The sequence below is a fragment of the Mesorhizobium sp. CAU 1732 genome (assembly GCF_039888675.1).
Taxonomy (GTDB): Bacteria; Pseudomonadota; Alphaproteobacteria; order Rhizobiales; family Rhizobiaceae; genus Aerobium.
Window position 1 is genome coordinate 283,110 of the sequence record NZ_JBDQQR010000004.1, and the last position, 56,636, is coordinate 339,745.

The window sequence follows — 56,636 nt, forward strand, 5'->3', positions numbered from 1 at the left end:
GGCCTGTTCGACCACATTCTGCCGCCGTTCAAGGAAACGACCGGCATAGACGTAAAGGTCGTCGCGCAGGGAACCGGGCAGGCGCTCGACACCGCCCGCCGCGGCGACGCCGACGTCGTGTTCGTCCATGCCAAGGCGCAGGAGGAGAAGTTCATCGAAGAGGGCTTCGCGACGGAGCGCTTCGACGTGATGTACAACGACTTCGTACTGATCGGCCCGAAGAGCGATCCTGCCAGGACCGTCGGCACCGACGACATTGCCAACGCCCTGACCGCCATCAAGGACAAGGAAGCGCCCTTCGTCTCGCGCGGCGACAAGTCGGGCACCCATTCCGCCGAACTCAACCTCTGGACGGCGGCCGGCGTCGATATCGAGGCGTCGAAAGGGTCGTGGTACAAGGAGATCGGGCAGGGAATGGGCGCGGCGCTCAATACGGCCTCGGCGATGAATGCCTATGTCCTTTCCGACCGGGCCACCTGGCTGTCGTTCCAGAACCGTGGCGATCTCGACATCGCGGTCCAGGGCGACAAGCGCCTGTTCAACCAGTACGGCGTCATGCTGGTGAACCCGGAAAAGCACCCGAGCGTCAAAGTGGAAGCCGGCCAGACCTTCATCGACTGGCTGCTCTCGCGGGAAGGCCAGAATCTGATCGCCGACTACCAGATCGGCGGGGAGCAGCTGTTCTTCCCCAACGCGAGCGCCGAGCGCTCCTGAGCCGGTTGCAAAGGCGTTCCCGTCTGTCCATCATCAAGGGCATGATGAGAACGCCGCCTTCTTCGGGCACCGGCACCCTGACCACGCTCGAAACCGCGCTTGCCGCGCTGCTCGACGGCGTGTCGCCGGTTGCGCCCTGTTTCGTACCGCTCGAGCAGGCCATGGGCCATATCGCCGCCGCGATGCCGCCTATCGCGCGGGCACTCCCTTCCCGTGATATCGCCGCTCTCGACGGCTGGGCGTGCCGCGCGCTCGAGCTTGTGGGCGCGTCGGCCTATTCGCCGCTGGCGCTGCCGGCCGCCCCCGTCTGGGTGGAAGCAGGCGATGCCATGCCGTCGGGGACGGACTGTCTGCTGCATGCCGACCTCATCGATTGCAGCATGCCGATCGCCATGGCCGTTGGCGAGGCCGTGCCCGGTCAGGGCATGCGCCGCAGAGGCGAGGACATGGCCGAGGGACGCCCGCCGGTCCTCGAAGGAGAGACAATCCGCGCCGCCGATCTGCTGGTCGCGCGTCAGGCGGGATTGCAGCAGCTTGCGGTGCGCGAACCTCGCGTTCGGGTGATCGACATTGAAGCGGCGAACCACGAAACAGTCGCGACACACCTCATCCGTGAAAGCGTGACGGCGTCGAATGCCGCGATCGCTCAAACCGAAACCACGCTTCGTGATGCCGCCTCGATCGCGGCGAGACTTGATGGCGAAGCCTGCGATCTTCTGCTGCTGGTCGGCGGCACCGGTGAGGGCCGTGCCGATGCGACGGCCGAGGCCCTCGCGCGGCGCAACGCGCTGATTGCGCATCGCCTCGCCTTGAAGCCCGGTACCACAACCGCGATCGGCCGGTTCGGCGGCATGCCGGTGATTGCTTTGCCGGGTGCGCCGGAACACGCCTTTGCCGGATTTCTGGCGCTTGTCCGGCCGGTTCTGGATCGCCTGGCGATCCGATCTGAACGGCCGGTAAGCCGCCTGCCGCTTTCGCGGAAAATCTCGTCGACGGTCGGGCTATGCGAGATCGTCCTGCTCGGCAGGGAGCAGGATATGTGGATGCCGCTCGCCACCGGCGATTTTTCATTGGAGGCCATGCGCCTTGCCGACGCATGGCTCGCCGTGCCAGGCGATTGCGAAGGATATGCCGCCGGCGCGCCCGTTTCCGCCTTCACGCTTCGCAGCCCGAACTGAGTCAGCCGCATGACGACCTATCCACACTCGATCCGTCTTGAAACCGAGCAGCAGCAATTCCTGACGATATTGTCGCGCGAGGATGCGCTGGCGCGCTTTCAGGCAGCGCTGTTTCCCCGCTCCGTGCCATCCGAAACACGGGCCCTGGCCGACGCGCTCGGACTGCCGCTTTCCGAAGACATAACGGCCCCGATCGACGTGCCGCCTTTCGACCGTTCCAATGTCGATGGATTCGCGTTGCGGGCGGCCGACCTCATGTCCGCCTCACAGGCGCGTCCCGTTCAACTCACACTCAACCCGGAATCCATCACCTGCGGTACGCTTCCGAGATTTCCCGTGCTGGGCGGGTCCGCAACCCCTATCGCTACCGGCGGACCGCTGCCGCGCGGCGCCGATGCCATCATCATGGTGGAGCATACGCATCCGGTCGAGGCGAATTCCATCGAGGTGAGGCGCGCCGTCTCGCCCGGTCAGTTCGTTTCCAGCGCCGGATCTGATATGGCGCAGGGCGAGGTCCTGCTCCGCGCGGGCACAGTGATCGGTTCGCGCGAGATCGGCATGCTCGCGGCCTGCGGCATCGCGCAGGTAGCGGTGGCCCGCAGGCTGCGCGTTGCCATCCTTTCTACCGGGGACGAGCTCGTCCAGCCGGGAGAGAAGCTGCGCCCGGCCGGCATTTACGACGCCAATGGCCCGATCATCAGCGCGGCAATCGTCGAGAACGGCGGCGAGGCGCATTTCCTCGGCGCGTTTCCGGACGACGAAGCCGGACTCGAGAAAGCGATGCGCGAGGCGCTCGCCGCGCATGACGTGCTGATCCTGTCCGGCGGCACCTCCAAGGGCGCCGGAGATGTCAGTCATCGCATCATCGACCGGCTTGGAAAGCCAGGCATCATCGCCCATGGCGTGGCGCTCAAGCCCGGAAAACCGCTCTGCCTGGCAGTATGCGACGACAAACCGGTCATCATCCTGCCGGGATTTCCGACATCGGCCATGTTCACCTTTCACGACATGGTGGTGCCCGTGCTGCGGCGCATGGCAGGGCTGCCGCCACGCGTCGATGCGCAGGTCAGCGCGCAACTTCCGTTCCGGGTCCCATCCGAGCTCGGGCGCACCGAATTCGTGATGGTCTCGCTGGTGCAGGGGCGCGAGGGGCTCGCGGCCTATGCGACCGGCAAGGGCTCGGGCGCCATCACCTCCTTCACCCAGGCGGACGGCTTCGTCCGCATCGAGGCCCTTTCCGACCACCTGCCGGCAGGAAGCCAGGTGCCGGTGACGCTGTTCACGCCACAGGTCCGCGTGCCCGACCTCGTTATCATCGGCAGCCACTGTACCGGCCTCGATCTCGTCATCGGGGAACTCTCGCGCGAGGCGGTTTCGGTGCGTTCGCTGGCTGTTGGAAGCCTGGGCGGCCTTGCCGCGGCCAAACGTGGCGAGTGCGACCTTGCGCCGATCCATCTGCTCGACCCGTCAACGCAAACCTACAACACGTCCTTTCTTAGCGACGGGCTCGAACTCGTGCCGGGCTGGCGGCGGATGCAGGGCCTCGTATTCCGCCTAGGCGACGCGCGCTTCGAAGGTCGCGGCGCGCAGGAGGCGGTGCAGGCGGCTCTGGCCGATCCCGAGTGCATGATGGTCAACCGCAACCAGGGCGCCGGCACGCGCATCCTGATCGACCAGTTGCTCGGCCTGGCACGCCCCGATGGTTACTGGAACCAGCCGCGATCGCACAATGCCGTCGCTGCCGCTGTCGTCCAGAAACGTGCCGATTGGGGGGTCACGATCGCGCCTGTCGCGCACGCGGCAGGGCTCGGCTTCACACCGCTGACGCAGGAACACTACGATTTCGCGCTTGTCTCGGACCGCAGGGACAAGGCAGCGGTGCAGGCGTTTCTGGCGGCTTTGCAGCGTCCTGGAACCCATGCGGCGCTGGAAAAGGCGGGGTTTACAAGCGCCTCCCGACCGGGCGTCGATTGACGCCGGGATGCCGGCTCAGGCACGAATAGCGATAGTATGACATGGTTGCGTAACGGTCCGCCGCCGCCGCAGGCTGACACGGAATATGCACATAGGTCGCACAAAGACCATATCGTGCCTCATAATCAATAGCCGTGGCCACCCGAGATGTCATTAAGGGAGCTGGACGTTTCGTTGGAGGAGATCAACACATGACAATGCAGGAACGGCGGCGCAAGGATCGCGGGCCAAAGGGCCGGCCGCTGGATGACGTTGCGCTCGGCGAGGTTGTGGCGTTGCTGGGTTCGCGCGGTCGTCGTCGCGACCTGCTGATCGAGTTCCTGCATCTGATCCAGGATCGCTATGGTCATCTATCGGCCCGGCATTTGCGGGCGCTGGCGCACGAGATGAGACTGGCGCAGGCGGAAGTCTACGAAGTCGCTTCCTTCTACGACCATTTCGATGTCGTCAAGGAAGGAGAAACGCCACCCGCACCGCTGACGATCCGGGTTTGCGACTCGGTGAGCTGCATGCTGGCCGGGGCCGAGACGCTGGTCGGCGCGCTGCAGCAAACGGCGGATCCGGCTTCCATCCGCGTCGTGCGCGCGCCTTGCATGGGCCGCTGCGCTGGCGCACCGGCGGCCCGCATCGGCGACCGCGAGGTCGATCACGCGACGGCAGAAAGCCTGCTCCGGATGGCCGCCAATGACGACACCGACGTGGTGACGCCGGCCTACACCACACTCGATACCTACCGTTCCGAAGGCGGCTACCGGCTGCTCGACAAGGTGCGCAAAAGCGAGGTCACGCCCGAAGCCCTGATGGCGACGATGCAGGGCGCTGGCCTGCGCGGGCTTGGCGGGGCCGGGTTCCCGGCCGGCAAGAAGTGGGAATTCGTGCGCTCCTATGCCGGGCCGCGCCTGATGTCGATCAATGGTGACGAGGGCGAGCCCGGCACCTTCAAGGACCGCGTCTATCTGGAACGCGACCCGCATCGCACACTGGAAGGCGCGCTGATCGCCGCCCATGCGGTCGAGGCCGAGCGTATCTATTTCTACATGCGCGACGAATATCCAGCCGTGCTGCACATCCTGCGCACCGAGATCGCAGCCCTTGAGGCGGCGGGCATTGCCGCCCCCGGCTTCATCGAGCTGCGGCGTGGGGCCGGCGCCTATATCTGCGGCGAGGAAAGCGCGATGCTGGAATCGATCGAAGGCAAGCGCGGTCTGCCGCGCCACCGCCCACCCTATATCGCCGAGGTCGGCCTGTTCGGCCGTCCGACCCTCAACCACAATGTCGAGACGCTGTGGTGGATCCGCGACATCGTCGAAAAGGGCGCGCAATGGTTCGCCTCCCTCGGCAAGGAAGGGCATCCGAGCGTCCGCTCGTGGTCGGTCTCGGGGCGGGTGAAAAACCCCGGCGTCAAGCTCGCGCCGGCCGGCGTCACCGTGCGCGAACTCATCGAGGAGCACTGCGGCGGCATGGCCGACGGCCACAGCTTCAAGGCCTATCTGCCGGGCGGCGCTTCGGGCGGCATATTGCCCGCCTCGATGGGCGACATCCCGCTGGATTTCGGCGGGGAACTGGCCAAGCAGGGCGCCTTCGTCGGCTCGCATGCCGTCGTTGTCTTCTCGGATCACGACAGCGCCAAGGCGGCGACACTGAACCTGCTGAAATTCTTCAAGCATGAGAGCTGCGGCCAGTGCACGCCGTGCCGCGAAGGCACCGGCAAGATGGTGGCGCTGCTGGAGACGGACGGCACACTGGACGAGGAGGGGCTGCGTGACCTTGAGATGGTGATGCGCGATTCCTCCATCTGCGGTCTGGGCCAGGCTGCGCCCAATCCGGTCAACCACTTGCTGACGCATTTCCGCGAGGACATCTGAGATGACGGGTACGGTTGAATTTACGCTGGACGGAAGAGCAGTCACCGCCACCGAAGGCGAGACCATCTGGGAGGTGGCCAGACGCGAGGGAACCAGCATCCCGCATCTGTGCCATGTCGACCTGCCGGGCTATCGCACCGACGGCAACTGCCGCGCCTGCATGGTCGACATCGAAGGCGAGCGCGTTCTCGCCGCCTCCTGCATCCGCAAGCCGACCGCCGGCATGGTGGTCAAGACCGATACCGAGCGTGCCGAGAAGTCGCGCGCGATGGTGTTCGAGCTGCTCGCCAGCAACATGCGCCCGGCCGAAGAAGGCCCCGACAACCAGTCGGCCTTCTGGCAATGGGCCTCCTCGATGGGCGTTTCGGGCAGCGGCCGCTATCCGTCCAAATTCGACGCCGCCGAAACGGCTGAATTCGACATCTCCAACCCGGCGATCGCTGTCAACCTCGATGCCTGCATCGCTTGTGGCGCCTGCGTGCGCGCCTGCCGCGAGGTTCAGGTCAACGACGTCATCGGCATGGCCGATCGCGGCGACCACACGATTCCCGTCTTTGACATGCACGACCCGATGGGCCTGTCGACATGCGTGACCTGCGGTGAATGCGTGCAGGCCTGCCCTACCGGCGCGCTGTATGAAAAGACGCTGATGGACGAAGCGGCAAAGACCCGTGTCGTCCAGGACTTCGACAGGGTTGTCGACACGCTTTGCCCGTTCTGCGGCGTCGGCTGCCAGACCACGGTCGCCGTCAAGGACAACAGGATCGTCCAGATCGACGGCCGCAACGGCCCGGCCAACGAAAACCGGCTTTGCGTCAAGGGCCGCTTCGGCTTCGACTATGCCATGTCGCCCGAGCGGCTGAACGTGCCACTGATCCGCCGCGACGACGCGCCCAAATCAGGCGATGCCGACATGCGCAATGTCGATCCCCTCACGGTATTCCGCGAGGCGACCTGGGAAGAGGCGCTGGAGCGTGCCGCCGGTGGGCTGAAGTCCATTCTCCTCCAGCATGGCGGCAGCGCGCTGGCCGGTTTCGGCTCGGCCAAGGGCTCCAACGAGGAAGCCTATCTGTTCCAGAAATTCATCCGCCAGGGGTTCGGCACAAACAATGTCGACCACTGCACCCGCCTGTGCCATGCCTCCTCGGTGGCGGCACTCATGGAAGGCGTCGGGTCCGGCGCGGTGTCGGCACCGTTCATGGATGCCCTGAAGGCCGATTGCGTCATCGTCATCGGTGCGCGTCCGACCACCAACCATCCGGTCGCCGCCACCTACTTCAAGCAGGCGGTCAAGCGCGGCACCAAGCTCATCGTCATCGACCCGCGCGGCCAGGATTTGATGCGCCACGCCACCCATTCGCTGCGCTTCAAGCCCGGCAGCGACGTCGCGATGCTCAACGCGTTTCTCCACGTCATCATCGAGGAAAAGCTCTATGACGAGCAGTATATCCAGGCAAATGTCACCGGCTTCGAGGCCCTGAAGGAGAAGGTCAAGGACTTCTCCCCCGAGGAGATGGCCAAGGTCTGCGGCATCGAGGCCTCCGTGCTGCGCGACGTGGCTCGCACCTATGCCAAGTCCGAACGCTCGATGATCTTCTGGGGCATGGGTATTTCCCAGCACACCCACGGCACCGACAATTCGCGCTGCCTGATCGCGCTGGCGCTGATCACCGGTCATGTCGGGCGCCCCGGTACCGGACTGCACCCGCTGCGTGGCCAAAATAACGTCCAGGGCGCATCCGATGCCGGACTGATCCCGATGTATTATCCCGACTACAAGTCGGTGGAGAACATCGACATTCGCGGTCAGTACGAGAATTTCTGGGGTCAGACGCTCGACCCCAAGCGCGGCCTGACCGTGGTCGAGATCATCGACGCCATCCATGCCGATGAGATCAGGGGCATGTATATCATGGGCGAGAACCCGGCCATGTCGGACCCCGACCAGACCCATGCCCGCGCCGCTCTGGCCAAGCTCGATCATCTGGTGGTGCAGGACATCTTCCTGACCGAAACCGCCTGGCATGCCGATGTGGTGCTGCCGGCCTCGGCGCATGCCGAGAAGCTCGGCACCTACTCCAACACCAACCGACAGGTGCAGATCGGGCGGCCGGCCCTCGACCTGCCCGGCGAGGCACGCCAGGACCTCGACCTGATCATCGCGCTTGCCGAGCGCATGGGTCTGGACTGGAACTACACCCATGTCTCGGAAGTCTACACCGAGATGGCACAGGTGATGCCTTCGCTCAAACATATCTCCTGGGAGCGCATCGAGCGCGAAGGCTCGGTCATCTACCCCGCCGACGGCCCAGACGTGCCAGGCAACGAGGTCGTCTTCAGCTCAGGCTTCCCGACTTCCGATGGACGTGGCCGTATCACGCCGGCCGATCTGTTGCCTCCGGACGAAGTTCCGGACGAAGACTATCCGCTGGTCCTCACCACGGGGCGCATCCTCGAGCATTGGCATACTGGTGCGATGACACGGCGCGCCGGCGTGCTCAATGCCATCGAGCCCTACGGCATCGCGGCCATGAATCCGTTTGAGATCGAGCGCAGGCTTCTCACGGCGGGCGACATCGTCGAGGTCGAAACAAGGCGCGGCACGGTCGAGGCAATCCTGCGGGCCGACCGGGAAGTGGCCGACGGCATGGTGTTCATGCCGTTCTGCTTCAACGAAAGCCCCGCCAACAAGCTGACCAACCCTATGCTGGACCCGTACGGCAAGATACCGGAGTTCAAATATTGCGCCGCGCGCATTGGGCTGGCGTTACCCGCGGCGGAAACCGTGGACGCTCTATAGACCGTCATGCGCTCTCCGCCGGGAACACAGGACTCGACGGAGAGCAGAGCTTCTCTCCTTCTCCACCCTGTCAGGCAGTGGGCACGATGAAATCGCCGAAAGCGCGGTCGTCGAATAGGTATTGGCCACGACGATGAAATTGGCGGGTTCCCAGTCCTCAGTCGAGCACCGTCCGCCAATGCGCTCGATCGCATCTCAAGGGGCTGTTGCTGACCGAGCCCGAGCGTGATCGCCTGTGCGTCCGCTCTCCCAGCCGGAAAGCCTGGTCCTGATGTGCATCGCCTATTTCCAGCCGATCACGCGCGGCGCACTGTCGTCGTTCTTCGGCAAGGAAGTTTCGCGCGACCTGACCGGCGTGCTGCGACGCCAGGCGTTCATCGCGTCGGGACCGCGCGCGCCGCAACCCGCGCGCCCTATGGCTCGACCTTCACGACGATGCTGCTGAGCCTGATCCTTACCTTCGCACCATCGCGATCCAGCGTCCGGTAATCGACGCGCTGCGTCTGCACGTCGGTTGGACCACCCTCTGGCAAAGCCTCAGGAATGAGAGCCCGCACCAGCAGTCTGGCAACGTCGCTGTTTCCTGCCGGAAGGCTGTAATCGTCCGACGTGATCTCTTCGCTCTCCGGCGAGCCCCACGGACGTTCCAGCCCGAGCCCGTCAAATCCCGGACGGCGGCGGAAGAATGCGAACCAGGCGCTCCCCATATCCGGCCCCAGGCACCAGACACCGCCGATGATCGGCACGACATCGGGATGAACCTTCGCGACGTCCAGAAGGTAATCCCGGTAGCTGATCGACCGCAGCTTGGCGATCTTCTCATCCGTCGACATGCCCGGAAGGTAGTCGACCGAACCGTGGATCAGGCGCATCAAATCCTGCCCGACCTGATCCGGGAACGGGGTTCTGGCGAGAAATTCCTCTGTCGGATTCTGCGGCGTCCCGCCTGCTACAAGGCGGTCCTCGCCATAAACGTCGCCACGGAAGAACGTCGAGGGGGCCATCCCCAGCCGCCGCCCTCAAAGCTCGGGTAGTTGTTGCGGTGACCGACCGGAAAAGGTGGATCAGGCGGCTTTTGCGGCCGCGCCGTTGTGAGCGATCAGTGTCTTCGCGCGTGCCAGGCTCTCCGGTTGCTCGCTGCGATAGCGCCGGCCGATCTCCATCATCAGGACCGTGTCGGGCAAGAAGTCGAGTTCGGCGAAGATGCCATCCCAGTCGATGTCGCCCCAACCAAGCGGCATATGCAGATCGCCGATGCCAAGCGCGGTGTTCTCCTGCAGGTGGTAGGGTCGATAGAACCCTTGCGGGCGGCCAAAGGAGTCGTGAACATGGAGATGCCCCGCTACCGGTGCCATTGAGCGCAGCTCGGCGCGGAAATCGAGGCCGCGATAGGTGGATTCGATATAGGCGTGACTGAAGTCGATCAGCGCGACCAGGTTGGGATGATTGAGAACCTTGACGGTTTCCGCCAACTCGGACGGCGTCTGGCGGTACTGGCCGGGCTCGGTGGTGAATATGTTCTCCAGCGCGATGTTCACGCCATAGGGCTTGCAGAACTCTGCGAGCTCAAGAAGCGCCTCGCGCTCGCGCACGTCGGCATTCGCCCGCTCGTGGATCTGATCCGGGCGCAAACAGCCGCCGTGCTGGACAAGAATGCGCGAGCCGACGCGATCGCAAAGCTCGGCCAGCGCCTTGGCGGCATCGAGCTGGTAGCGGCAGGTGGTCGGGTCCATGAAGTTCGACGAAACCAGGCCGTGGACGGTGTAGCGGAAATCGAACTGCTTCGTCAGCGCAACGAGCCGGTCGGCCCGCTCGGGAATGATGCGCCCGCCGGCGATGAGATCGAGGCTCGTCAGGCCGAGCTCGACGGTATCGACGCCGACGTCGGCTAGGCCGCGAAGATCGGTCTCGAGGCTTTCGAATTCTCCATCGACGGAACCGGCGTTGAAGCCCGTGCCAATGATGTTGGTCATGTCAGATCTCCTTTTCGATCGATCATGCCGCCGCGGCGGCTTCTGCCCGCAGGGAAAGTGCAAGGTCGGGCCGGTCGGTCGTCAGGTGCCCGATGCCGCGATCGAGCCACGCCCGGATAAGTGCCTCGTCATTGAGTGTCCACACACACAAACGCGCGGCGGGAATAGATGCGGTGATTTCGTCCCACCCGGCTTCCAACAATTCGTGATGGACCGCGACGATATCGACGAGCCCTGTGACCCGGGTCAGGAAGGCGTCGATGCCGCCCTGCCTGTTGACCCAAGCGGCGTTCACCGAGACGAGGCGCGCAATGTCCGGTGCGACCTTCCGGCACTCTTCCAGCACGGAGATGTCGAAGGAGGTCAGATGACAGCGTGTCCGCAGATCGAGCCGGTCTATTTCGGAAACGACCCGTTCGACGATATCCTCATAGGACTGGCCTTCGGAATCGGACTTGATCTCGACATGGAGGCGCTTCTCCGACGCGGGTGCGAGCGTTCCGAGCACGTCCGCGAATGTCGGGATCGTTTCGTCGCAGCCTTTCAGCCGCAGCGTCCTGCGCTCCTCGGCCGATAGACGGCTGACCGGGCCGCTGCCTTCGCTCGTCCTGTCGAGCGTCGCGTCGTGGATGACAACAAGTTCGCCATCGTCGGTCAGGTGGACGTCGAACTCCACCGCATCCACATCGAGCGCGAGCACGTTGCGGAATCCACCGAGCGAGTTCTCGGGCCAGAGGTCGCGCGCGCCGCGATGACCGGTAATCGATGTCATCGGAATATCTCCGTAGTTCAGCGAACGGTGGGGTCGAGCTTGTCGCGCAGCCAGTCCCCGACGAGCGAGATGGAGAGCGTGGTGAGCATGATGACGACCGCAGGCGCGAGCATGATCCACGGCGCTGTGGTCAGGTATTCGCGTCCGAAGCCAACCATGTTGCCGAGGCTCGTCTCCGGTGGCTGCACGCCGAGGCCAAGGAAGGACAGGCTGCTTTCCATCAGGATGATCTCGGGAAAGGTGAGCGTCATCGAGACGATGAGGGTGGACGCGATATTGGGAAGGATATGCTTGAAATAGACACGGCCCGGACCGGCGCCCAGTTGCACGACTGCCGAGGAATAGCCTTGTGCGCTCGCCGAAATCGCCAGCCCTCGCGCGATACGGGCGTAGCGCTCCCAACCGTAGAAGCCCATCAGGCAGATCAGCAGCCACATCGAGGATCCGAAGAAGGCGAGCACCGCCAGCGACATGATGAGAAATGGCAGTGCCGCCTGGAAATCCGCCAATGCCAAAACGAAATGCTCCACAACGCCACGAAACTTGGCGGCCGCGAAGCCGAGCGCCGTGCCCACGGTGGCTGACAGGATTGTCGCGCCGAAAGCCACCACGAGCGAGATTCGGATCGACTGAAGGAGACGGGACAAGACGTCACGGCCGAGCTCGTCCGTGCCGAACCAGTGTTGCGGGTCGCCCGGCTTCGCCAGCCGGCTGGCAAGGTCCATCGTGGTGATTCCATAAGGGCGCAGCACGTCGGCGAACGCGGCGACGAAGACCATCGCGGCCAACCAGAAGACGCCCAGGCCGACGCTGAAGGGTACGCCAAGGCGCAGCCACCTGACCATGCGGGCGAAAAAGCCGCGTTCCTGTGGGGTATGGGCGATGTCGAACGTCGTCATGATGCGCTCCTCAATGCGCCGTCTGCGCACGCAGGCGCGGATCGAGCCAGCCATAGAGCAAGTCGACGATCAGGTTGGAGACGACCATCGTGGCTGCGATCATCAACAGGATGCACTGGACGACGGGGAGGTCGCGATTGGTGACGGAGACCACCAAAAGGCGGCCGATGCCAGGCCAGGAGAAGATCGATTCTACCACCACCGCACCGGCGATCAGCGAACCGACCATGAAGCCCACGATGGTGACGATCGGAACCGCCGCATTTGGCAGCGCATGACGCCAGATCACACTCGACCACCTCACGCCCTTAGCCGAGGCTGTGCGCACGTAGGGCTGGCCCATGACCTCGATCATGGCGCTGCGCGAAAAGCGCGCGAGAATGCCGATGCCGCCGATGCTCATCGTGATGGTGGGGAGGATCGCATGCTGCCAGCTACCGTAACCGCCAGACGGCAGGAACCCGAACGTGACCGAGAAGATCAAGACGAGAAGAAGCCCCAGAACGAAGGACGGGATGGTGAAGCCCAGGACGGCCAGCAGGATGACACCGCGGTCTGTCGCGCTCGCGCGGTGAAGCGCGGCATAGACGCCGGCTGGAATACCGAGCGCGAGTTTCAGGAACAGCGCTGGAATGGTCAGTTGGAGGGTGGCCGGGATGCGTTCCATCACGAGGTCGATAGCCGGCGCGCGGTCACGCATCGACACGCCGAAATCGCCGGTCAGAATCGACTGGATATAGGCGAGATACTGCACCCACAGCGGCTGGTCGAGACCCCATTGTCTGCGGAACGCCTCTATCGCGCTTATAGGCACGTCAGGTCCGAGCATGACCTGCGCGGGGTCTCCCGAGAGACGAAGGACGACGAAGGCGAACGTCATGACCGCGAAGATCGTGATAACGGCGCGAAGGAGCTTGGAAAGTACAAAGCCGATCATCGTCCTCTCCTACGCTGCCATGGATACGGACTGCGGCGAGACCATGTGACACGCCGCGTTGCGACCGGGTGCAATTTCGGAAAGCTGCGGGCGCGACACGCGGCAGACGTCGGATGCGATGGGGCAACGCGGATGAAAGGCGCACCCCGAAGGCCGGTCGGCCGGGTTCGGTGGCTCGCCCTGAAGGACCAAGCGCCCCTCGAGCTTCTGGCCCGGAACCGGCACGCTTGAGACCAGTGCCCGGGTGTAGGGGTGCCGCGGGTTGGCAAAAATGACGTCCGAGGTGGCCTCCTCGACGATGTGACCGAGATACATGACCGCCACGCGATCGGCGATGTTGCGCACCACCTTCAGGTCGTGGCTGATAAAGACCATGGCGATCCCGTGGCTTTCCTGAAGATCGCGCAGCACGTTGACGACCTGCGCCTGGATCGACACGTCGAGCGCGGCGACAGGCTCGTCGCATACGAGGAGGTCCGGGCGCGAAGCCAGTGCACGAGCTATCACAGCACGCTGACGCTGGCCGCCCGATAGCTCGTGCGGGAAACGACCCGCCTGATCAGGCCTGAGGCCGACAGCCGTCATCAGTTCCGCAACTCGGGCGGCGCGTTCGTCCTTCGACAACAGCTTGTGGATTTCGAGTGGTTCGCCGATCTGCTCGGAGATCGGCAGGCGCTTGTCTAGCGCGGCGAGCGGGTCCTGGTAAACAAGCTGCATGCGCGCACGCAAAGCGCGCCATTCCGGCGTGCCGAGACGCGGCATCGGAGCACCATCGAAGGTCACGCCACCGCCCTGGATGGGATCGATGCCGAGAAGCATACGACCGAGCGTCGATTTGCCGGACCCGGATTCGCCGACGATGCCGAGCGTCTCGCCCGGCATGACGGAGATCGAGATACCATCGACCGCGCGGATCGGGGTGCTGCGGCCAAAGAGGCCGTGGCGTAGTTCGTAGATCCTGATGAGATCAGTGGCCTCGATAAGCGGCTTGGTCAAAGCGCTGCCTCCAGAAGCGTTTCGCGCTCACGCCGGGGCGTGTCGGCGGGGGCAGGCCTGGACATGGCCGTCGGCACCGGGTTGCGGCAGGCGAGGAAGCGCGCGGCACCGTCAGGGGCCAGCGCAGGCGCGCCACGCCCGCAGACGTCGAGCGCGCGGGCGCAACGCGGGGCGAAAGCGCAGCCCGATGGCATCTCCCGCGGATTCGGCACGGTGCCTGGTATGGGAATCAGGCGCTCGCGCGCGCCGTCGAGACGCGGAATGGCGTCGAACAGCCCGCGCGTATAGGGATGGCGAGGCTGCGCGAACAGCGTCTCGATCGGCCCCGCTTCCACGATCCGCCCCGAATACATCACGCAGATGCGCTCGCAGACCTGCGAGACTGCGCCGAGGTCGTGGCTGATGAAGACGGTGGCCATGCCCGTCTCGGCGCGCAGCATGGCCAACAGATCGAGTATCTGTGCCTGGATGGTGGCGTCGAGCGCGGTGGTCGGCTCGTCTGCGATGAGAAGGTCGGGTTGACCGGCAAGGGCCATCGCGATCATCACCCGCTGACACTGTCCGCCGGAGAACTCGTGCGGGAAAAGCTCGAAGCGCCGGCGCGCATCGGGAATGCCGACGAGGTCCAGAAGGCGCAGCGCCTCGACCTTCGCCGCGTCGCCGACGAGCCCGCGATGAAGCACCAGCGCCTCGACGATCTGCCGGCCGACTTTCAAGACCGGGTTGAGCGAACTCGACGGGTCCTGGAAGATCATAGCGATACGACCGCCACGAATATCTTCCAGCACCGAGCGGGGCCGGCCGAGAACTTCCCTGCCTTCGACCTTTACCGAACCGGAAACCGTGGCCTTGCCGGGCAGGAGGCCGAGCGCGGCCAGCCAGGTGACAGATTTGCCGCAACCCGATTCCCCGACGAGACCCAGGGCTTCGCCCGGTGCGACGTCGAGGTCTATTCCGTGTAGGACAGGAACTCCGTCGAATGCGACCGTCAGGCCGCGTAGTTCTACGAGATTGGGTTGCATCGCGCCTTCCTCTCCCGATCAGTTCATGAATAAAGACGCGGCGGCGGAATGGGACGCCGCCGCGTCGAGCGGGCTCAGGAGCTCCAGTTTCCGGCACGGAAGTCCATCGCGAAGGCCGGCGCGGCCTTCCAGTTGAGCGAGGACTTCATGCCGGTGAAGACGGCGTTCTGGTGCAGGACCTGATAGGCTGGGTCCTCGCGCTCGCAGATTTCCAGCATGCGCGCGAAGGCCTTCTTGCGCTGGGCGCCGTCGGTGCTCGTCTCCATCACGACCGACAACTCGTTCACCTCGACGTTCGACCAATCCTTCTGCTGTTGGACTTCGCCATTAGGGCCGAACTGAACGACCATCGGCGTGATCGGATCGTTGATGGTGTTGGAGGCCGACCAGTCCCGCACGCCCTTGGTTCCGATCGCCTCGTGGATCTGGCCCCAGTTCTCCTTCATTTCGATCTGCACGTTGAGGCCGACCTGGCGCCACATCTCCACGAGGACCTGCGCCGTTGGGGTCTGGTTGGTGTAGTAGTTGTTGAGCAGGCGATAGGGGATCGCGTCGCCCTTGTAGTTGGACTGGCTGAGAAGCTGGCGGGCAAGTTCGGGATTGAATTCCGGAACCGTCCAACCCTCGATGAACATATCCGTCGCCTGGAACGAGTCGAACTGGAGACCCGGTGGGATCACCGTCTGGCCGGCCCACAGCGCTTCCACGATCGCGTTGCGATCGATCGAATGTGTCATGGCGCGACGCACGAGGGGGTCGGCGAGGATGTCATTCTCCGTATTGAACACCGACACACGGTGGTTCCAGATCGGCGAGCTCTGGACCTCGAGGCCCGGCGCAGCCTGCACGGCGGCGATCTGGTCTGGAGGCAGGTCGCAAGCGAAATCGTATTCGCCAGAGAGCAGGCCGTTCACACGCGAGGCGACTTCGGGAACCTCGACGAAGCGGATGCGCTCCAGCGGCGGGCGGCCACCCCAGTATTCGTCGAAGGCGACGAGCGTCAGTGACACGTCCGGGCGATATTCCTCGACCATGTAGGCGCCGGTGGTGATCGGCTTGCGCGCCCATTCGGAATAGCTTGCCGCCTCGTCCCATGCGCGCCGGTTGGTGATCTGGCTTCCGCCCGAATAAAGCCGTCCTTCCAGCGTCACGTCGGGCGTGGCGTTGTGGAAACGCACCTTGTACTTGTCGACCACCTCGACACCGGCCAGCGCGGGCCAGAGACGACGCCCGACACCCGGCACGTTCGCGGGCAATTCCTTGGCGGTAGTCGGCTTGTTTTCTTCCGCGAAGATCGTGCGGCCGCCCACGGGCTGCGTGTCGCCAAAGACGCGTTCGGCAGAGAAAGAGAAAGCGACGTCCTCGGCGGTCATCTCGTCGCCGTTGTGGAACTTCACTCCCTGTCGCAGGTCGAGTTCCAGCGTCTTGTCGTCGAGGCGGCGCCATTCGGTCGCAAGGCCCGGCACGGGACCCTGATTGCCCATCCAGTCACGCAGGATGAGACCTTCCCAAAGGTTCGGGTAGAAAATCCGTTCTCCGACATTCGACTGCTCGTACCAGATGTCGAGCGTGGAATTGTTGGTGATTTTCTGAACCGCGATAGTCACGGACGGGCGCGATCCTTGCGCGAAGGAAGCGCGCGGCAGGATGAGACTCCCGGTGGCGGCGCCCATGAGGCCAAGGGCATGGCGTCGGTTGAGTTTCAGCATTTCGATTTCTCCTTGTCAAAAGGATGCTCATCACGCGCGAAAGGGTCCGCGTGCGGTGCGGTTTGTTGCTCTGCTGGTTTGTCGAACTCATCATGCCCCCACGCCGCAACGGCCGCGGGGAGCGCGATCACGTGAGAGCCGGCACTGGAGAGCCCCGACTGGAAGGGCGCGCGGTCGCACCCGGGTTCTCTCTGTTCAAAAGCGCGCCAAGCTGGCCTGCCCCCGTCACCACTTCGGACGCACCTGCGCTTGCGAGCACGTCGGCACGGCCGTCACGCATGTCAGCCGGATCGACGAAGCCGATCGCCGTCATTCCAGCTGCTACCGCGCCGGCGACGCCGTGTACACTGTCATCGATCACCACGCAGCGAGCCGGGTCCACACCGAGCTTGGCTGCGCACAGATAGAAAAGGTCCGGCGCGGGTTTTGGTCTTGCGACCATCTCCGCACTGAAGATATTCGGCGCAAAAGCACCCCAGAGGTCGAACAGGCCGAGACTGCGCTCGAGCCTCTCCATGCCGCTGTTGGATGCGACGCATTTGAGGCAACCCAGATCGCGGATGAGATCGCTCATGCCTGCCATAGGCTCCAGCGAGCGGCGGAACTCGGCGTAGAGATTGTCGCGGGCCTCGGCGAAGATGAGGTCAGGCTCACTGGCCCCCAACTCCTCGATGCAGATGCGGCGCGCATCTTCCTCAGAATAGCCGACGAAACGGCTGTGAACGTCCTCGTGCGAGATCGCCACGCCCGACCGGGACAGCGCCTGCCAGAGAACCCGGCTGGCGGCCGGCTCGCTGTCGATGAGAACACCATCACAATCGAAGATCAGCAATTCGAATGTCGTTGAAAGCATCGTTGCCTCGTGATCTCCCGCGCTGCAATGCTCGGAGTATCGACTTTCATTTCGATGTGTCGGACAGCTTGCCGCCCGTCTGAAGCGCGGTGTATGTTACAAATGTTACGCTCATGTGACATCTGGCGGGAGGCTCAGTGGAAACATCAGATTTGATGGTCAAGGCCGCATGGCTCTACCATGTCGAAGGGCTGACACAGGCGCAGATTGGCGAGCGCATGAACCTGACACGGCGGCGCGTGAACGAGCTTCTGGCCGAGGCACTCAATAGCGGTGTCGTGCGTATCAGCTTCGGCACGTCGCTGGCCGAGAATGTCGCATTGGAGGCGCGGCTATGCGCAAGATTCGGCCTTGCGGAGGCGGCGGTTACGTCCACTCCCCAAGATTCCGGATTGATGCATGATGTCATTGGTCGTGTGGCGGCAGGGCTTCTGGAGCGCGTCATCGCGACGCTGCGCCCCGCCGCGCTGGGTGTGGGGTGGGGATCGACGCTGCGGGAGACGGTGCGTCACATGAGCAAGGTGCGGTCAGCCGAACCCGACATGATGGTCTGTTCCATGATGGGCGGGCTGACGCGCGGCACCGGCATCAACACGTTCGAGATCGTGAATGGTTTCGCCGAAGCTCTTGGCGCGCAATGTCAATATTTTGCCGCGCCGATCTATGCCGACAGCGCGGCCTCGCGCGAACTCATCGCGGCTCAGCCGGTTTTTCGCGATCTTCTGGAAGAGGCGGCAAATGTGGATGTGTCGTTCCTCAGCGTGGGCGACACGACAGGCCAGTCCCTGCAAGTGCGCTATGGCCTTCCATCCCACATCGACGTTCGCACGATCGTTGAAGCCGGCGGCGTCGGCGATCTTCTCGGATACTATCTCGACCGCAATGGAAGACCGGTGGACCATCCCCTGAGCCGGCAGGCGATATCGCCCGATCTTTCGCGATATCGGGGCATCCCACACCGTATTATTGCGTCCGGAGGACCACACAAACGGGAGATCTTGAGAGCTGTTTTGCGTGCGGAGTTGGCCACGGCGATCGTCACCGATGCAGATACCGCGAGCTGGTTACTGGGGGAAGGTCAGCGCATGTAATGGTTCGCGAGCGAGGGCAGATCATGAAGGCTGCGTCGCCAAACTGCGGTTAGGAGCATCGGCGGTGCTCCCCATCTCGAGGCGCTGACCGCCAATGGCTAAGGAGATCAGGAACATTGGCGCCTCAATTCGCGCCCGCCTGTCGCAGGTCGCCAAAACGAGACGATGGTGGCTCGGGCGGGCACGGATTGGAATCTTGACTTTGGTTGTAATTAGTCATATATGATAAGTTATCTGCTGTATTTTATCATATATGAATGATTGAAATGGTCTCTCCCAAGGCGAAACCAGCACTGGAACGACTGGGTCAAGATATCCGCAACGCGCGTTTGCGGCGAGGCATCGCCGTGGCGGATCTCGCCGTGCGTGCTGGAACCTCGCCGAGTTCCATCGCCCGCCTTGAACGGGGTGATCCAGGCGTTGCCATCGGAACGCTTGCCGACGTTCTCGTTGTGTTAGGCCTTCTGGAGCGTCTCGCCGACCTGATCGATATCCGCAAGGACGATCTTGGGCTGGCGCTGACGACGGAGCATGGCCCACGTCGGGGGCGTTCGTTCGCGGCGAAGCTCCGGAAACAGAAGGCTCAATCTAAGGGTGTGCAGGATCGGCAGGACGTTGTGGACCCTGACGGGGCTTCGTTCTGATGGCTGATTTCGTTGCCCATGTCGCGCTTGGCGAAGGCCGAACATCGGTGGGCCAATTGCGATTCACCCATGCGGGGCCGCGGCAATTCTCGACCTTCGCCTATGACGCCGAATGGATCGAAAACCCGCGCGCCTTCGCCATACAGCCCGATTTCCCTCTTGAGGCCGGCCCGTTTCACACCTCGGGGCAGCCGGGCAACATGCGCGACGCCTTGGCGGGCGTTTCGCGGAGGCGGCTCCGGACAGTTGGGGACGCAGGCTGCTCGAACGCGCCTATGGCAATGGCCTCAACGAATTCGAGTATCTGACGCTTTCCGACGATGCCTGCCGGCAAGGCGCGTTGCGCTTTCTGGATGACAAGGGGGAGGTCATTCGCGGCAAGGCAGCGGACGCCGTTCCGCGTCTGGTCGATCTCGAAACCATCACGACGATCGCGCGAGCCTATGAGCAAGGCAAGGAAATCTCGTCCGAGGAAATGCAGGCGCTGGTCGGCGCCGGCGGCTCTGGCGGCGCTCGCCCCAAAGCCAATGCCAGGGACGGCGATGCACTGTGGCTGGCGAAGTTCACCTCGGTCCACGATCAACAACCGATCGAGCGCGTCGAGGTCGCAACCCTCCGCCTGGCGGCAGCCTGCGGTATCCGCACGCTTGAGACACGGTTGGAGTTGGCCGACACGCCGTTCCCGGTCGCGCTGATCCAGCGGTTCGACCGACGTGGGGCCGCACGGATTCCCTACATCTCCGCGCACCGCACTCGGCAAGACGGGGGTGGAGCTGGGCTCCTATACGGAGATCGTCGATTTCATGCGGGCTTATTCACCTGATCCCTCCGACGATTTCCGCGAACTCTACCGGCGTCTGATCTTCACGATCCTCGTGTCCAACAAGGACGATCACCTGAAGAACCACGGTTTCCTCTATGTGGGGGCGGGACAGTGGCGCTTGTCGCCGGTGTTTGACGTGAACCCGGCGCCGGATCGCAACCGGCATCTCGAGATGGTGATCCTTGAAGGCGGCCCCCATGATCGGTCGATCAACCTCTCACTGGAAGCCTGCTCGTTTTTCGAGATTCCCGAGGCTGAGGCTCGAGAGATCATCCGGGCAGTGGCGAAGCGCGTTTCGGACGGATGGCGGGAGGCCTTCAGACAGGTTGGCGTTTCTGGCGCGCTGGCGCGCGACTATGAGGCTGCTTTCGTTGGCGCAGAGATGGAAACGGCGCGGTCTTTAAGCCATATCTGACTAATAACTGCCGATTATTCGTCAAATATGAGAGGCCTCGGGGTCGATCCGCCTCGTGAACTCTGCTGCGCTGCTTCAATGGGTCATGGCACGAACCAAAGAACCATGAACCAGGGGCACCGTACTCAAGGCTACAATCTCAAGAACTCATCGTTGGGAAGAATGGGACGGGTCTATTGACGACAGGTTCGCAGAACGGCCATCTTGCCTCGGTCATGGTGGCACGAAAACTCGATCTTACGGGCCTCAAATGCCCTTTGCCGGCGCTGAAAACGCGCAAGGCGCTCAAAGGATTGAGCCCGGGGGAGCGGATGGAGGTGCATTGCACCGATCCGCTGGCGATAATTGACATTCCCAATCTGCTCAATGAAACGGGCGACAGCCTTGAAGCGACGGAGCGTGACGGTGATCGCTTCGTGTTCCTAATCGAGAAACTGCAACCACGAACGACGTGATATGGTTGCGTAACCGCCCCTGTGGTCGCAAGTCTGCCCCATCGAATTGCCCGCCTGCGGCAAATCCCGTCTGGACGCGCCGTCGCTTGCCATATGGCCTCACCCCGTCCAGATACGAGAAGGGCAGGCAATAACCATTGATGTGATGACCGGGATCGACAGAGAGAAGCTTGGCGGCAGCAGCGCACGGAAAATCTGTGAGATGATCGTTACCGTTGAAGACCTGAAGGCTGGAGATTAAGAAGCCGGCAGAGGCGGAATGAGCACGCGTCACCTGAGCGGAAGGGCTATCTGGTTATCGCACCGAATAGCGCATCAGTGGCTTACGGATTTTGAGAACACGTTGATCACGACGACGCCTGCAAGGATCAATGCGAGACCGACGATGGCAGCAAAATCCAATGATTGCCTGAACCATACCCAGGAGACCGCAGTGATCAACACAATGCCGAGCCCCGACCATATCGCGTACACTACGCCTGTTGGCATCGTCCGCATAGGAAACGACAAGAACCAGAAGGCAGCGGTATAGCCGATAATTACGATCATCGTCGGCAGTGTCTTAGTGAAGCTTTCCGAGCGCGCCAGTGCGGTCGTAGCAATCACCTCCGCAACGATCGCGACAAGCAGGAACATGTATGATCTGGTCAAGCTGACTCCTTACGGGACCTGCGACTTAGCAGTCGATTGGATACACGGGAAGTCCAGTATGGGGCCTTATAGCCTGCACGGAAAAAAGCCCGCCACTCCGGATAGACGACGGGCTTGGAACTGAGACGATAGTGTTCAGCTAGATCGTACTGATTTGCGGTCGTTCCGGTCAGCCTCGATCGCTTGACGAATACGGCCCGCCCACGACGCTGTTTCAGCACGGCGAAGTGCCGGACATGGAGTAGAGACGTGAGCGACGAACCGCAGAAGTCCGACGCGCCGATTCGTGTTCCAACCGGCATCGTCGAACATTGGTGCGAGCATGACGGCTGTCGCCGCTGGGGAGCATGGTGCTTCGCACGCGGCCGGCAAACCGTCTGGAATTGCATCGAGCACAGGCCCGACGAATGAGCACACCCGAAGAGCGCGACGAACTGGTGAAACTGATTAGGCAGGCATTGGACGCCGCCCGCGCACTCGATGACGATTTGAGCGCGCACCTGCTGGAAATGGCGCTCGATGAAGCCGCCTTGTCCGCCAGAGAGGCCCGCAAGAAAGAGCAGCCAAGCCCCTAAACGAAAAAAGCGCCTCCAGCCGAAGCTGCGTCAACTCTGATCGGCGAGACGCCATCGATCGGCAAGCGTTGATCTGGCGCTTCGTAGATCACCAAGCGCAGTCTGAATTCCGACTGTGACCTCGTGAACGTCCCGCTCTCGGAAGCGGAGCGCAAGGTCACGTGCGGTCACCAGCAGAACCTCAATATCGTCCGGCTTAGCCAGTTCGTCGCGATGGAATCTCGGCATGTCGCCCCCTAACCGTCGCAAAGAACTGAGTCGGAGGGGAAACGTTCCGAACTCGTGAGAATCATAGGTGCGACGTCATCCTCTGGAGCAGCACACTAGGCTCTCTTATGCCAGACTGGAAAAGCGCAATCAGCTGCGCGGCCCTGTTATCCACTTCATCTCGCCTGTCGCTGTCGGATGACAGTTCAGCCAAAACCTGTTCGAGCATCGTCATGTCGGCGTCATCCAGGACACCTGAAGCTCTAGAACGTATTGGCATATCTGATCCCTCAGTCATCCCTGTTCTGCTTTAGACCGGAGACCAGACGTGTCAAAGCAAAAAAGCCCCACCACCTTTCGGTTTACATTCCTGGAACCACCGGGAGAGCGATGTCTTGAGAGTGTGATGACGTAAACGGAGGCCCACATGCTGCCGACCAATATTTTCTGGAGACGCACCGACGTTCACGGCCTTGAGCGTCTCTCTATTTCTCCAAGTCGAGACACGGCCAAAGGTGTCATAATCAACCTAGAAAATGGAGGGGCCGAAGTTCGGCACCATTGGCAATTCACCGATCACTGGCAGGTTCTCAAGCTGAATGTACAGCGATGCGACCGCGAAGGGGAGCACCAGGTGCACATCGCGCGGCGAGGACAAGGGTGGGCAGTGAACGGGAGGATCGGCGTGACCTCGATGGAATTGAACTCGTTGATCTCTCGCTCACGCCGTTTTGTAATACCTTCCCGATTTCCCGCATGTTGCACGAAAAACTGAACACCGCGACCTTGGACGTCATCTATATCCTGCTTCTGCATCGCTGGAACTTCCAGCCTCGGCCACCGTTTGGTGACACTGTCGCCGTGTTCCCAAACTTGCGCGCTGCAGGCCGGCGCTTCTCCAGGTCCTTTGAGGTGCGGGCCTTCTTCTCGCGTCAGACCGCGGTCATCTGCTCATTGCAACACGGTAGTGACAACGCTTGCTGGCTTGTGGCATGTCGCCCATGCGGCGGGCCGTCGGCCCGCAACGCGGGTCGGCATTCAGCAACGCTTTCCGTGGGGCCACACGGAAAGCGCGACCTGCCCCGCCCCGAATTAGGTAGGCTTACCTTTCGTTTGGGGAATGGCAACCGAGACGAGGAGGTGCGCCGGTGCCTGCTCGCGTGGCTGCGCTAACGCGAGATCCAATCGCCAACGACCCCGCCGCGCGGCATGCCATCGTGACCATGCAAGCGTTACGTTTGATTACAGACGCTGAGTAACCTTCCAAATCTGGAGCGTCACGGCGATGCTGAGGCGTGAGATGCCGGCTTTCAATTGGTCGGACTCAAACTTTCAATATGCTGGACAACCGATTTCATCTAGTCGGGCATTGACTTTCAATGGGTCGGGCTCTTACTTTCGAACGGTCGAGAGAGGTTGGCCGCAGAATGTACCCTCGGTTCGCGAAGACCAGAATAGAAGACGCGCTGTCCGACACCCGGGTTGTTCTCATCTCCGGTCCCTCGGCAATCCGGCAAGACAACGTTGGCGACGGATATCGCAGCCGACAAAACGCCATTTCTTACCTTGGATGATGCGACCGTTCGGCGGTCCGCAATAGATGATCCTGTCGGGTTCATCCGGGGGCTGGATCGTGCCGTGATCGACGAGGTCCAACGGGCGCCTGAGCTGATACTGGCGATCAAGAACGCGGTTGACGATGACAAGACGCCTGGAAGGTTTCTTCTCACAGGGTCTGCCAATCTAATGACCATTCCGAAAGTGGCGGATTCTCTCGCTGGTCGGATGGAGATTGTCCGGCTACTGCCCCTTTCGCAGGCGGAAATCCTTGGCAAGAAATCGCGCTTCATTGACAGGGCGTTCTCGGCGCAAAAACCTGCCGCTGGCCCAATGATCGTAGGACGCGATCTTGTCGAGGCCGTTGTCTCGGGCGGGTATCCGGAGGCTCTCGATCGGAAGAGGTGGGGACGAAAGCAGGACTGGTATCATGGCTATCTCGACGCGATCGTGCAGCGTGATGTGCGCGATGTGGCCCAGATCGAACAACTTGCCATCATGCCGAAGCTACTGGCGGTTCTTGCAGAGCATTCGGGTCAACTGGTCAACTACACCGGTATCGGCAAGACACTTGGGCTCAATCATGTGACCACCCAGAAATATGTGCGCGTCTTCGAAAGCCTCTTCTTGGTGCACACTCTGCAACCCTGGTTTACTAATCGGTTGAAACGACTGACCAAGTCACCCAAGTTGCACTTCCTCGACGCCGGGCTTCTGGCCGCGATGCGCGACATATCTCCGGATGCTATTGAAAGGGACAAGCCCCTCTTTGGTCCGATCCTTGAAACCTTCGTGTTCAGCGAACTTCGCAAGATCGCCTCCTGGAGCGATCAAAGGTGTTCGTTCTCGCATTTTCGCGACAAGGATAAGAACGAGGTCGATGTCGTGTTGGAGAACCGGCGAGGAGAGATCGTCGGGGTCGAGGTAAAGTCGTCAGCTACGGTTTCCGCGAGGGATTTCTCCGGCATGCGCAAGCTTGCGGAAGCGTGCGGAAAGAAGTTCGTTCAAGGCCTTGTTCTTTACGATCACGACCAAGTCGTTCCCTTCGCCGATAACATGTTCGCCGCCCCGCTCTCGTGCCTGTGGAGCGCGCCATGAACTTGATGGAAAATAATGCGCCGAGGACCTTTCAGACCTCCTCTACAATTTACCGTCTGTCGCCCTTTCGATCCCAAACATGTTGAAGAAGACGAAACGTCATCCGGACGCAAAGCTCGCCAAATGCCGCGCTCTCTGCAAGGCCGGCGTGCAACGAGCCGCGGCCGGACATGCTGAACATCACCACTCAAGTGCGGTAGTCACCGGATGTGTGGGATTGAGCGGACGAAGGGAAACCAAGCGCGAGTCTTGCGGTGATGGCAATAAAGCGCAGCTATGACTGCCTCCGGCTTCATGACGGACGTTCGCAACAATTTGTGCTGATCCTGTAAGCTGCCGGCAAGTTTGATACAGTGGCGCTTATTGGGGGAAGGATTTCGCGCGCGGCCCGCATTTCTGATCGTGGCCACGCGCTGTGGTCGCTACTTTGAGCCGAACCGGTCGATCACTTCCGTCAACCCGACATGGCCTTGGCACGGCCCATTGCCTGACGACATCTCGCCGTTCTCCAGCGATGTGGCATAAATGACCGCCGGATCGGCTTCGATGCGGCCTCGTAGGGCAGCGAGCTTTGGCCAGCGCGCCTTGTCGGCCACCTGATGGAAATCGAGCCAACGGGCGACACCGATCAGAATGCCGTCAGCTAGTGTCGGATTATCGGCGATCAGAAATCGAGTGCTTCCAATCATCTCTTCAAGCCGATCGTGGCGTTCGATGACGCCTTCACTGCCCCATTGTTTCAAGGCGGATTGCATCGCCGGGTTGGGTTGCTGCATTTCCATCGCAGCCCAAAGGGGACCGAACGCTCCGGTAAATCCTGTGTTGATGAACGCCATCAACTGCCGCATACGGTCGGCCTCACGCGACAGTGGGTCAAAGCTGATTCGTCGTTCCGTATCACGCGCCTCCAGCCATGCAGCGATGGCCATGGTTTCGGTGAGCACGTCACCTTGATCGGTTATCAGTGCGGGCGTCTCGACGCGCGGGTTGATCCGCTTGTAGGAGGTATCACGCATCTCGCCGAACATATCGACGCGGCAGAGCCGGTAAGGCCTGCCCATCCATTCGAGAGCGGCGACGAGCCCCATGGAGCTTCCCGCCGGGAAGCCGTATATGAGTATGGGTTCCATGTTCTTGTTCTCCGTGATTTCTTCTGATCACGCTGCGCAGCGGAGCCGGACCTTAGCGGGTGGCTTGGCCAAGTAAATTACGCACCTTTTTGTAACCATGAGCTGCTGATGAAAGACCTTGTTTCCCGTTGCCCGATCGAAGAGGTCATGCAGGTTCTCAGCGGTCGATGGCCGACGTTGCTGATCTATTATCTCCAGGAAGGTACGAAGCGGTTCAGCGATCTCCGCCGGGACAATCCGACGATCTCCCACAAGATGCTGACGTTTGAACTGCGGAAACTGGAGGACGCTGATATCGTTCGCCGTACTGAATTTGACGGCTATCCGCTTCGTGTCGAGTACGATCTTACTCCGGCGGGAGAAAGACTGCTGCCGCTCATCGATGCGTTAGGCGATTGGTGGGAAAGCACCGAAGGCAACATTGAAGAACCGGCCGCAGATAACTTGGACATTGCAGATTCACAGTTGGGCAGTCCTCGTGTAATCGCAAACTGAATATCTGCCTGACATGTCCCCACCTTCGTCTGGCTGCCCGCTCCCCTCTTTCTTCATAAGCGGATGGGCAGTGCTACATTAAATTTGAGCATATTTGCGGTGGGTTCGACCCCGTGAACGGGCGAACTCTGGCCGGAACGGCAACTCACGACCTCACGCACGAACCCGCTCCGCGGGAGGGGCGCCACGGCCTGAGATGGCGTAGTATTCATAGCCTTTGACCGGGTAGCGGCGGGCAAGCCGACCATAGAGTTCCCTTCAACGAGAGGAACTCGCCATGGCTACCCTATCGACCGATGCACCAATCTCGCCACTAGCGCATGCACCAAGACATGCTCATGCGGGCCTGGGTTCCCATACGCAGCAGGATTACGTTAGTCACTTCCGGCGCTTTGCCACGTTCCTCGGACGCACGCCCGACACCGCGAAGCCGGAGGGCATCCGTCGCTTCCAGCTTGATCAGCATGAAAAAGGCGTCGGCCCCGTGACAATCAACGGTGCGGTCTCAGCGTTGCGGGTCCTGTTCCTAGTGACGCTGAAGCGTCGGGACCTGGCGCGTGCGCTGGTGATCAACCGTATCCACGCAAGCTGCCCGAGGTGCTGAGCGTGGAGGAAGCGGCACGACTGTTCGAGCCACACCAGGCCTCAAGCACAAGGCCGCGCTCGGCGTCGTTTATGGCGCCGGCCTGCGCGTGTCCGAGGACGCGCATCTCAAGGCCGACGACGTCGATAGCACGCGCATGCCCGGGAGGTCGACCGCTGCGATGTCGTTGGCCGAGAACCAGCGCTCCCTAGCATCTGGACGCGAGGTGATGTGTCGAAGCGGCAGGACGAGCAGGGAAGACGGCTCGGCAATGTCGGAGATGGCTGCCAAGAAGGCAGGGCTGGCAACGGGCAGGACCGTTGCGGACATCAACAGCAGATGCTCGGTGGCGCGCAAGGCGGGTGCGCCGACGTGGATCGCGGCATCCATCGTGTCGAGGCGCAAGTCGAAGGCGGTGATACGCCTGGGCCGGCAGACCAGACGAACTTGCCAGCCTCCAGACACTTCCCGTAGAGCGACATGCCGATCCCGTCGTGCCACAGGATCTTCACCAGATCGCCGCGCCGACCCCACACGATACCGGACTCCTTCCGTTGTGCTTGGTGTTGCTTTGTGTGCGGCAGCGCCTCATTAAGCGCTGCCTGAAGTGTCCAGCGCGGCTTGAACAAGGGAAATAACATTGACCAAACAGACGATCGAGGCGGCACTCATCGGGTTGGGCTGGTCTTCCTTCTTCGGCGACCAGATCGGCGAAACAGAAGCGGGCCTCGTGCCCGTGCGCATTACTCATATCCATCGCAACCGAATGAGCGGCCATTCCACCGATGGTCCGGTCAATCTCGCATTGCCGGCCAACAGCGCCCGCGATTATGCGGTGGGCGACTTCGTGCTCGCCGAACCGCATGATTTCCTCGTGCGGCGGCGGCTCGCCCGCACCTCTCTCCTCACGCGACGAATGAATGACGGCAGCATCCAGCTTTCCGGCGCCAACATCGACACACTGTTCATCGTTACGTCCTGCAACGGTGATTTCAGCGTGCCACGCCTCGAACGCTATTTGGCCATGGCCCGCCAAAACGAGATCGCGCCGGTTCTCGTTCTCACCAAGGCCGACACGGCGGCGGAGACCGGCCTATTTGTCGCGCAGGCGACCGAGCTGGCGCGAGACCTGCCGGTGGTTGTGGTCGATCCGCGCCGGCCCGACGCTCTGACAAAGCTGCAGCCCTGGCGACACGGGCAAGACCGTGGCGCTCACCGGGTCCTCAGGGGTTGGCAAGTCGACACTCGTCAACACGCTGGCGGCAACGGGTCCGACCCAACGCACCGGCGCCATTCGCGCACACGATTCCGCAGGACGGCATACGACGACGGCACGCTCCCTGCATCGAGTGTCAGGTGGCGGCTGGGTGCTCGATTCCCCCGGGATCCGCTCGTTGCATCTCGGCGAGATGGCTGAGGGCTTGGATGTGGTTTTCGCCGAGATCGCCGACCTGGCGGCCCAGTGCAAGTTTCGCAATTGCACGCACTCCCACGAGCCGGGCTGCAGCGTGCTCGCGGCCGTCGCGCGTCGGGAGATCGACGCGGAACGCTTCTCCCGTTGGCGTAAGCTGCATGACGAAAACATTGCCGCTGGTTCGCCCAGGCCTGGCCGTCGCTAAAGTCCCCCCGCTTCCATCGCATTTACACATCACTTGCATAGCATACTCTGTAGAGGAATACGCTGCGACACGCATGATTGCAGCATGGACATCCGCGAGTTTTTTTTGCACTGAACCTCAGGACCATGCGACACGCAAAGCGTCTGTCGCAGGAGGAACTCGCGCACCGTGCCAGGGTGCATCGCACCTATGTCAGTTCGCTGGAGCGAAGCCAGTACAGCCCAACAATTGACACTTGGCCAGCCTCGCCGAAATCCTGCGGCAGGTGCATCAGGAGCGTGCTGTCCGGCTTGAATTCCACTTGCGGCCGCGCAGCGATCAGGGCCTCGTAAAGCGGGTGCTTGTCAGGCCCGGTGACGGCGATCTTGGAAAACATCGGGCGCCAAGATCAAGCACTGGATGCGCCATGCTCAGAAGCGCACAACCGAGGAGACATGAACCGCCCCGGGTTTGCCGGAGGCTCCAACTTCCAAATAGGATGGAGCCATGACGAGCAAAAACGACGAACAAGTTTTCCCCTGAGGTGCGCGAGCGTGCGGTGCAGCCAGCTTTATCGGAGCCGCCGCCCTGCATGACGCCGCCCTACCGACGCAGGAGACTGGACCTTCAACGCCTCGATCAGGATCGCCTATCAACCTGCAAGTCTGCCTGCCCGCCAGACCGCCATGCGCGGTTCCATCGCTTTGGCGCCAACATTTACGTCTTAAGGGGATTTGAGCAATGACCAAGGCATCAGGCTTTCGCTTTGCGACACTTTCTGCCGCGATCTGCCTGTCTTTCCCGGCTGTCGCATAGGAGGCGCCGCACCCCCAACGACCACAGCGAAATTCCAGGCCTTGACGCTGCGTTGCGACAACGCGGCCAGCGCTCCTCCCACCGGATCTGCGAAGTCGCCTGGACCAGCGCGACCCCCCAACGGCAAAAGCACGCTCGCCCGGGTGTCGTAGCAAGGGGCGGCGGTGTCGTGGCAGCTCGGGCCGGCAGAGGGGATTGAGCCTCTAGCAGGATATGGATTTACTTGAGCATCCGCTGCTCTGGACCAGGCCGGGCAGCGTTCCTGGTTTGGCGGGGAGTGTTGATTAATATCCTCGGTCCAGATTTCGAGAAAGCGGGGTGCGGTAAACGGGCGTAGGGATGCGCTCCATGCGCGCCTTGATCTGCAGCGCGACGAACTTCGAGAAGAAGCGCGACAGCGCCAGATTGCCGCCCTGGAACCACAGGCCCTCCTGCGCGACGGGCTTGTACATGTTGCGCAGCTCGCCGTGCCAGGGGCCCGGATCGTGGCGCGTGCCCGATCCAAGGCCCCAGCAGGTGCCGATGGCGCCCGCGACGTCGCGCGAGACGATCGCCGCCACAACTTCGTGCATCGACTGGAAGCCGGTCGACTGGATGATAACGTCGCATTCGATCTCCGATCCGTCCGCGAAACGGATGGCGTTCGGCGTGAGACGGTCGATCTCCACGCCGGGTTTTATCTTGATCTCGCCGTCGATGATGAGTTGCGACGCGCCGACATCGACGTAATAGCCCGAGCCGGTCCGGTAGGCCTTCATCATCAGCCCCGTCTCGTCCGGGCCGAAGTCGAGAAGGAAGCCGGTATCCTCCAGCTTGCGATAGAAATCCGCGTCACGCGCACGGATGCGGTCGTAAAGCGCCTTTTGTTTCGGTGGTTGGAGGGCGAAGGGGATAGCAGCCGCGATCATATCGGCACGCTCGGCGTCGATACCCTGCGCGATGGCGTCCTCCGAGTAGATGTCGAACGCCATGTCCATCAGCGTTTCGGACCGGACGACCGTGGTCGGGGAGCGTTGCACCATGGTCACGGCGGCGCCTGCTTCCCACAAATCGACCGCGACGTCGTGGGCGGAACTCGCGGCGCCGATTATGGCGACGCGTTTGCCCGCATATCCGGATCCGTCCGAATATTTGCTTGAATGAAGAATCTCGCCATCAAAGTCCGAAGCGCCCGGCAGGTCGAGCAGCTTCGGCGGGCCGTATGCGCCGGTTGCGAACACCAGTTGCGCCGGCTTCAGCGTGATCGGCCGGCCGTCGCGAACGAGGTCCACCGTCCAGCGTTTGACCTTGTCGTCGAAGCTGGCCGAGACGCATTCGGTGCCGCCCCAGTAGGTCAGCTCCATAACCTTGACGTACATTTCCAGCCAGTCGCCCATCTTGTCCTTGGGCGTGAACACCGGCCAATTGTCCGGGAAGGGGATGTAGGGCAGGTGATCGTACCAGACCGGGTCATGCAGGACGAGCGAACGATAGCGGTTGCGCCAGGAATCGCCCGCCTTGGCGTTCTTCTCGACAATGACGGTGGGAACCCCGAGCTGTTTGAGGCGCGCACCGAGCATGATGCCGCCCTGGCCGCCGCCGATGACCAGGCAGTAGGGATCGGCGCCTGCTTCGAGCGCCGCCGCGTCTTCGGCGCGCTGCTCGGCCCATGTCTTGCGGTTGCGGTCGGCACCGTGGCGAACGCCCATCGGCCGGCGGGATCGTAGGGGCTCCTCATGACCGGCAAGCGATTGTAGCGTCGTCAGGATCGTGACGCATCTGCCGTCTTCAAGGGTGAAGATGCCGCTTCCCTCGCCGGCCGCCGTCCTGAACTTGAACCACGCCTGGACAGGCGCCGACCCGCCTCCAGACACGTCCGTCACCTGCCAACTTGATGGGCTGGTTGCCGGCAGGGTGGCGTCGAGCATTGCGGCGATGGCCGGCTTTCCTTCCATCGTCTTCACGTTCCAGGTGAAGGCGACGAGGTCACGCCAGTAACAATCGTCGGCGAACAGCGCCAGGGTCGCGGCGGCATCGCCGTTGGAGAGCGCCGCGCCGAAGCGCGAAAGCCAGGCGGATGCGACCGAGGCGGGTGATGTATCGAGCATTCGACCTATTCCAAACTGCGCGGCGGACGCCGCCTGAAACTCAATCGCCGAGCGGCTCTGACGCCTTGCCCTTGCGATGCGTGACGACGGTGTACTTGATCCGACGCAGCGTCTCGCGGGCGGCTGGCTCCAGTCGGTAGCCGACCGCCGTGGAAACCAGGTCGAGAATGGCGAGGAAGGCATAGCGCGAAGCGGTCGGCTTCAGCGCGTCAGGAAATTCGGGCACATCGACTGTGAGAGCAAGATCGACCGCGCCCGCGAGGTCGCTGTCCGGCGCGGTAATAGCGATCGTTTTGGCGCGATAGTGACGGGCGAGTTCGACGACCTCGACCACTTCGCGCGTCCGCCCCGTGCCGGAGATCGCGATCAGGAGATCGTTCGGCTTCAGCGCGGATGCCGCCATCTTCATGATGTACGGGTCGGAGTGCGCCGACACGACGACGCCATAGCGGAAAAGGCGATTTTGCGTTTCCTGCGCCAGCGTGGTGGAACTGCCGCCCAATCCGAACACAAGCACTTGATGCGCCTCCGCCACGAGGTTGGCGGCCCTGAGTATGTCCGCCGGGTCGATGCTGCGTTCGACGGCGGACAAGGCATTGCGCGCCTCACCGAAAACGACGTTCCAAAGTGGGGAACTGTCCTCGCTCTGCTCACGCGGCGATACAGGCGCGAGATAAAGTCGTCCGACGACGAGGCTTTGTGCCAGTTTCAGCTTGAAATCCCGCACGCCGTCGCAGCCGATGCCCCGGCAGAAGCGGGTGACGGTCGGTTCGCTCACATCGGCGCGCTTGGCAATCTCGGCGTTGGACGCATCGACCGCGAACGTTACGTCAGCCAGCACGACGTCCGCGACACGACGCTCGGCGGGGCGAAGTTCCGCATAGGAGTCCTTGATCTGCGAGAGAATGTCCGGGATGGGCTTCGAATATCGCTCGGTACCGAGGTCATTCGCCTTCGATTCTTCAGCGCCGATTCCTGTGTCCATGTTCGTGGTTCCGTCACGCATCCTGTGCGAGGCCAAGCGCTTTCCAGAGAAGCTTTTCATCGAATATGTAGGAAAGTTACGGAATGCGCAACCGCTGGAACCCTTTATATGCAACGGGATTGCTGGCAATCATCGTGCGCTGAAGTTCGCAGCTTGACTCGTCGTGTCGGATAGTTTCACACTGAATAAAGGCAAAAGCTCCGCTCAAGGAGCTATCTTCCAGCAGGGGTGCTTGGTGTGATGACAGCGGGGAAATCCGCAGAGCCGAAACTGAGCGTCGTGGGCGCGACGAAACTGTATCATACGCGCTCGGGCGATCTGCTTGCCCTTGATCGCTGCTCCCTGGATATCGGGGCAGGTGAAATCGTTTCCATCGTCGGGCCTTCGGGATGCGGAAAAACCACGCTGCTGTGGTCCATATCGGGACTGCACGGGCTCACAAGCGGCGAAGTGCTGCTCGACGGCAAGAAACTGACCGGCCCGAGCCCGGAAATCGGCATCGTCTTCCAGGAGGCGAACCTCCTGCCGTGGCGCGACCTGGACGCCAACATCAACTTTCCCTTCGAGATCAAAGGGACGCGTCCCGACCGCGCCTGGATCGCCGAACTCCTGAAGCGCGTCGGGCTCGAGGGGTTCGGAGGCAGGTTCCCGCGCGAGCTTTCCGGCGGTATGCAGCAGCGTGTGGCGCTGGTTCGCGCGCTCTCCTACAAGCCGTCGGTGCTGCTGATGGACGAGCCGTTCGGCGCTCTCGATGCGTTCACGCGTGAGGAGATGAACCGGCTGGTCGAGGAAATCTGGCTCGATACGCCGACTACCATCGTGCTGATCACCCACTCGATCGAGGAAGCGATCTTCCTGTCGGACCGCGTCGTGGTGATGAGCCCGCGGCCGGGGCGCGTGGCGAGCATCCACGAGGTCAAGTTTCCGCGCCCGCGTTCGCTGGAAATCATGTCCACCAGGGAGGTCTTCGACCTCACGAACACGATCAAGATGGAGATCGTCGGGGCGCGGCAGAGCCGTTTCCCGCAAGGCGGCGTTTCGGAAAACGCGACGGCGCGCGCGGCGGAGTGAGATGCAAGTGAGCGATACGGACGCGATCCCCAGTTTCGGAGCACAGCACGGCGGCTCTGCGGAAGTCGGCATCTCGAATATGTCCGCGCTGACGTCCGGACCGGGCATCGGGTCCTTGAAGGAGGTGATGGCGATCATCCTTGTTGCGGTGGTGGTGATCGGCGGGACCGAGGCACTGCTGACGATGTTCGAGGTGCCGCAATATGTCCTGCCCAAGCCCAGCGAGATCGCGCTGGCGCTGGTGACCGAATTCCCGCGCATCGCGCCCCACCTCGGTCACACGCTGGTCGAACTGCTCGGAGGGTTCGCGATCGGAGCCACCGTCGGTCTCGTTCTGGCGGCCGTCATTACGCAGTTTCCCTTCGCCGAGAAGATCGTGACGCCCTACATCCTGCTGTTGGTGACGACGCCGATGCTGGCGCTCGTGCCGTTGCTGATCCTGCGTTTCGGCTTCGGCTACGAGCCGCGCATCATTGCCGTGGCGCTTGCATCCGGCCCGATGGTCATGATCAACGCCGCGACCGGATTCCGTCGCGTGGATCAGGGCAAGATCGCGCTGGCGCGTTCCTATGGCGCATCGACGTTCCAGATATTCTGGAAGATCCGTGCCCCGATGGCGCTTCCGATGATCTTCGTCGGGCTCATGGTCGGCTCGATCTTCGGGCTTCTCACGGCTGTGGGCGCCGAAATGGTCGGCGGCGGGTTCGGTCTCGGCAACCGGCTCACCTCCTATTCTTCCATGATCCAGATGCCGCAGTTCTTCGCGGTGGTCCTGATCCTCTCGATTTTAGGCATCCTGATCTACGTGATCTTCTTCCTGCTGGGAAAGAAGTTCGCGAGCTGGGAGGCCTGATACAAGACCCGACGCCGGGAGGAATGGCCTCGGGAAACAAGAGCATTCATCAAAAGGGGAAAGGCAATGAACACGTTCTCTATGTCCGGCAATCTCTCTCGCCGCACCTTCCTGCAAGTGTCCGCCGCTGGCGTCGTGACGGCGAGTTCACTGGGCGCCGCCGGCCGCGCCTTCGCGGATCCCTATCCCAAGTTCACCTGGATATCGCCGCGCGGCACGCTCGAAGTGCTCGACGACTATCCCTATTGGATAGGCAAGAAGATGGGCTACTTCGACGATCTCGGCATCGAGACCGACATGCAGCCCGGACCTTCGGATGGCACCGCCACCGTCAAGTTCGTCGATGTCGGTCAGGCCGACATGGGCTTCCCGTCGCCGGGCGTATTCTCCTTCGCGCTCGAGAACGACATGAAACTCAAATCAGCGTTCCACATGGGCGCCAAGGACACATTCAGCCTCGCCTTCCGCAAGGGCGAAGGCACGAACGACCTCAAGACGCTCGAAGGCAAGACCATCCTGCTTGGATCGGCCGCCTGGCAGGCGATCGTTGATCCCATGCTCGCCGTTCAGGGCGTCGACGTGACCAAAATCAACTATGTGGAGGCGGGATGGCCGACCTGGGCGACGGCGCTGAAGGCGGGGCAGGGCGACGCAGCCCTTGGCTGGGAGGGCCTCCGCGCCGAATGGATCGGGACCGGACTCGATTTCGAATACTGGCTCGGCGTCCAGAAGTCTCCGCTCTTCGCCAACACCTTCGTGGTTCGCGCGGCCGATCTGGAAGACCCCGACAAGAAGGCCTTCCTCGACAGATATCTGCGCGCATGGGCGATGGGCATGGAGTTCGGCTACCAGAATCCGCGCGCGGCGGTGGAAGCTGTCTTTGAAGAATTCCCAACGCTTGCGAGCAATATCGGGCCGGAACTGGGCGTTACGTCGATCCTGCAGCAGATCAACGTTTTCCGTGGCGACATGGACAAGCGTGCCGGCTGGGGCGACCACGACATGGCGGCCTGGCAGCTCTTCTTCGACGAAATCTACAAGCTGAAGCAGATCACCAAGGAAGTGAAGGCCGAGGACGTCTGCTCCAACGACTGCATCGCAGCGGCCAACGACTTCGACCACGACAAGGTCAAGGCGGACGCCGATGGCTACGAACTGAGCGACGAATTCGCCGCGATCGACGTCGAAGCTGTCAGGTCGGGCCTCTACGACCAGGCTGTTCCGGGCTGATTGTTTCCGAGAAGACGAAAAGCGGGCGGCTTGCCGCCGCCCGCCATCATAGAAAACAGGATGGGAGGGCCTGATGGCCGATGGAGTGAAAGTTCTGGTCGTCGGGCTTGGCAATATGGGGGCCTCCCATGCGAGCGCGTATCACCGCAATCCCGGCTTCGAGATCGTCGGGCTCATGAGCCGCTCGATCAAGTCCAAGACGATCCCGGACGAGCTTTCGGGCTATCCTCTGTTCGAGGATTACGAGGAGGCGCTGGCTGCCACGAAGCCCGATGCGGTTTCCATCAACACGTGGCCGAACACCCACGCCGAATATGCCATCAAGGCGATCGATGCGGGCGCACACGTGTTCATGGAGAAACCGCTGGCGACCAACATCGAGGATGCCGAGGCGGTCGTGAAGCGCGCGCGCGAGAAGAACAGGAAGCTGATGCTCGGCTATATCCTGCGCGTCCATCCGAGCTGGATGAAATTCATCGAACTGGGCAAGACGCTGGGCAAGCCGCTGGTGATGCGCCTCAACCTCAACCAGCAGAGCAACGGGCCGGCCTGGGGCTGGCACAAGAACCTGATCGACAGCCTGATCCCCATCGTCGACTGCGGCGTGCACTATGTCGATGTCATGTGCCAGTTGACCGAGGCCAAGCCGGTACGCGTGCACGGCATTGGCGCCAAGCTGTGGGACGACGCGGCCAAGCAGAATTACGGCCATCTCCATGTGACCTTCGACGACGGGTCGGTCGGTTGGTACGAGGCGGGCTGGGGACCGATGATGAGCGAGGAAGCCTTCTTCGTGAAGGATGTCGTGGGGCCGCGCGGCGCGGTTTCGATCGTGCCCGGCCATTCCGAGGGCAAGGACCAGCTCGCCGATATTTCCGATTCCGCCGACATCGACAGGCACACCAAGACCGATGCGATCCGCTATCACCACGCGGAGGTCGGGCCGGACAAGAATTTCGTGAAGAAGGACGAACTCTTCTCGATGGACGACGAGCCGGGTCATCAGGAACTCTGCGACCGCGAGCAGGCGTTCTTCCTGAAAGCGATCAAAGAGGATCTCGACTTGAGCGATGCGATGGATGCTGCGGTGAACAGCCTTCGCATCGTGCTCGCGGCCGAACAGTCGATCAATGAGAAACGCGCCATCGAACTCGCCTGAGCGTGGTCATCGGCGATGCGGCATCAGAGGAACCCATGAGCAAACCGGTGGACATGCCGAGCTACGACCTCCTTCTGAAAGGCGGTCGCGTCCTCGACGAGCGTAACGGCGTGGACGCGGTCATGGACCTCGCCATCGGGGCGGGCAGGATAGCGGCTGCCGGTCGCGATCTTCCTGCTGGCAAAGGCGCTGTCGTGGATGTGAGCGGGACGATCGTCGCGCCGGGTCTCATCGACATCCACACCCATGTCTATCACAAAGCGACATCGCTCAGCGTCGATCCGGGCTTCATTGCGCGGCGATCGGCCACGACGACGCTCGTCGACGCGGGCAGCGCCGGCGCCGGGAACTACGATGGCTTTCGCGACTATGTGATGGCCCATTCACCCTATCGCATCTTCGCCTTCCTCAACATCTCGTTTCCCGGCATCTTCGGTTTCGACAAGGGCATTTCCATTGGCGAGGCAACGCTGCGCGAGATGCTTCCCGTTGATCGCTGCATCGCAACGATCGAGGCAAACCGGGACCGGATCGTCGGCGTCAAGGTCCGGATCGGTGGGCCGGTGACCGGTAAACTCGGGCTGGGCGCGCTTGAGCTCGCGCTGGAGGCAGCCGACGCGGTCGGGTTGCCGCTGATGACGCATATCGGCACCGCGCCGCCGAGCTACGAAGACGTCGTATCCATGCTGCGGCCAGGCGATATTCTCACCCATTGCTTCCGCCCCGAACCCAATTCCGCGCTGGGAGCGAACGGCAAGATCATGCGCGCCGTCCGCGATGCGCGCGAGCGCGGCGTCCTGTTCGACATCGCCCATGGCATGGGCGCCTTCGGCTACGAAACGGTGGAGGCCGCGCTTGGCGACGGCTTCCCGCCGGACCTCATCTCGTCGGACGTGCATGTCATCGCCGTGGAAGGCCCCGGCTACGACCTGCTGCACACGATGAGCAAGTTGCTGAACTGCGGGCTTTCGCTGCCCGACATCATCGGCATGTCGACCAGCCGGCCCGCGCTTGCCATCAGACGGCCGGATCTCGGGCATCTCGGCATCGGAGCGCCCGCGGATATCACCGTGCTGAGACAGGTCGACAGGGACTATTTGTTCGAGGACGTGGTCGGAGCAAGACGCCAGGGCTCGACCTTGCTGCAGCCGGTCGCGGTCTATCTCGCCGGCCGGGAGATGGAACTCGCGCGACGGCCATTCGAGGAACCATTCGTGTTGGGCGCGGGACGGCCCTCAGCGCAGTCGTGTTGTGGAGAGCAGGTGTGAGCTACAAGGCGATCTACACCTATGCCTGGGATCTTGCCGAGACAGGCGTTGAAGCCGCGACGAGCGAATTTCGTGCGCTCGGGCTGGATACAGTGACGTTGGCCGCCAGCTATCACGCCGGCAAATTCCTGCGGCCGCATGGGAAGTCCGGCAAGGTCTATTTCCCGGACGACGGAACCGTGTACTTCACGCCCGATGCCGCACTGTACGGCGACATCAAGCCCGTACCCAACGGGTTGCTCGGCGGGCGCGACATGCTGCGCGAAATGACCGACCGAGGCGGCATGGCGGTCAATGCCTGGCTGGTGCTGCTGCACAACACGCGGCTCGGCATGGCGCGTCCCGATGCCGTGGTGCGCAACGCGTTCGACGATCCGTATGTCTACAGCCTGTGCCCGTCTGCGCCGAAGGCGCGTGCCTATGCCGTTGGCCTCACCCGCGACGTCACCGAGAACTACCCGGTGCGGGGCATCACGCTGGAATCGCCGGGCTTTGCGCCTTACGCGCATGGCTACCACCACGAGTTCGCGCTGGTGAAGTCGAACCCCTGGCTGGAGGGGATGCTGGGCCTCTGCTTCTGCGAGCATTGCCTTGCGGGTGCTGAGCGGTCCGGCATCGACGCGCGCCGGCTCAAGGCTGAGGTCGCGGCCGATAGTGAGGCATATCTCGACAGCGACATCGACTACCCACCGGACATGGCAGAGGCATTCTGGCGGGCGGATGTCGCCTCGCGGGGAGATTTCCGCCGCTATCTCGATTTCCGCTGTGATGTCGTCACCTCGCTCGTGGCTGAGATACGAGCCGCGGTGCGGAAGGACGTGGAAATCGCCGTGATCCCATCGGTGTCCCGCCCGACCGCCGGCGCATGGTACGAGGGCACAGACCTCGCGGCGCTTGCCGGCACGGCCGGTATCATCGAAGCCTGCTTCTACGAGCCGAGCGCCGAGCGCGTCAAAGTGGACCTCTTCGACATCCGCAGGCGGGTGAAGGGCAAGGGCAGTCTGCGCGGCATCCTGCGGCCCTCGCACCCCGACCTTTCAACCCGAGGCGAGTTCCTGGCGGCCGTCGAATCGTTGCGTGACGGTGGGGTGGACGGGCTGGCATTCTACAATTGGGGTCATCTGCGCCAGGCCAATCTAGCGTGGATCGGCGAGGCTCTGCGAGGCGCGTCATGAGTGGGCAGTTTGCGGGCAAGACCGTCGCGATCACCGGCGCGGCCGGCGGCATCGGCCAATGGCTATGCCGCTTCTTCGGCGAGGAGGGCGCCGTGATCGCCGCGCTCGATCGCAACGACAGGGTTGTCGAGCTCGCGCAGGGGCTCATCGCAGAGGGTATCGAGGCGAAAGCGGCCGTGGCCGATATAGCCTCGGCGGATGCGGTTCGGGATGCGTTCGCGACATTCGGCGAGGTTCATTTTCTGATCAACAATGCCGGCGTGTCGCGGCACCCGACATTGGTTGCCACCGATCCGAAGGGTTGGGAGGAGGATATCGCCACCAATCTCAATGGCGCCTATGCCTGCGCCCATGCCGTGTTGCCTCGGATGGTGGAACGTCGTGCCGGGGCCATCGTCAATGTGGGTTCGGTCAACGGGCTGCTCGCGCTGGGCGATCCCGCCTATAGCGCTGCAAAGGCAGGTTTGATCGCAATGACCAAGGCGCTGGCGATGGAATACGGGCGATACGGCATCCGGGCCAACTGCATCCTGCCGGGAACGGTGCGCACGCCGATCTGGGACGAGCGCCGCGCGAAGGATCCCAACGTTCTCAAGATGCTCGAGCGATGGTATCCGTTGGGGCGTATCGTGGAGCCGGAGGAGATCGCGCGCGTCATCGCCTTCCTTGTTTCCGATGCCGCCAGCGCCATCACCGGTGCCGCCATTCCGGTCGATTGCGGTCTGACAGCTGGCAACATAGTGATGGCGCGTGAACTCACCGTCGAGGATTTTTAGCATGTCGGCACTATGCTCGTTTCGTCCAAGAGATTCCTGCGATGAGTAGCGAATTACCCGATGCCGTACGGTCGCGCCTGCGCCCGCTCGACCGCACGCTTGAAACGCTGGAGACCCCGGCGGTGCTCATCGACGCCGATATCGCGGATGCGAATCTGCACCGGTGGCAGCAGCGCTGTGACCAGGCGGGGCTCGCGAACCGGCCGCATATCAAGACGCATCGCACCGTTGCGTGGGCTCTGAGGCAGGTCGGACTCGGAGCGAAGGGCGTGACGGTACAGACCGTCGGCGAGGCCGAAATGATGTGCGACGCAGGGATCGACGACATCTTTTTGACTACCAACACGCTGGGCAGCGCGAAGCTTGCACGCCTTGGCGAGGTCGCACGCCGCACCCGCCTGTCGGTGGTGGCCGACAGCGCGGCTGTCGTCGACGGCATAGCGGCGGCGGCCCGTTCGGGGAATGCGCAGATCCGTGTGCTCGTCGAATGTGACACGGGTGGTGGGCGTTGCGGCCTTGCCGATCCACAAGCCATCGTGGAACTGGCTCGGCATATCGATGTTGCGGACGGACTGACGTTTGGCGGCCTGATGACCTATCCGGCAGCCGGACAGCGGGCGAATTCGGAGGCCGCGTTGAACGCTGCGCTATCGGCATGTCGGACCGCAGGCCTGGAGGTGGCGACGGTTTCGTCCGGCGGCAGTCCGGACATGTGGAGCGACGAGGGGCTCATGCCCGTCACGGAATATCGCGCCGGCACTTACATCTACAACGACCGCGCGCTGCTCGCGCGGGGCACCGCGACACCGGCGCAGTGCGCCATGTCGATCCTCGCGACAGTGGTTTCGCGGCCGACCCCGGATCGTGCCATCATCGACGCGGGATCGAAGGCGCTGACATCGGACTTGCTGGGCCTTGATGGCTACGGTTCGGTGATCGAGCATCCCGAGGCGGTGATCTACCAGCTTAACGAGGAGCACGGGCTGATCGACGTATCTAGTTGCGCCAAACCGCCTAAGGTCGGTGACCGTATCCACGTTCTTCCCAACCACACCTGCGTCGTTTCGAACCTGTTCGACGAGGTGTTCATCGTCAGTAGCGGCAAGCTTGTGGGGAGCTTGCCTGTCGATGCCCGTGGCAAATCCGCATGAAGGAAAACGCATGACCAGACAGCATTTCGGAACATCGCACGTGCCGCTTTCTCCAGCAGTCAGGGCAGGCGATTTCGTTTTCGTGTCAGGTCAGGTGCCGGTCGACAGCGAAGGCAAGATCGTCGAGGGCGACGTGGGCGTCCAGACCCGGAAGGTGCTGGAGAACATCACGACGGCGCTTGCCTTGGCCGGATGTTCTATCTCGGACGTCGTGAAGACGACCGTCTGGCTGAAACATGCCGAGGATTTCGCCGGCTTCAACGCCGCCTATGCGCCGTTTTTCCCGGAGAACCCTCCCGCCCGTTCGACGGCGGAGTCGCGTCTGATGATCGATATCCTGGTAGAGATCGAGGCCATCGCCTATAAGCCGCTATAGCTCGCGCAGCATTCGCTGCGCCCTCGATCACCGCGCCAGCCTGTCGCGAACCGGTGGCAGTCTTTCCCGCACTGCGTCGGCGATGTCGGGGTCTTCGCTTTCGATGGCCATGGCCATCAGGAAGAATCGCATCGGACATGCACGCATCCTCAGGCTTCTGGCAGGTCGTACGAGCCGAGAAGATAGCGGTCTCGACCCTTCAGCGCGGCATACCGCGTCGCCTCGAATATCGCCGTAGGATGCTCGCGCCATATTCGAATGTCGCGCGGTTTGAGATCGATCCAGACGTCTCCGATCGGATGCAAGCCGGCCTGTTCTGTGAAGTTCAGGTCCTTCCATGCAACGCGCATGTTTCCCCTCCCGTTTCCGCCATCGTGGCGCGAGGTGGCGGAGTGCGCAAGGCGACAGGATATTGATCCTCACCCGTTTTACACCGGTATTGATTTCATTCGGCAATCAGGCGCGGCTTCAACCGCGGTTTTACAGCGAGCGCCTTGAAATCAATCAAAAACGGCTTGCTTCCCAAGCACCTCATCGACCTCGCCGATCTTGGTGCCATTGGCTCCAAGCACATCCACGTCTTTCAATGCAGCAACCCACTGGTTAAATTCAGTCACCGTAACGTCATCAGCCACCAGTCACACGCGGCACCCCACCTTTGCCGCACAGTCGCTGTCACGACGGGAATGTTGGATCGTCTTGTCGGAACATCGAGCCAGCGATGGATACGCCGCGAACCTCCCGTCCTTGTAAAGGCAGCTACGAGGGTCCCTTTGCCATCGAAACATTGTCAGTCCGGGGTCGGAATCGTGGCCACCTCAAGCGGCACATAGCCGTCGGAAGCGCTGAGACGCTCGAGTGTCGTCTTACCCGTCGCGTGCAGATAGTCGACCGCTTCGACGAGAAGCGGATGTATCAGGTCGGCGGGACCGAGCAGATGGCTTTCGTCGCCCTCCCGACAGGACAGAAATGCGGCCCGATCCGGCGTGTCTGCATAGGAGCGTACGATATAGGTCCTGCCTGTCCTCGAAAACTCGAGTATGTCGTATTCGTAGTGATATTCATGGAAGCCGTGCTCGTCGGGCTCGGAGGCATCAACATGGCGATTGATTGCGATTTCCATTGCCGGTCTGTCGCTGCCCGGTGCAGTTCCCCAATCGACGGTCTCGCCCGCGTGCTGGAATGCCCGGGTGAGTATGCCGAGGGCTGTGCCGAGTACTTCAGCGCTGGCGGCGGCGAACAGGATCCCGTCGCCGTCCACGGCGGGGGCGATAAGTAGGCGGGCATCTGCTGGAAAGCCGCCGCGGCTCCAGTCCCTTGTTTGGCGAAGTCTGCCCAGCGTCTCGTCGGTCGGCGTGTCGCCCTGCAGCACCAGGGCTGTCTGCCCCTGAAGCTGCCAGTCCCGCGAAAAGAGTTCAGCGACGCCGGCCGGATCGAGTGCGACCGCGAGGTCGGCCGGCCACCTGCGGGTAAGACGCTGACAGATTCTGACTGGCAGCGCCGGCTTTGCAGGGGCAAGTCTCCTGATGCCGGTCGGCATGTCTTCCGGAAAGAACAGACGGAATGCGACTGGCCCCATCGAGGCCGCGACCTCGGACACGATCTTGATGATGGGGGCAGGGACACCTGCATCGACCGGCGGCGGCTCCATAATCCAGCTGAGCAGTGCCGCACAGCTCAACGCCGGCCTGAAGTCGGCCGTTTGCCAGGCGGGTTCATCCCATGAACGATCAATCCGGACAACGACAGGTATGTTCATGCAAGTTTATCGATGGAAGATGCACCAGTGCAGAAGCGAACATCCGGCGGGCGGGTTTCCTCGCATTGAGGCGATCGAACCCACTGTCGCAAAGTTTGGCCGCCAATTCAAGAAAGTGCTGACTGAAGATCAATAGTCCAGCGTCTGGGCCGACACCGCCTATCGATCGGCCCCGAACGGGACCTTCATGGACAAGGACGGCTTCGTATCAACTTGTCTCTCAAAGCTAACGCGAAGGTGAACTAAGCTGCGGTCCGAACGATATCCCTGGTCCGTTCAGCCGTTATGCGCAGGCCGCTGTCGCGCTCGAAGGCATGCAGCACAGACGATGGGAAGGCGAGATGGATGGTGCGGCCGCTCGAGACGTCCTCGCCCTTGGGCAGGACGACGGCAATCTCGGTTTTGCCCAGCGTGCAATAGGCGACGCGGCTGCTGCCCAGTTCCTCGACCAGATCGATCGTGGCGGCGATGCCACGGTGCGGATCGCCGGTGACGATCACGTCCTCGGGGCGGATGCCTAGCGTGAAGTGGCAGGCACCAGTGGCGATGCCGTCGAGCGCAATCGGATGGTCCTTCGCGGCATCGAGCAAGACGAGGCCGGATGCGTCGGCGCTGGCCGGCAGGAGGTTCATTGCAGGCGCGCCCATGAAGCTCGCGACGAATGTCGAGGCAGGTTCCCGGTAGATTGCCGACGGCGTGCCGATCTGCTCGACGTTGCCGCCATTCATGACGATCAGCATGTCGGCCAGCGTCATCGCCTCGACCTGGTCGTGAGTGACGAAGATTGAGGTCACCTTGAGGCGCTTGTGCAGGCGCTTGATCTCGATGCGCATGGTGACACGAAGCTTGGCGTCGAGGTTCGAAAGAGGCTCGTCAAAGAGGAAGACCTTGGGCTCGCGCACGATGGCACGGCCCATGGCGACGCGCTGGCGTTGCCCGCCGGAAAGCTGGGCGGGACGGCGGTCGAGATAGTCGGACAGCGCCAGGATGCCGGCAGCATCCTCGACGCGCTTGGCGCGCTCGGTCTTTGGCAGGCGGGCGATCTTGAGCGGATACGCCATGTTTTCGCGAACGGTCATGTGCGGGTAGAGAGCGTAGTTCTGGAAAACCATGGCGCAGCCGCGGTCGGCCGGGTCGAGGTCATTGATGATTTGGCCGTCGATGGCGATGTCGCCCTCGGAAATGTCTTCCAGGCCGGCAATCATGCGCAAAAGCGTGGACTTGCCGCAGCCGGACGGGCCGACGATGACGACGAACTGGCCGTGGGCGATCTCGACATCGACACCGTGCAGAACCTGCTTTTCTTCATAGCGTTTCTTGAGGCGCGACAGGGACAGTTGAGCCATTTCAGCGTTTCTCCGTAAGGCGGGAATTAAGGCGGACGATGGTGTCGGGCGAGAGGCCGATCTCTGAGAGGTAGGCCTCAATCGTGCCGTGGCTGTCTGAGAGATGCGCAAGCGTTGCAGCCATCGTATCGGGACTGCAGGCGAGCAGCGGGCGGAAGGTCTCGATATCGACACCGCGCGAAGTGGCATCGGCGATGATCTCCTCGATCATTGGCGCGATCATCTCGCCCGTGCGAGCATAATCTTCGAGGATGATCTTATGCTCGACGCCGGCCAAGAGCAGCATGAGCATGGCGACGAGGCCGGTGCGGTCCTTGCCTGCGGTGCAATGGAACATGACGACGCCTTCCGGCGCATCGGCGATCACGGTCAGGATTTCGGCGATGGCGGACTGGCGCGTGGTGAGCGCCTGGACGTAGAGATCGTGCAAGACATCCGCCACCATCGCGCTGGGGGCAAGCCGGTCGAAGAGCGATACGTGGTGATAAGCTACGGCCGGGTTGGCGGAGAAGGGGTTGGGGTGGCTTTCCAGCTCGTCGTCGCGGCGAAGGTCTATGACGGTGGTGACGCCAGCATCGGTGAGAATGGCCATGCCGGCGGCATCGAGGCGGTGCAGGCCGTCGGCGCGCAGGAGGCGGCGCCAGCGGGTTTGGCCGGTGGCGGCGGCATAGCCGCCGAGATCGCGGATGTTGAAGGTGCCGGGGACGGCGAAGTGTCGTTCGACTGTGGGCTGCATCAGCGGATTCCTGATTTCATGAAGGACTGCACGACCTGGCGCTGCAGGAAGATATAGATGACGAGGACCGGCGCGCTTGCCATGGTAGCCGCCGCCATCAAAGGACCCCACATGGTGCCTTCGGACGTCATGAACATCTGGATGCCGATCTGGATGACGCTGTTTTCCGGCGTGCGCGAGAGCAGCAGCGGCCAAAAATACTCGTTCCACGTCGAAATGAAGATGAGGATTGCCAGCGAGGCGATGGTGCCGCGCAGGTTGGGCACCATCACTTCCCACAGAATGCGCCAGCTTTTGGCGCCATCCATGCGGGCTGCTTCAAGCACTTCGCGGGGAAAGGAGCGCATGGCGGCGAAGCCCTATCGCTACTCACTCTATTCGAGACCTTTGTGGAACGGGAGCTCTCTCGCCAGAGGCGTAAAGATTCCGGTCCGAGGATCGCGCGCCGTCTCAACGAGCAATACCGTATGCACCCGGCAATCGCGCGGATCGTCTCGAAGTGCTTCTACGAAGGAGAACTTGAGACCAACGCAAAGCAGGTAGCCAAGTTCTCGACCACGCCCTCGCCCGTCGTCAGCACCAATTCCTCGGTGTTTCCAGATAAGCCAATCGTCTTCATCGATATGCCCTATGCCCAGTCCGAGGCTCCCGGAGGACGTGGTGGAGAGAGGACACCACCTTATTCCAATCCGGAAGAGGCCCAAGCCGTCATTCGTGGATTGAGCCTTCTCAGTCTCTCTGATCCCAAAATCCGCCCATCGCTCGCAGTGCTCTCACCATACTGGCAGCAGGTACGACGAATTGACCGAGAACTCGACCGCAACAAGGGAGGCACCCTGGCTAACCTGGCCGGATTTGTTCCGGCAATAAACGCGAATACCTATTGCGGAACCGTCGACTCTTTCCAGGGCGGCGAGGCCGACTGCATCGTGATCTCGATGGTGCGCAACAATCACCACGCGACACCGGCACGGGCACTCGGATTCCTGCGAGACAAGAGAAGAATGAACGTATTGCTCAGTCGCGCGAAGTGGCGCCTGATAATAGTCGGCAGTCTCGCCTTCTACGAGCATGTTGTTGCGGTCGCTAGCAAGCTTCCGGATCAAGACATCGGATTTCTGTCCGACTTCCTTGAAGCTCTCGAAACTGAGAACGCAGCGGGACATGCCGCAGTCGTCCCATGGACGACATTGAAGGGAGCCATGATATGACGACCGTGCAGGTTATATTTCCGGTCCTGAAAGGCAGTCGGCGCTTCATCATTGAACGAGGCAGAAGGTGGAGCGTAATAGAGCACCTCCTTCTTGATGCGGTGTCGAGGGGTGCTGCATCAGCCGCAGATCTGGCCAAGCAATCCAGCCTCCCACGCCGTGTAGTTGTCGAGGCCTTCATACGACTTATGCGCGCGGGCTGGGTGGAAATCACTGCAACATCACGCGGGCCGCTCTTCCAGATCACGGCCGCAGGCGCGTCTTTAGTACATTACGAACAGCTGCCCTCAGCGACCGTGCGAGAGCCGCGCTGGAGAGGCTTCGCCATCGAACAGCTGTCAGGAAGCGTCTATCGCGGACGCGAGCTTGATCTCTATCACAAAAACCAGATTGATTCTCATGTCGGCGAGAATCCGGTGGTCTACCTCTCTGCGTCGGATGCCCATGACCTCGAAGATATGGGCGAGGTATTCACCACGATCGAAGGTGAAGACGAAATCATAATCGGTGTTGACCGAGGTTCTGAGAAGCTCGCAGAGCGATATGCGATAATCACAGTCAAAGATGGTGAGATTGATGGCTTGCCTGGGCGCGCGCCGGAAAAGCTCCGGACCGCTGTGCTGAACGCGGCGAGTCAAATGTCGGCGCGGCTTGCGGAAAACGGAAAGGCCTCAGCACCAGTTATCGCTGTACGGGAACCGATTGAGGAGACGCCGGCGACAACGCTAGGTGCCTACGACACCACAGATCTAGTTGTCGATGGTGATGATCACTGGCGATCGCTCGACCGCATTATTGCCGGCGCATCGGAGCGGGTCATTATTCACTCGACGTTCATCAGCGACGAGAGAGCGGCGGCAGTGCTGCCGTTGCTTCTTCGAGCTGCAGAACGAGGTGTAACAATCGACGTATTGTGGGGTCAGGATGATCTCAGCAGTTCAACGCGTTCCTCACAGGTTGCGGCAGCAAAGATGCAGGCTGGGGTGCATGAAGCGGGGAGGACTGGGTCGATCAGGGTGCATCCATTCTCGACAAACTCCCATGCCAAGATCGTATTCGCAGATTCTCAAAAAGGATGGAACGCATTGGTTGGCTCCTGTAACTGGCTTGCCTCCGACTACAAGAGCTTCGAAACATCCTTCCGACTTCGAGAACCCACTCTTGTTGGGCAGCTGATGAAGAAGCTCGCTGGTCTCTCCCAGGGCCGGCCGGGGGTTTGGAATGAGTTCGCAATTGATCTAGCCGTACTCGGGAGAAAGATCATGGACATGCCTCCCCAGAGAGGGCGCAAAGTCCCGATGCGACTGTTGTATGGTTCCGATCATGCGCGGCTCGTTCTCAAGGCCAGAGACGATGCCGAGCGCCGAATATTTGCACTGAGCCATCGCATTGGCATCACCGCGGAATCGCTGACACTGCTGCCTGCCTTGGCAGCAGTGAAGGAGAAGGGAATAGAGGCCTCTTTCTTCTACGGCCGTACGACAGGCCCCCTGTCCGGCGCAGCCGGTGCCGATCTCGTCCGAACATTCGCCGAGGCCGGGGTTCAGGTGGAGCCAATTCACAGACCCCGGATCCATGCCAAGGTGCTGGGATGGGATGACGATCATCTCGCTATTTCAAGTCTAAACTGGTTGTCGGCGGACCCTTCTGAAAGCAAGCCGTACAATGAAGTCGGAATTCTGGTGAATGCGCCAAGAATAGCTGACAATTATATTGCCCAGTTTCAAAACGCAGTGATGCCATAACTGGTGATCTGCTACCTGCAAATGTTCCACGGAGTAGTGCTCTAACAGCAGCATTTTGGCTAGATTTGTAAGGTTGCACGAGACATTTCGCGAAAGAAGGTGAGCCGACAGACTGCCATTGTGAGCGTGGTGCGATGTCTTCCAGACCTACTCGCGGCTGCAATTCAACCCAATCTACCCAAAAGTGGACCGTCCGTTGCCGGCCCCCTAGCTGGCGGGACAAATCTCTCCCATCTGGAGGTTCGTAGATTTCCCGTTGGTATTGGGTTGCGTGGAAGCGCCATGGCGGCTTGTAAGCTGCGACCATCCAAACTAGACATCTGTAACTTCATTCGAGCACGGAAGTAACCCTCATGAACGGGCTGGGGACTACCCATCATTGGGTCCGCCGTATCTGTGACCAGAACTTGTTCGTTGACTCCGGAGAAGAACTTGAACGTCTGCCCTGATTGCTTTTCCGCAAGCGGATTGAAGAGGCGGATCCAAGAGGAGAGGCGATCTTTTCCGAACGGGGTCTCTTGCGACTTCCATTCTACGAAGAAGGGAATTCCGATCGCGGCAGTTGCCGCCATCGTTGACCCGGTATTTAGAGAGAATTTTGTGGGCGGTCCGTACGATGCTTATTATGATAGATATGTCGAAACTGCTGGATCTGATCTTGAAGACACGCTACTCGATTTAACAGGTGCAGACGACACAAGAGTTATTGATGGTTTAATCTCCGAGCTCATTGACGCAGACAGCTATTGGCCGCCCGACGGTGAAGAAGCATTCTACGATAATGACTATCGATATTCGAGAGAGCAGACTGGGCTAAGCGAGCACAACCAGCTTTGGTCGGCATTTAAGACCAGTCTGATGCACCAGCGCCGGTTCTTCAATGCTGAGGCAGAGGACCTGCTACGGCGAATTTTTGAGGATGTGCACCAGCAACGAGACATGAACAGTTCAGGACCGGTCTACATGATAGCCCCTGGCGGAGAAGGGTCCAGCTTCGTCCGCGCGAGGGTTGCCAATGAGCCTACCAAGCGCGAGGAGATTAAGGCGGACCTCGCTGGGAAACTGGGGCCGCCTCCTGAACGAATGCGAAAGCCAGGCCGGCTGAACCCGTCTGGTATTTCGGCGTTCTACGGTGCCTATGATGCCGATACCTGCATAGCTGAGCTTAGACCCAGTGTCGGCGAGCTTGTAACCGTCGCCGAATTCCGCATCACTGAACCTATCTGCGTGTTGGACACCACGTTGTTTGGTGCCAGGCCGAAGGCGTATGACCCATTTGCGGCAAAGGCCCGGAAACGAGCTGCGCAGTGGTTATTTATGACCGGCTTCATGAACGAGATTGCTCGTCCGATCCTACCGGACGATGTGCACTTGGACTACGTACCGACGCAAGCAGTAGCGGAGTACCTTTCCCACCGCGAATTTGAGCTCGGTCGTGGTAAGCGGACGATAGACGCGATAGTTTATGGATCTGCACAACATCCCGGTGGGCGGAATATAGCGCTTCTTGGATCGGCGTCTGTGGTAGGTTCGGTAGTCGAACCGGCAATCAAGCCGCCACCGTCAGCCGATTCTGACCTATGGTCGGATTGGCTTTCGCCAGAGCCTCCGCCAAGGACGCGGATCGTACCTATTCCCGAAAGCTTTCGTGTGCATCGCGTAGACGGGGTGACTTTCAGCGCTCCGGCGCCCGAGCCTGTTAGCGACAATGAGGAAGATCCGGAATAATCAAGTAAACTTTGCCTTATGCGGCACGACGCGCAATGGCAGCTTTCCACCGACGGCTCCTATACCCGGACGGTCCGCAACCGGCCCCCAACCTGCCAGAACGAATCCCTTCCAATAACGATGCTCAAGGAGTCGTCTTGGGCCCGACTTGGGGTGGTTTGCGGACAGGCGGCTTTTGGGTGGTGGTGGCAACAAAGAGCCACAGCTCTGCTTGCCTGGGCACCTTCAATGGGTGATGATCAATCATGACTGAGAAGCCAACGCCTTGTCTTTGAGGCATCTGAGGCGCATTCAACGTCCAAGGGCATGCCGATCTTGGCGAAGATCGCTACTGCGAGATACGGTTCAGGATCTCCATCGTGTCGGGCATGCGCTTGAGTGAATTCGTCAGGCGTTCGCGCCAGCGCGGGCCAACCTCCATCGCAGTTGTATAGGCGACGCTGAGATCATCAGGACGATCTTCGGCCAGTGTCGCGATAAGGAAGGCTGCCTGCTCCCTGTCTTTCGACGCTTTGAGGCTGCCTGCACCGTCGCGCCTCCGGTCAGCGATGATAAGCTTGTGAATCGCGAAGCGTTCGGGGCGAGGCACCTGGACGAGAACGCCGGATCGATAGATGGCCGCAGCATGGATCGGTTCGGCGATCAGGAAATTGAGGTAGTTCAGGCCCTGCGCGCTGACCCCCAATGCAGGCAGATCGCGGATCGTTTCCTCGCCAAACGCAGGTGTGAGAAATTCTACGAGTTGGCCACTTCCCCCTTGCGCCCAGCGCCATGTTCGACGTGGCTCCAGCCCCGGCAACGGGACGAACTTTAGCGCCGAAAAGGTCTCAGCAAGCGTTGGATCAACCTGATCCTCCAGCACGACACTGAGCTTCTCGAACTGCGCGATGTCAATATCGCCGGTGTTAGCCATTCCGCCCAAGGGCAGTCGGATGCCGAGCTCGCCTTCGTAGAAGCGAAACGCATGCGTGCCGACGATGGTGCCACCCAGCCGAAACGTTCCCGCGTCCGCCATGGCAGACAGGATGGACCCTGTCGCTCGGTCGGTCGGCGTCATGCCCTCCGCCCGCAGCAGACGGACCAGCCGCGAGCGTTCAGCCTGTCGCTCTTTTGCCGTGGCGTGCAAAGCCTCGATGCGGTCGATACGGGCACGCGTATCCTCGCTGTCTTCGCCTATGTAGAAAAATCGCATATCCGATCCGACGCGACGTGCGGAATACCAGTATGCCTTTTCGCCGCGCTGCTTGAGCGTCGGCTTGCCCTCGATGCCCGACATCGCATCGTCCTTCAGAAGCCGCACCAGATCGGTATACGCGCTCATGGCGATGCTGCTGAGTGGGATCATGCCTATCACTTTCATATTTTGCTTGGCACATTATGCCTATCAAAACCCGAACGCGATAGGCAAGAAGTAAAGCCCTCGGAACAGTGCGGTAGACGCGCGCTTCACGTCTAAAAGCAGGACCTTTCCCATGCCTCCATGTCTGAATACTCACTTCCCAACACCGAGTTTGGGAAATGATTTCCCAGAGCAGAAATCTCCTTTTGTCGACCTGATCTGCGCAGCCAGGCTAAGCAAAATCCAAGGCTTTCAAACTGCCGCCAAGCACTGCCTTTATTCCACTTCCCCGGGCGTCTTGCTCGGCCTTGACCACCTGCAACCGTTCAATGTGACACGCGCCAACCGCCAGCCTCTGTCCTTTAGCAGCCGCATGTCGTCACTAGTTAGGGCATCTTCGCGAAGGGCGAGACAGAGCAGATGCGTCGGTCGGGTCATAGCGACGTAATGCTGCTTCATCCCCCGCATCGGGGTGGAGGTCTATTCCGATATCGGCATGAAATGTCTGCCGCGCATCGAGATGGGCGGACTCAAAGTAGGGACGTAGCGCCTGACTGAGCGTGCCGTCGTCGGGGTCTTTCTGCAGCAGTAGCAGATGTCCGAAATTGCGGTTTATCGAAGGATGCTTTTCGAGCAGTTCTTCAAGAGTTTCAACGGGAGGAGCGCAGGTATGCATTCAACCCCCGCACCGTTTGAAGCTTTTGCAGCTATCGCTTGACGTCCGTGCCGGACATTCCCGGCACCTCATGACGCTTTTCCCGTTGACCACTGAACACGCTCCGCGAGGAATTCGGCGAATGAGCGGACGTCCATATCCCCACTCGCGCGTTCCAACCCCGCCAGATAACAGGCACGGTCATCCACCCGCACAACCGTCCACGGATAGCCTCCTGACGCCAGCATAGCGTTCATCAGGAACCGGGCTATGCGGCCATTGCCATCCGGATAAGGGTGCACATAACCCACAAGCCAGTGCCCCAGCACGGCGCGCACTGATGCCTCCTTTTCCGCTTCCAACAGATCAAACAGCGCATTCATCCCGTCGGCCACGGCTTCGGTGCGCGGCGGAACATGCTGCGAGCCGCGCAGATACACAGGGTGATTGCGATATCCGGCAAGCGCGCTGGCCTTCAGTATGCCGGTAGTCACCGACGGCGTAAAAAGCTCCCGATACCACTCGCGATGCGTATCCCGCGTCAGCGCTCCGGCAGGCGTGCCGTTATGATGGCGGAGACGGAGTCTTTGACCTTCTGGAAGGCGAGGTAGTAGCCGCGCGCGGCAAGCGCCTCGCGGTTCTTACGATCCTCTTCATTGATCTCCGGGTTCCAGCTGCCTTCGCGCACCCGGTCGATCAGTTCCGGGGTGACGCTGTAACCTTCGATCGACAGCGAGTGATAGGCGTCGCTCTCATAGATATCCTCGACGAATTTCATGTAGGCGTCCTTGTCGGACGGCAGGCCAGGGGCTTTCGGGAATATCTCGATCACGGCTTCACGCTGCGATTCCCAGCTGGCGCGCAGACGGGCGACCAGCGGCGGCACGCCCGCCGCTATGGTGGTTACGCCGGACTGCCTCGCGAAGGGATCGGACTCACGAACGTCATATCCGGCCGCCTTGAAAGCCGCGACGATTTCATCGGCAAAGGCGGCACGCCCGACGCGCCGGAAGGCTCCGGCAAGCCGCCCCGCCACGACGGAGTGGCCGCCATCAAGCAGCAGACCCAGCACGGCTGAGACGTCGCGCACCGACGCCATGGCGACCTGCATCTCGATCGGCGCGCGCTGGAAAAATGCTTGCGGCACACGGATAAGCGCGGCCTCAATGGTGAACACGCGCTGGCCGTTTTTTTTCGTCAGCTGTTCCGGCATCTCCTTGACCTGCAGGTCATAGAGGGACGTGCCGAACAGCAGGTCGATCTTGTTGTTCTTGCCTTTGGGTGTATTCACCACCACCTGCGGCGGAATGGCTGTCGCCTCCGCATGCAGCAGCAGCGACAGCTCGGGCGAAAGGAACCAGTCTTTGCCAAACCGCTCATTGCAGTGAAGGGAGCAGAATTCCCAGAAGCTCGCATACCAGGGGGTTGTATCCTGTTGCTGCGCCTGAGGGCCGGTCGACATGACCCACCCCCTGATCAGATCACGCAGGAAACCGTTCGCCAGCAGGCGCTCGCGGTGAACGCGGGTCAGTTCGTCCGACTTGAATATGCGCCGCCCGCCCTCCTGCAGGTTTTTGAGGATGGCGAGGGACTCTGCGAGTTTTTAGCGCTGTATGATTGCAAGTACATAACGCCGCATCATCGCAAGTCAATGAGGCCGTATAAATACAAGTTCTTGACGCTGCACGATTGCAAGTTTTTAGCGTAATTAATACGAAAACTCATTTACAATCATGGTGTTAATTTGGCATATTAGACAAATTACAGGCCGCGTTCGGCTCTCAACGCCGCCTCTGTAAAGCTGCCATACGCGTCCCTGACGATCTAGGCTCACTCCCCAGTATCGAGGATTCCCCGAGGAATCCCGCCCCTCAATCCCGCCAAACTCTTTCCATCAGAAGGAGCCATCAGTGGAAAACACCCCCATTCCCGACAACGCACCGATCCCCGACACCTCCCCCATCGTCGACAACTACCGCGTCACCATCACCAAGGGCGACGTCGGAACCGGTCAACCCACCACGCCTTGGGACGACCATCGCTGCCACCTGACCATCGATAACCTCAGGCCTTAAGGTGGTCTTTCATGTCGAACGGCGAATTCTCAGCGAATATCCTCGACCGTCTGCGAACTGGACATTAACAGGGCTGCGAAAGGCTGCGGGCTCAGTTCAGCTGCTCGACACGCCAAGAAGAGCCGAGAGCAATGCGTCTCGTTGCAAATCTACCGACTTTCGGTCGTCTGTGGATGAAACTCGCATTTAGCCGATGAGCATGAACGGAAACCCAGATACGCACGTTTCCGTATGAAACACGAATCCGACAGAGGTTTCCGTTCATTTTGTGCTCGAATTGGCAGACGGACGCGCCCCTCAACGCCGGGCGTGCGCCAAACAAGAGTTTGGGACGCACGCCCTGTAGTACCCTCTTGCGCTAACGTGAATTTACTGCGTTCTGAGCAACCAAGTTGGAACGATCCGAGTATGGATGTGACGAAGACAAACCGCCATCTACCGGCAAGGCCTGACCGTTCACATAGCTGGCAAGGTCCGAGAACAGGAACAGCGCGACCTTGGCGACTTCGTCCGGCTCGCCGCCGCGACGGAGCGGATTCCGAATTCCCAATTGGCTTTCAAGTCCCGCTGCGCGAGCCTGTTCGTATATGCGTTGCGTCATGCCCGTCTCGATAAGTCCCGGACAAAGAGCGTTGACCCTAACTCCGGTCTGCGCCAGCGCCTGTGCTGCGGTCTGGACGAGATTTATCACGCCGGCTTTGGATGCCGAATAAGGTGCTGGGCCCGCGCCGGCCCGCATACCAGCCACCGATGCCGTCACGAGAATGGATCCGCCATCACGACGCATAATCTCAGGTGCGGCATGCTTCACTGCAAGGAAGGGCCCGATGAGATTGACGCGCAACACCTCAGCCCAGATCTCCGGCGTGCTGTCGAAGTAGCCGATAGCCGGGCCACCGGTGATGCCCGCGTTCGCAAAATAGCCGTCCAGTCCGCCAAATCGCTCGCACGCCAGCGCCACGGCGGCTACAACGTCAGCTTCCGCGCCCGCGTCCATGGTCATCGCCGCAGCCTTGCCGCCAGCCGCCGTGATCGTGTCGGCCACAGTCGCCACACCCTCGTCGCGATCGCAGATAACGACAGCCGCACCATGATCGGCAAGTCGCAGAGCCGTGGCGCGGCCAATCCCCGACGCGGCACCCGTCACCACCACCACCTTGCCCGCCATCAGTCCACTATGTGCTTCCATCATGTCCTCCCTTGCTACATACCCGAACCGGAACTATTCCTGATTGCTGCTTTATTTTTCTGGCTTTACGGTCGCGTTGGAGCATACCGAAGTCGAAGAACGGACCTGCCTTGAAAAAGCCTGCCAGCCCTCGCCAGACGTCCGACAAATTCGAAAAACGTCGCCAGATCATTCTTGACGCCGCAGCCACGCTGATAAACCGAAACGGCGTACGAGGCCTGACTTTCGTCGAGGTTGCGGAGGCGGTCGGGATGAACACGACCTCCATCACCTACTACTTTCGCAAGAAAGAGCTGCTGGCTGCGGCGGCCATCGAAGAAACCATCGGCATTTTCGATGCCATGACCCGCGAGGCCGAACAGGAGCCCGACCCCGTGTCGCGTGTGAGCCTGCTGCTGCGGCTGCGGCTGGATCACAGTGCGGCGATCCGGCGCGGCGATCGCCCCACCGTGGCCGTGCTGGGTGACCTGCGCGCACTTGAGGAGCCCGCTCGCGAGCGGCTTATCGGATGGTACTCCGAAATCACGCGGCGAGTGGCCGGCTACTTCGGGCCGCTTGACGATCGCCAGCTTTTCCTCCGGCGCATGGCGGCTGCCCAGGTCCTGCTCGACGTCATTCACTGGATGCGCGCATGGCTGCCGACCTATTCCCTGCACGACTTCGACCTCGTCCATGCGAGCCTGATGGACCTGATGACGAACGGTTTCAGCCCGGCAGGGGTGTCGTGGAGCCCGTCGGTCAAACTGCCGGCACCGGTCGAGGAAGACAGCCAGACCGCCTATCTGCGAGCAGCCACGCTTCTTCTCAACGCGCGTGGGTATCGCGGTGCATCGGTGGACGAGATTGCCGCGCAGCTTAACCTGTCCAAGGGCAGCTTTTATCACCACCTCGA

54 protein-coding genes and 3 pseudogenes (2 of these 57 cut by a window edge) are annotated in these 56,636 nt (G+C 61.5%); 33 read left to right on the forward strand and 24 right to left on the reverse strand.

Annotated features, from left to right (window positions below; genetic code table 11):
- The 6 genes and pseudogenes from AAFN55_RS25160 to AAFN55_RS25185 all read left to right on the forward strand — a co-directional run.
- Window positions 1–714 carry the 3' portion of an extracellular solute-binding protein gene (locus tag AAFN55_RS25160; protein ID WP_347801742.1) on the forward strand. 120 nt of this gene lie to the left of the window's left edge, so 714 of the gene's 834 nt are visible here — the last part of the coding sequence; the start codon falls outside the window, past its left edge; the stop codon is at window positions 712–714.
- Window positions 715–755: 41 nt separating this feature from the next.
- Window positions 756–1,892, forward strand: coding sequence for a molybdopterin-binding protein (locus AAFN55_RS25165; RefSeq protein ID WP_347801743.1), 1,137 nt, complete (start codon window positions 756–758; stop codon window positions 1,890–1,892).
- A 9-nt stretch (window positions 1,893–1,901) separates the two neighbouring features.
- Complete coding sequence (locus AAFN55_RS25170) at window positions 1,902–3,866, forward strand: molybdopterin biosynthesis protein (protein WP_347801744.1); 1,965 nt, start codon at window positions 1,902–1,904, stop codon at window positions 3,864–3,866.
- Window positions 3,867–4,057: 191 nt separating this feature from the next.
- Window positions 4,058–5,731 carry an NAD(P)H-dependent oxidoreductase subunit E gene (locus AAFN55_RS25175; protein WP_347801745.1) on the forward strand — a complete coding sequence of 558 codons (1,674 nt, stop codon included), beginning with the start codon at window positions 4,058–4,060 and terminating at the stop codon, window positions 5,729–5,731.
- Between the two features lies 1 nt (window position 5,732).
- Window positions 5,733–8,531, forward strand: coding sequence for a formate dehydrogenase subunit alpha (gene fdhF, locus AAFN55_RS25180; protein WP_347801746.1), 2,799 nt, complete (start codon window positions 5,733–5,735; stop codon window positions 8,529–8,531).
- 238 nt (window positions 8,532–8,769) lie between these two features.
- Window positions 8,770–8,937, forward strand: a pseudogene (locus AAFN55_RS25185) (segregation and condensation protein B); the annotation flags it as partial.
- A gap of 7 nt (window positions 8,938–8,944) precedes the next feature.
- On the opposite strand, the gene AAFN55_RS25190 reads toward AAFN55_RS25185, so the two are convergent.
- The 9 genes from AAFN55_RS25190 to AAFN55_RS25230 form a co-directional block, all read right to left on the reverse strand.
- Complete coding sequence (locus AAFN55_RS25190; protein ID WP_347801747.1) at window positions 8,945–9,535, reverse strand: hypothetical protein; 591 nt, start codon at window positions 9,533–9,535, stop codon at window positions 8,945–8,947.
- Between the two features lie 60 nt (window positions 9,536–9,595).
- Window positions 9,596–10,504: a TIM barrel protein gene (locus AAFN55_RS25195; protein ID WP_347801748.1), complete on the reverse strand. Its 909-nt coding sequence runs from the start codon at window positions 10,502–10,504 to the stop codon at window positions 9,596–9,598.
- A gap of 22 nt (window positions 10,505–10,526) precedes the next feature.
- Window positions 10,527–11,276, reverse strand: coding sequence for a glycerophosphodiester phosphodiesterase family protein (locus tag AAFN55_RS25200; protein WP_347801749.1), 750 nt, complete (start codon window positions 11,274–11,276; stop codon window positions 10,527–10,529).
- A 17-nt stretch (window positions 11,277–11,293) separates the two neighbouring features.
- Entirely contained in the window at window positions 11,294–12,121 is an 828-nt protein-coding gene (locus AAFN55_RS25205) for an ABC transporter permease (protein ID WP_347801856.1), read from the reverse strand.
- A gap of 64 nt (window positions 12,122–12,185) precedes the next feature.
- Window positions 12,186–13,112, reverse strand: coding sequence for an ABC transporter permease (locus AAFN55_RS25210; RefSeq protein ID WP_347801750.1), 927 nt, complete (start codon window positions 13,110–13,112; stop codon window positions 12,186–12,188).
- 9 nt (window positions 13,113–13,121) lie between these two features.
- The gene (locus AAFN55_RS25215; RefSeq protein ID WP_347801751.1) at window positions 13,122–14,108 is read right to left on the reverse strand and encodes an oligopeptide/dipeptide ABC transporter ATP-binding protein; all 987 of its coding nucleotides are present in this window, start codon (window positions 14,106–14,108) and stop codon (window positions 13,122–13,124) included.
- Window positions 14,105–15,130 carry an ABC transporter ATP-binding protein gene (locus AAFN55_RS25220; RefSeq protein WP_347801752.1) on the reverse strand — a complete coding sequence of 342 codons (1,026 nt, stop codon included), beginning with the start codon at window positions 15,128–15,130 and terminating at the stop codon, window positions 14,105–14,107. The genes AAFN55_RS25215 and AAFN55_RS25220 overlap by 4 nt, the downstream gene beginning before the upstream one ends.
- Before the next feature lie 74 nt (window positions 15,131–15,204).
- Entirely contained in the window at window positions 15,205–16,839 is a 1,635-nt protein-coding gene (locus tag AAFN55_RS25225; protein WP_347801753.1) for an ABC transporter substrate-binding protein, read from the reverse strand.
- Window positions 16,840–16,966: 127 nt separating this feature from the next.
- The gene (locus tag AAFN55_RS25230) at window positions 16,967–17,692 is read right to left on the reverse strand and encodes an HAD family hydrolase (RefSeq protein ID WP_347801754.1); all 726 of its coding nucleotides are present in this window, start codon (window positions 17,690–17,692) and stop codon (window positions 16,967–16,969) included.
- A gap of 155 nt (window positions 17,693–17,847) precedes the next feature.
- Here AAFN55_RS25230 and AAFN55_RS25235 point away from each other — a divergent pair, with 155 nt between their 5' ends.
- The 5 genes from AAFN55_RS25235 (at window position 17,848) to AAFN55_RS25255 (ending at window position 21,120) form a co-directional block, all read left to right on the forward strand.
- The gene (locus AAFN55_RS25235) at window positions 17,848–18,783 is read left to right on the forward strand and encodes a sugar-binding transcriptional regulator (RefSeq protein ID WP_347801857.1); all 936 of its coding nucleotides are present in this window, start codon (window positions 17,848–17,850) and stop codon (window positions 18,781–18,783) included.
- Window positions 18,784–19,040: 257 nt separating this feature from the next.
- Window positions 19,041–19,427 carry a helix-turn-helix transcriptional regulator gene (locus AAFN55_RS25240; RefSeq protein ID WP_347801755.1) on the forward strand — a complete coding sequence of 129 codons (387 nt, stop codon included), beginning with the start codon at window positions 19,041–19,043 and terminating at the stop codon, window positions 19,425–19,427.
- A gap of 340 nt (window positions 19,428–19,767) precedes the next feature.
- The gene (locus tag AAFN55_RS25245; protein WP_347801756.1) at window positions 19,768–20,250 is read left to right on the forward strand and encodes a HipA domain-containing protein; all 483 of its coding nucleotides are present in this window, start codon (window positions 19,768–19,770) and stop codon (window positions 20,248–20,250) included.
- Window positions 20,231–20,665, forward strand: a complete 435-nt coding sequence (locus AAFN55_RS25250; protein WP_347801757.1) for a HipA domain-containing protein — start codon at window positions 20,231–20,233, stop codon at window positions 20,663–20,665. Before AAFN55_RS25245 ends, AAFN55_RS25250 begins: the two co-directional genes overlap by 20 nt.
- Before the next feature lie 215 nt (window positions 20,666–20,880).
- Window positions 20,881–21,120: a sulfurtransferase TusA family protein gene (locus AAFN55_RS25255; RefSeq protein ID WP_347801858.1), complete on the forward strand. Its 240-nt coding sequence runs from the start codon at window positions 20,881–20,883 to the stop codon at window positions 21,118–21,120.
- Window positions 21,121–21,435: 315 nt separating this feature from the next.
- On the opposite strand, the gene AAFN55_RS25260 is transcribed toward AAFN55_RS25255, so the two are convergent.
- Window positions 21,436–21,756, reverse strand: a complete 321-nt coding sequence (locus AAFN55_RS25260) for a multidrug efflux SMR transporter (protein ID WP_347801859.1) — start codon at window positions 21,754–21,756, stop codon at window positions 21,436–21,438.
- 264 nt (window positions 21,757–22,020) lie between these two features.
- On the opposite strand from AAFN55_RS25260, the gene AAFN55_RS25265 reads away from it, so the two are divergent.
- From AAFN55_RS25265 to AAFN55_RS25275, 3 genes and pseudogenes are all read left to right on the forward strand, one after another.
- Window positions 22,021–22,182: a hypothetical protein gene (locus AAFN55_RS25265; RefSeq protein WP_347801758.1), complete on the forward strand. Its 162-nt coding sequence runs from the start codon at window positions 22,021–22,023 to the stop codon at window positions 22,180–22,182.
- Entirely contained in the window at window positions 22,179–22,346 is a 168-nt protein-coding gene (locus tag AAFN55_RS25270; protein ID WP_347801759.1) for a hypothetical protein, read from the forward strand. Before AAFN55_RS25265 ends, AAFN55_RS25270 begins: the two co-directional genes overlap by 4 nt.
- Before the next feature lie 1,634 nt (window positions 22,347–23,980).
- Window positions 23,981–25,208, forward strand: a pseudogene (locus AAFN55_RS25275) (ATP-binding protein).
- Between the two features lie 422 nt (window positions 25,209–25,630).
- Here the strand turns inward: AAFN55_RS25275 and AAFN55_RS25280 are convergent.
- The gene (locus AAFN55_RS25280; protein ID WP_347801760.1) at window positions 25,631–26,338 is read right to left on the reverse strand and encodes a glutathione S-transferase family protein; all 708 of its coding nucleotides are present in this window, start codon (window positions 26,336–26,338) and stop codon (window positions 25,631–25,633) included.
- 108 nt (window positions 26,339–26,446) lie between these two features.
- Between AAFN55_RS25280 and AAFN55_RS25285 the strand changes: the two genes are divergently transcribed.
- Both AAFN55_RS25285 and AAFN55_RS25290 read left to right on the forward strand, forming a co-directional pair.
- The gene (locus tag AAFN55_RS25285; RefSeq protein WP_347801761.1) at window positions 26,447–26,833 is read left to right on the forward strand and encodes a helix-turn-helix domain-containing protein; all 387 of its coding nucleotides are present in this window, start codon (window positions 26,447–26,449) and stop codon (window positions 26,831–26,833) included.
- Window positions 26,834–27,110: 277 nt separating this feature from the next.
- Window positions 27,111–27,437 carry a phage integrase N-terminal SAM-like domain-containing protein gene (locus AAFN55_RS25290; protein WP_347801762.1) on the forward strand — a complete coding sequence of 109 codons (327 nt, stop codon included), beginning with the start codon at window positions 27,111–27,113 and terminating at the stop codon, window positions 27,435–27,437.
- A 308-nt stretch (window positions 27,438–27,745) separates the two neighbouring features.
- Here AAFN55_RS25290 and tnpB read toward each other — a convergent pair whose 3' ends face one another.
- The gene (gene tnpB / locus AAFN55_RS25295) at window positions 27,746–28,057 is read right to left on the reverse strand and encodes an IS66 family insertion sequence element accessory protein TnpB (protein WP_347801763.1); all 312 of its coding nucleotides are present in this window, start codon (window positions 28,055–28,057) and stop codon (window positions 27,746–27,748) included.
- A gap of 275 nt (window positions 28,058–28,332) precedes the next feature.
- Between tnpB and rsgA (AAFN55_RS25300) the strand changes: the two are divergent.
- The 3 genes and pseudogenes from rsgA (AAFN55_RS25300) to AAFN55_RS25310 all read left to right on the forward strand — a co-directional run.
- Window positions 28,333–28,551, forward strand: a pseudogene (gene rsgA / locus AAFN55_RS25300) (GTPase RsgA); the annotation flags it as partial.
- 70 nt (window positions 28,552–28,621) lie between these two features.
- Window positions 28,622–29,035, forward strand: coding sequence for a ribosome small subunit-dependent GTPase A (gene rsgA / locus AAFN55_RS25305; protein ID WP_347801764.1), 414 nt, complete (start codon window positions 28,622–28,624; stop codon window positions 29,033–29,035).
- 125 nt (window positions 29,036–29,160) lie between these two features.
- A complete protein-coding gene (locus AAFN55_RS25310; RefSeq protein ID WP_347801765.1) occupies window positions 29,161–29,367 on the forward strand; it encodes a helix-turn-helix transcriptional regulator in 207 nt (68 codons plus the stop codon).
- A 747-nt stretch (window positions 29,368–30,114) separates the two neighbouring features.
- Here the strand turns inward: AAFN55_RS25310 and AAFN55_RS25315 are convergent.
- The gene (locus tag AAFN55_RS25315; protein WP_347801766.1) at window positions 30,115–31,917 is read right to left on the reverse strand and encodes an NAD(P)/FAD-dependent oxidoreductase; all 1,803 of its coding nucleotides are present in this window, start codon (window positions 31,915–31,917) and stop codon (window positions 30,115–30,117) included.
- Window positions 31,918–31,957: 40 nt separating this feature from the next.
- The gene (locus tag AAFN55_RS25320) at window positions 31,958–32,902 is read right to left on the reverse strand and encodes a MurR/RpiR family transcriptional regulator (protein WP_347801767.1); all 945 of its coding nucleotides are present in this window, start codon (window positions 32,900–32,902) and stop codon (window positions 31,958–31,960) included.
- A gap of 240 nt (window positions 32,903–33,142) precedes the next feature.
- Here AAFN55_RS25320 and AAFN55_RS25325 point away from each other — a divergent pair, with 240 nt between their 5' ends.
- From AAFN55_RS25325 to AAFN55_RS25365, 9 genes are all read left to right on the forward strand, one after another.
- Window positions 33,143–33,973, forward strand: a complete 831-nt coding sequence (locus AAFN55_RS25325) for an ABC transporter ATP-binding protein (RefSeq protein WP_347801768.1) — start codon at window positions 33,143–33,145, stop codon at window positions 33,971–33,973.
- A gap of 1 nt (window position 33,974) precedes the next feature.
- On the forward strand, window positions 33,975–34,826 hold the full coding sequence (locus AAFN55_RS25330; protein WP_347801769.1) for an ABC transporter permease: 852 nt from the start codon (window positions 33,975–33,977) through the stop codon (window positions 34,824–34,826).
- Window positions 34,827–34,892: 66 nt separating this feature from the next.
- On the forward strand, window positions 34,893–36,056 hold the full coding sequence (locus AAFN55_RS25335) for an ABC transporter substrate-binding protein (protein WP_347801770.1): 1,164 nt from the start codon (window positions 34,893–34,895) through the stop codon (window positions 36,054–36,056).
- 73 nt (window positions 36,057–36,129) lie between these two features.
- Window positions 36,130–37,215: a Gfo/Idh/MocA family oxidoreductase gene (locus tag AAFN55_RS25340; protein ID WP_347801771.1), complete on the forward strand. Its 1,086-nt coding sequence runs from the start codon at window positions 36,130–36,132 to the stop codon at window positions 37,213–37,215.
- A 35-nt stretch (window positions 37,216–37,250) separates the two neighbouring features.
- On the forward strand, window positions 37,251–38,483 hold the full coding sequence (locus AAFN55_RS25345) for an amidohydrolase/deacetylase family metallohydrolase (protein ID WP_347801772.1): 1,233 nt from the start codon (window positions 37,251–37,253) through the stop codon (window positions 38,481–38,483).
- The gene (locus AAFN55_RS25350; protein WP_347801773.1) at window positions 38,480–39,658 is read left to right on the forward strand and encodes a hypothetical protein; all 1,179 of its coding nucleotides are present in this window, start codon (window positions 38,480–38,482) and stop codon (window positions 39,656–39,658) included. Before AAFN55_RS25345 ends, AAFN55_RS25350 begins: the two co-directional genes overlap by 4 nt.
- Complete coding sequence (locus tag AAFN55_RS25355; protein WP_347801774.1) at window positions 39,655–40,434, forward strand: SDR family oxidoreductase; 780 nt, start codon at window positions 39,655–39,657, stop codon at window positions 40,432–40,434. The genes AAFN55_RS25350 and AAFN55_RS25355 overlap by 4 nt, the downstream gene beginning before the upstream one ends.
- A 122-nt stretch (window positions 40,435–40,556) precedes the next feature.
- A complete protein-coding gene (locus AAFN55_RS25360) occupies window positions 40,557–41,585 on the forward strand; it encodes an alanine racemase (protein WP_347801775.1) in 1,029 nt (342 codons plus the stop codon).
- A 10-nt stretch (window positions 41,586–41,595) separates the two neighbouring features.
- A complete protein-coding gene (locus tag AAFN55_RS25365) occupies window positions 41,596–41,961 on the forward strand; it encodes a RidA family protein (protein ID WP_347801776.1) in 366 nt (121 codons plus the stop codon).
- A 149-nt stretch (window positions 41,962–42,110) separates the two neighbouring features.
- Here the strand turns inward: AAFN55_RS25365 and AAFN55_RS25370 are convergent, their stop codons facing one another.
- From AAFN55_RS25370 to AAFN55_RS25395, 6 genes are all read right to left on the reverse strand, one after another.
- Window positions 42,111–42,311: a hypothetical protein gene (locus tag AAFN55_RS25370; RefSeq protein WP_347801777.1), complete on the reverse strand. Its 201-nt coding sequence runs from the start codon at window positions 42,309–42,311 to the stop codon at window positions 42,111–42,113.
- A 150-nt stretch (window positions 42,312–42,461) separates the two neighbouring features.
- On the reverse strand, window positions 42,462–42,596 hold the full coding sequence (locus AAFN55_RS25375) for a hypothetical protein (protein ID WP_347801778.1): 135 nt from the start codon (window positions 42,594–42,596) through the stop codon (window positions 42,462–42,464).
- Between the two features lie 155 nt (window positions 42,597–42,751).
- Window positions 42,752–43,720 carry a hypothetical protein gene (locus AAFN55_RS25380; RefSeq protein WP_347801779.1) on the reverse strand — a complete coding sequence of 323 codons (969 nt, stop codon included), beginning with the start codon at window positions 43,718–43,720 and terminating at the stop codon, window positions 42,752–42,754.
- Between the two features lie 242 nt (window positions 43,721–43,962).
- Window positions 43,963–45,066: a sn-glycerol-3-phosphate ABC transporter ATP-binding protein UgpC gene (ugpC, locus tag AAFN55_RS25385; RefSeq protein WP_347801780.1), complete on the reverse strand. Its 1,104-nt coding sequence runs from the start codon at window positions 45,064–45,066 to the stop codon at window positions 43,963–43,965.
- A 1-nt stretch (window position 45,067) separates the two neighbouring features.
- On the reverse strand, window positions 45,068–45,802 hold the full coding sequence (locus AAFN55_RS25390; protein ID WP_347801781.1) for a tyrosine-protein phosphatase: 735 nt from the start codon (window positions 45,800–45,802) through the stop codon (window positions 45,068–45,070).
- Window positions 45,802–46,149 (reverse strand): carbohydrate ABC transporter permease, encoded by a 348-nt coding sequence (locus AAFN55_RS25395; protein ID WP_347801782.1) that lies wholly within the window; start codon window positions 46,147–46,149, stop codon window positions 45,802–45,804. Before AAFN55_RS25395 ends, AAFN55_RS25390 begins: the two co-directional genes overlap by 1 nt.
- A gap of 42 nt (window positions 46,150–46,191) precedes the next feature.
- On the opposite strand from AAFN55_RS25395, the gene AAFN55_RS25400 reads away from it, so the two are divergent.
- The 3 genes from AAFN55_RS25400 to AAFN55_RS25410 all read left to right on the forward strand — a co-directional run bounded on the left by AAFN55_RS25400 (window position 46,192) and on the right by AAFN55_RS25410 (window position 50,486).
- Window positions 46,192–47,013 carry an ATP-binding protein gene (locus AAFN55_RS25400; protein ID WP_347801783.1) on the forward strand — a complete coding sequence of 274 codons (822 nt, stop codon included), beginning with the start codon at window positions 46,192–46,194 and terminating at the stop codon, window positions 47,011–47,013.
- A complete protein-coding gene (locus AAFN55_RS25405; protein ID WP_347801784.1) occupies window positions 46,983–48,758 on the forward strand; it encodes a phospholipase D-like domain-containing protein in 1,776 nt (591 codons plus the stop codon). The genes AAFN55_RS25400 and AAFN55_RS25405 overlap by 31 nt, the downstream gene beginning before the upstream one ends.
- Window positions 48,759–49,190: 432 nt before the next feature.
- Window positions 49,191–50,486 (forward strand): RES domain-containing protein, encoded by a 1,296-nt coding sequence (locus AAFN55_RS25410; protein WP_347801785.1) that lies wholly within the window; start codon window positions 49,191–49,193, stop codon window positions 50,484–50,486.
- Between the two features lie 328 nt (window positions 50,487–50,814).
- Here AAFN55_RS25410 and AAFN55_RS25415 read toward each other — a convergent pair whose 3' ends face one another.
- The 3 genes from AAFN55_RS25415 to AAFN55_RS25425 form a co-directional block, all read right to left on the reverse strand.
- Window positions 50,815–51,807, reverse strand: a complete 993-nt coding sequence (locus AAFN55_RS25415; protein ID WP_347801786.1) for a GSU2403 family nucleotidyltransferase fold protein — start codon at window positions 51,805–51,807, stop codon at window positions 50,815–50,817.
- A gap of 762 nt (window positions 51,808–52,569) precedes the next feature.
- Window positions 52,570–52,974, reverse strand: coding sequence for a Fic family protein (locus tag AAFN55_RS25420; protein WP_347801787.1), 405 nt, complete (start codon window positions 52,972–52,974; stop codon window positions 52,570–52,572).
- Between the two features lie 47 nt (window positions 52,975–53,021).
- Window positions 53,022–53,942 carry a hypothetical protein gene (locus AAFN55_RS25425; RefSeq protein WP_347801788.1) on the reverse strand — a complete coding sequence of 307 codons (921 nt, stop codon included), beginning with the start codon at window positions 53,940–53,942 and terminating at the stop codon, window positions 53,022–53,024.
- 448 nt (window positions 53,943–54,390) lie between these two features.
- Between AAFN55_RS25425 and AAFN55_RS25430 the strand changes: the two genes are divergently transcribed.
- Window positions 54,391–54,555: a hypothetical protein gene (locus tag AAFN55_RS25430; RefSeq protein ID WP_347801789.1), complete on the forward strand. Its 165-nt coding sequence runs from the start codon at window positions 54,391–54,393 to the stop codon at window positions 54,553–54,555.
- Between the two features lie 358 nt (window positions 54,556–54,913).
- Here the strand turns inward: AAFN55_RS25430 and AAFN55_RS25435 are convergent, their stop codons facing one another.
- On the reverse strand, window positions 54,914–55,747 hold the full coding sequence (locus tag AAFN55_RS25435) for an SDR family NAD(P)-dependent oxidoreductase (RefSeq protein WP_347801790.1): 834 nt from the start codon (window positions 55,745–55,747) through the stop codon (window positions 54,914–54,916).
- Between the two features lie 107 nt (window positions 55,748–55,854).
- Between AAFN55_RS25435 and AAFN55_RS25440 the strand changes: the two genes are divergently transcribed.
- Window positions 55,855–56,636 carry the 5' portion of a TetR/AcrR family transcriptional regulator gene (locus tag AAFN55_RS25440; RefSeq protein ID WP_347801791.1) on the forward strand. 445 nt of this gene lie beyond the right edge of the window, so only the first 782 of its 1,227 coding nucleotides appear in the window; the start codon lies at window positions 55,855–55,857; the stop codon falls past the right edge of the window.

What these genes read in the sequence shown, in the direction of transcription:
- AAFN55_RS25240 (WP_347801755.1), top strand. Translation starts at nt 19,041, where the DNA reads ATGATTGAAATGGTCTCTCCCAAGGCGAAACCAGCACTGGAACGACTG.
- AAFN55_RS25320 (WP_347801767.1), bottom strand. Translation starts at nt 32,902, where the DNA reads ATGGACACAGGAATCGGCGCTGAAGAATCGAAGGCGAATGACCTCGGT.
- AAFN55_RS25330 (WP_347801769.1), top strand. Translation starts at nt 33,975, where the DNA reads ATGCAAGTGAGCGATACGGACGCGATCCCCAGTTTCGGAGCACAGCAC.
- AAFN55_RS25370 (WP_347801777.1), bottom strand. Translation starts at nt 42,311, where the DNA reads ATGCGCGTTGCATGGAAGGACCTGAACTTCACAGAACAGGCCGGCTTG.
- AAFN55_RS25405 (WP_347801784.1), top strand. Translation starts at nt 46,983, where the DNA reads ATGGACGACATTGAAGGGAGCCATGATATGACGACCGTGCAGGTTATA.
- AAFN55_RS25260 (WP_347801859.1), bottom strand. Translation starts at nt 21,756, where the DNA reads ATGTTCCTGCTTGTCGCGATCGTTGCGGAGGTGATTGCTACGACCGCA.
- AAFN55_RS25380 (WP_347801779.1), bottom strand. Translation starts at nt 43,720, where the DNA reads ATGAACATACCTGTCGTTGTCCGGATTGATCGTTCATGGGATGAACCC.
- AAFN55_RS25170 (WP_347801744.1), top strand. Translation starts at nt 1,902, where the DNA reads ATGACGACCTATCCACACTCGATCCGTCTTGAAACCGAGCAGCAGCAA.
- AAFN55_RS25395 (WP_347801782.1), bottom strand. Translation starts at nt 46,149, where the DNA reads ATGCGCTCCTTTCCCCGCGAAGTGCTTGAAGCAGCCCGCATGGATGGC.
- AAFN55_RS25390 (WP_347801781.1), bottom strand. Translation starts at nt 45,802, where the DNA reads ATGCAGCCCACAGTCGAACGACACTTCGCCGTCCCCGGCACCTTCAAC.
- AAFN55_RS25250 (WP_347801757.1), top strand. Translation starts at nt 20,231, where the DNA reads ATGCGGGCTTATTCACCTGATCCCTCCGACGATTTCCGCGAACTCTAC.
- fdhF (WP_347801746.1), top strand. Translation starts at nt 5,733, where the DNA reads ATGACGGGTACGGTTGAATTTACGCTGGACGGAAGAGCAGTCACCGCC.
- AAFN55_RS25205 (WP_347801856.1), bottom strand. Translation starts at nt 12,121, where the DNA reads ATGGTCAGGTGGCTGCGCCTTGGCGTACCCTTCAGCGTCGGCCTGGGC.
- ugpC (WP_347801780.1), bottom strand. Translation starts at nt 45,066, where the DNA reads ATGGCTCAACTGTCCCTGTCGCGCCTCAAGAAACGCTATGAAGAAAAG.
- AAFN55_RS25230 (WP_347801754.1), bottom strand. Translation starts at nt 17,692, where the DNA reads ATGCTTTCAACGACATTCGAATTGCTGATCTTCGATTGTGATGGTGTT.
- AAFN55_RS25415 (WP_347801786.1), bottom strand. Translation starts at nt 51,807, where the DNA reads ATGAGCGCGTATACCGATCTGGTGCGGCTTCTGAAGGACGATGCGATG.
- AAFN55_RS25270 (WP_347801759.1), top strand. Translation starts at nt 22,179, where the DNA reads ATGAGCACACCCGAAGAGCGCGACGAACTGGTGAAACTGATTAGGCAG.
- AAFN55_RS25355 (WP_347801774.1), top strand. Translation starts at nt 39,655, where the DNA reads ATGAGTGGGCAGTTTGCGGGCAAGACCGTCGCGATCACCGGCGCGGCC.
- AAFN55_RS25365 (WP_347801776.1), top strand. Translation starts at nt 41,596, where the DNA reads ATGACCAGACAGCATTTCGGAACATCGCACGTGCCGCTTTCTCCAGCA.
- AAFN55_RS25195 (WP_347801748.1), bottom strand. Translation starts at nt 10,504, where the DNA reads ATGACCAACATCATTGGCACGGGCTTCAACGCCGGTTCCGTCGATGGA.
- AAFN55_RS25335 (WP_347801770.1), top strand. Translation starts at nt 34,893, where the DNA reads ATGAACACGTTCTCTATGTCCGGCAATCTCTCTCGCCGCACCTTCCTG.
- AAFN55_RS25280 (WP_347801760.1), bottom strand. Translation starts at nt 26,338, where the DNA reads ATGGAACCCATACTCATATACGGCTTCCCGGCGGGAAGCTCCATGGGG.
- AAFN55_RS25315 (WP_347801766.1), bottom strand. Translation starts at nt 31,917, where the DNA reads ATGCTCGATACATCACCCGCCTCGGTCGCATCCGCCTGGCTTTCGCGC.
- AAFN55_RS25325 (WP_347801768.1), top strand. Translation starts at nt 33,143, where the DNA reads ATGACAGCGGGGAAATCCGCAGAGCCGAAACTGAGCGTCGTGGGCGCG.
- AAFN55_RS25340 (WP_347801771.1), top strand. Translation starts at nt 36,130, where the DNA reads ATGGCCGATGGAGTGAAAGTTCTGGTCGTCGGGCTTGGCAATATGGGG.
- AAFN55_RS25225 (WP_347801753.1), bottom strand. Translation starts at nt 16,839, where the DNA reads ATGCTGAAACTCAACCGACGCCATGCCCTTGGCCTCATGGGCGCCGCC.
- AAFN55_RS25220 (WP_347801752.1), bottom strand. Translation starts at nt 15,130, where the DNA reads ATGCAACCCAATCTCGTAGAACTACGCGGCCTGACGGTCGCATTCGAC.
- AAFN55_RS25290 (WP_347801762.1), top strand. Translation starts at nt 27,111, where the DNA reads ATGGCTACCCTATCGACCGATGCACCAATCTCGCCACTAGCGCATGCA.
- AAFN55_RS25190 (WP_347801747.1), bottom strand. Translation starts at nt 9,535, where the DNA reads ATGGCCCCCTCGACGTTCTTCCGTGGCGACGTTTATGGCGAGGACCGC.
- AAFN55_RS25435 (WP_347801790.1), bottom strand. Translation starts at nt 55,747, where the DNA reads ATGATGGAAGCACATAGTGGACTGATGGCGGGCAAGGTGGTGGTGGTG.
- AAFN55_RS25165 (WP_347801743.1), top strand. Translation starts at nt 756, where the DNA reads ATGATGAGAACGCCGCCTTCTTCGGGCACCGGCACCCTGACCACGCTC.
- AAFN55_RS25210 (WP_347801750.1), bottom strand. Translation starts at nt 13,112, where the DNA reads ATGATCGGCTTTGTACTTTCCAAGCTCCTTCGCGCCGTTATCACGATC.
- AAFN55_RS25255 (WP_347801858.1), top strand. Translation starts at nt 20,881, where the DNA reads ATGGTGGCACGAAAACTCGATCTTACGGGCCTCAAATGCCCTTTGCCG.
- AAFN55_RS25235 (WP_347801857.1), top strand. Translation starts at nt 17,848, where the DNA reads ATGGTCAAGGCCGCATGGCTCTACCATGTCGAAGGGCTGACACAGGCG.
- AAFN55_RS25425 (WP_347801788.1), bottom strand. Translation starts at nt 53,942, where the DNA reads ATGTCGACCGGCCCTCAGGCGCAGCAACAGGATACAACCCCCTGGTAT.
- AAFN55_RS25345 (WP_347801772.1), top strand. Translation starts at nt 37,251, where the DNA reads ATGAGCAAACCGGTGGACATGCCGAGCTACGACCTCCTTCTGAAAGGC.
- AAFN55_RS25310 (WP_347801765.1), top strand. Translation starts at nt 29,161, where the DNA reads ATGCGACACGCAAAGCGTCTGTCGCAGGAGGAACTCGCGCACCGTGCC.
- AAFN55_RS25175 (WP_347801745.1), top strand. Translation starts at nt 4,058, where the DNA reads ATGACAATGCAGGAACGGCGGCGCAAGGATCGCGGGCCAAAGGGCCGG.
- tnpB (WP_347801763.1), bottom strand. Translation starts at nt 28,057, where the DNA reads ATGTTATTTCCCTTGTTCAAGCCGCGCTGGACACTTCAGGCAGCGCTT.
- AAFN55_RS25200 (WP_347801749.1), bottom strand. Translation starts at nt 11,276, where the DNA reads ATGACATCGATTACCGGTCATCGCGGCGCGCGCGACCTCTGGCCCGAG.
- AAFN55_RS25285 (WP_347801761.1), top strand. Translation starts at nt 26,447, where the DNA reads ATGAAAGACCTTGTTTCCCGTTGCCCGATCGAAGAGGTCATGCAGGTT.